The organism is Chromobacterium sp. INPA-IVC, assembly GCF_059047085.1.
In genome coordinates this window covers 162,183-217,885 of sequence record NZ_JBTNLS010000008.1, presented here as the reverse complement: position 1 = coordinate 217,885, position 55,703 = coordinate 162,183, and the positions used below count along the sequence as shown (strand labels likewise).

50 protein-coding genes (2 of these 50 cut by a window edge) are annotated in these 55,703 nt (G+C 66.7%); 23 read left to right on the top strand and 27 right to left on the bottom strand.

Translation table 11 applies throughout. The annotated features are described in order from the left end of the window. Positions 1-829: the 5' portion of a LuxE/PaaK family acyltransferase gene (locus ACX17K_RS16750; protein ID WP_493775670.1), read on the bottom strand. The gene continues 302 nt to the left of window position 1, outside the view; only the first 829 of its 1,131 coding nucleotides appear in the window; it begins with the start codon at positions 827-829; the stop codon falls past the left edge of the window. 29 nt (positions 830-858) lie between these two features. Further along, a complete protein-coding gene (locus tag ACX17K_RS16745) occupies positions 859-2,118 on the bottom strand; it encodes an MFS transporter (protein WP_493775669.1) in 1,260 nt (419 codons plus the stop codon). Between the two features lie 306 nt (positions 2,119-2,424). Here ACX17K_RS16745 and ACX17K_RS16740 point away from each other — a divergent pair, with 306 nt between their 5' ends. The 3 genes from ACX17K_RS16740 to ACX17K_RS16730 are packed head-to-tail and all read left to right on the top strand — an operon-like array spanning position 2,425 to position 4,015. Beyond that, positions 2,425-3,186 (top strand): CDP-diacylglycerol diphosphatase, encoded by a 762-nt coding sequence (locus ACX17K_RS16740; RefSeq protein ID WP_231155326.1) that lies wholly within the window; start codon positions 2,425-2,427, stop codon positions 3,184-3,186. Continuing rightward, entirely contained in the window at positions 3,183-3,626 is a 444-nt protein-coding gene (locus ACX17K_RS16735; protein ID WP_231155325.1) for an NUDIX hydrolase, read from the top strand. Before ACX17K_RS16740 ends, ACX17K_RS16735 begins: the two co-directional genes overlap by 4 nt. Beyond that, a complete protein-coding gene (locus tag ACX17K_RS16730) occupies positions 3,623-4,015 on the top strand; it encodes a VOC family protein (RefSeq protein ID WP_231155324.1) in 393 nt (130 codons plus the stop codon). Before ACX17K_RS16735 ends, ACX17K_RS16730 begins: the two co-directional genes overlap by 4 nt. Positions 4,016-4,368: 353 nt before the next feature. Here ACX17K_RS16730 and ACX17K_RS16725 read toward each other — a convergent pair whose 3' ends face one another. Beyond that, the gene (locus tag ACX17K_RS16725; RefSeq protein WP_493775668.1) at positions 4,369-5,145 is read right to left on the bottom strand and encodes a tRNA threonylcarbamoyladenosine dehydratase; all 777 of its coding nucleotides are present in this window, start codon (positions 5,143-5,145) and stop codon (positions 4,369-4,371) included. 280 nt (positions 5,146-5,425) lie between these two features. Here ACX17K_RS16725 and ACX17K_RS16720 point away from each other — a divergent pair, with 280 nt between their 5' ends. Then, positions 5,426-5,650 carry a hypothetical protein gene (locus ACX17K_RS16720; protein WP_021475044.1) on the top strand — a complete coding sequence of 75 codons (225 nt, stop codon included), beginning with the start codon at positions 5,426-5,428 and terminating at the stop codon, positions 5,648-5,650. A 127-nt stretch (positions 5,651-5,777) separates the two neighbouring features. Here ACX17K_RS16720 and ACX17K_RS16715 read toward each other — a convergent pair whose 3' ends face one another. Next, positions 5,778-6,113, bottom strand: a complete 336-nt coding sequence (locus ACX17K_RS16715; RefSeq protein WP_231161950.1) for a darcynin family protein — start codon at positions 6,111-6,113, stop codon at positions 5,778-5,780. A gap of 103 nt (positions 6,114-6,216) precedes the next feature. On the opposite strand from ACX17K_RS16715, the gene ACX17K_RS16710 reads away from it, so the two are divergent. From ACX17K_RS16710 to ACX17K_RS16685, 6 genes are all read left to right on the top strand, one after another. Continuing rightward, on the top strand, positions 6,217-6,822 hold the full coding sequence (locus tag ACX17K_RS16710) for a TetR/AcrR family transcriptional regulator (RefSeq protein ID WP_493775667.1): 606 nt from the start codon (positions 6,217-6,219) through the stop codon (positions 6,820-6,822). 12 nt (positions 6,823-6,834) lie between these two features. Beyond that, entirely contained in the window at positions 6,835-7,863 is a 1,029-nt protein-coding gene (gene ltaE / locus ACX17K_RS16705) for a low-specificity L-threonine aldolase (protein WP_343480969.1), read from the top strand. 100 nt (positions 7,864-7,963) lie between these two features. Beyond that, positions 7,964-8,680 (top strand): substrate-binding periplasmic protein, encoded by a 717-nt coding sequence (locus ACX17K_RS16700; protein ID WP_493775666.1) that lies wholly within the window; start codon positions 7,964-7,966, stop codon positions 8,678-8,680. A 69-nt stretch (positions 8,681-8,749) separates the two neighbouring features. Beyond that, positions 8,750-9,523: an alpha/beta hydrolase gene (locus ACX17K_RS16695; RefSeq protein WP_493775665.1), complete on the top strand. Its 774-nt coding sequence runs from the start codon at positions 8,750-8,752 to the stop codon at positions 9,521-9,523. A gap of 73 nt (positions 9,524-9,596) precedes the next feature. Continuing rightward, on the top strand, positions 9,597-11,630 hold the full coding sequence (locus ACX17K_RS16690; RefSeq protein WP_493775664.1) for a prolyl oligopeptidase family serine peptidase: 2,034 nt from the start codon (positions 9,597-9,599) through the stop codon (positions 11,628-11,630). Between the two features lie 184 nt (positions 11,631-11,814). Next, entirely contained in the window at positions 11,815-13,830 is a 2,016-nt protein-coding gene (locus tag ACX17K_RS16685; protein WP_493775663.1) for a M13 family metallopeptidase, read from the top strand. A 58-nt stretch (positions 13,831-13,888) separates the two neighbouring features. On the opposite strand, the gene ACX17K_RS16680 is transcribed toward ACX17K_RS16685, so the two are convergent. From ACX17K_RS16680 to ACX17K_RS16670, 3 genes are all read right to left on the bottom strand, one after another. Then, the gene (locus tag ACX17K_RS16680; RefSeq protein ID WP_021475056.1) at positions 13,889-14,419 is read right to left on the bottom strand and encodes a YfaZ family outer membrane protein; all 531 of its coding nucleotides are present in this window, start codon (positions 14,417-14,419) and stop codon (positions 13,889-13,891) included. A 72-nt stretch (positions 14,420-14,491) separates the two neighbouring features. Next, positions 14,492-15,121 carry a YceH family protein gene (locus ACX17K_RS16675; protein WP_493775662.1) on the bottom strand — a complete coding sequence of 210 codons (630 nt, stop codon included), beginning with the start codon at positions 15,119-15,121 and terminating at the stop codon, positions 14,492-14,494. Positions 15,122-15,187: 66 nt separating this feature from the next. Continuing rightward, positions 15,188-16,720, bottom strand: a complete 1,533-nt coding sequence (locus ACX17K_RS16670; protein ID WP_231155314.1) for a glycine betaine uptake BCCT transporter — start codon at positions 16,718-16,720, stop codon at positions 15,188-15,190. Between the two features lie 432 nt (positions 16,721-17,152). Between ACX17K_RS16670 and ACX17K_RS16665 the strand changes: the two genes are divergently transcribed. Next, the gene (locus tag ACX17K_RS16665; protein WP_493775661.1) at positions 17,153-17,899 is read left to right on the top strand and encodes a TlyA family RNA methyltransferase; all 747 of its coding nucleotides are present in this window, start codon (positions 17,153-17,155) and stop codon (positions 17,897-17,899) included. 69 nt (positions 17,900-17,968) lie between these two features. Here the strand turns inward: ACX17K_RS16665 and ACX17K_RS16660 are convergent, their stop codons facing one another. From ACX17K_RS16660 to ACX17K_RS16635, 6 genes are all read right to left on the bottom strand, one after another. Then, positions 17,969-18,445, bottom strand: a complete 477-nt coding sequence (locus ACX17K_RS16660) for a universal stress protein (protein WP_231155313.1) — start codon at positions 18,443-18,445, stop codon at positions 17,969-17,971. Between the two features lie 426 nt (positions 18,446-18,871). Beyond that, positions 18,872-20,218, bottom strand: coding sequence for a glutamine synthetase family protein (locus ACX17K_RS16655; protein ID WP_493775660.1), 1,347 nt, complete (start codon positions 20,216-20,218; stop codon positions 18,872-18,874). Positions 20,219-20,430: 212 nt separating this feature from the next. Further along, on the bottom strand, positions 20,431-22,041 hold the full coding sequence (locus ACX17K_RS16650) for a methyl-accepting chemotaxis protein (RefSeq protein WP_493775659.1): 1,611 nt from the start codon (positions 22,039-22,041) through the stop codon (positions 20,431-20,433). A 156-nt stretch (positions 22,042-22,197) separates the two neighbouring features. After that, entirely contained in the window at positions 22,198-23,592 is a 1,395-nt protein-coding gene (locus ACX17K_RS16645) for a DUF2252 domain-containing protein (RefSeq protein WP_493775658.1), read from the bottom strand. Positions 23,593-23,867: 275 nt separating this feature from the next. Beyond that, positions 23,868-24,224, bottom strand: a complete 357-nt coding sequence (locus ACX17K_RS16640; protein WP_493775657.1) for a hypothetical protein — start codon at positions 24,222-24,224, stop codon at positions 23,868-23,870. Between the two features lie 93 nt (positions 24,225-24,317). Further along, positions 24,318-24,794, bottom strand: coding sequence for a WbuC family cupin fold metalloprotein (locus ACX17K_RS16635; RefSeq protein WP_493775656.1), 477 nt, complete (start codon positions 24,792-24,794; stop codon positions 24,318-24,320). A 118-nt stretch (positions 24,795-24,912) separates the two neighbouring features. Here ACX17K_RS16635 and ACX17K_RS16630 point away from each other — a divergent pair, with 118 nt between their 5' ends. Continuing rightward, entirely contained in the window at positions 24,913-25,986 is a 1,074-nt protein-coding gene (locus tag ACX17K_RS16630) for an aspartyl protease family protein (protein ID WP_493775655.1), read from the top strand. Positions 25,987-26,356: 370 nt separating this feature from the next. On the opposite strand, the gene ACX17K_RS16625 is transcribed toward ACX17K_RS16630, so the two are convergent. From ACX17K_RS16625 to ACX17K_RS16585, 9 genes are all read right to left on the bottom strand, one after another. Beyond that, a complete protein-coding gene (locus ACX17K_RS16625; protein ID WP_493775654.1) occupies positions 26,357-27,616 on the bottom strand; it encodes a glutamate-5-semialdehyde dehydrogenase in 1,260 nt (419 codons plus the stop codon). A gap of 91 nt (positions 27,617-27,707) precedes the next feature. Next, positions 27,708-29,315, bottom strand: coding sequence for a mechanosensitive ion channel family protein (locus tag ACX17K_RS16620; RefSeq protein ID WP_493775653.1), 1,608 nt, complete (start codon positions 29,313-29,315; stop codon positions 27,708-27,710). 79 nt (positions 29,316-29,394) lie between these two features. Beyond that, positions 29,395-29,805 (bottom strand): lysozyme inhibitor LprI family protein, encoded by a 411-nt coding sequence (locus ACX17K_RS16615; protein ID WP_493775652.1) that lies wholly within the window; start codon positions 29,803-29,805, stop codon positions 29,395-29,397. A 75-nt stretch (positions 29,806-29,880) separates the two neighbouring features. Beyond that, entirely contained in the window at positions 29,881-31,533 is a 1,653-nt protein-coding gene (locus tag ACX17K_RS16610) for an acid phosphatase (RefSeq protein WP_493775651.1), read from the bottom strand. A gap of 76 nt (positions 31,534-31,609) precedes the next feature. Beyond that, positions 31,610-32,494, bottom strand: coding sequence for a phytanoyl-CoA dioxygenase family protein (locus ACX17K_RS16605; protein ID WP_493775650.1), 885 nt, complete (start codon positions 32,492-32,494; stop codon positions 31,610-31,612). A 76-nt stretch (positions 32,495-32,570) separates the two neighbouring features. Beyond that, positions 32,571-32,999 carry a DUF721 domain-containing protein gene (locus ACX17K_RS16600; RefSeq protein WP_493775649.1) on the bottom strand — a complete coding sequence of 143 codons (429 nt, stop codon included), beginning with the start codon at positions 32,997-32,999 and terminating at the stop codon, positions 32,571-32,573. Positions 33,000-33,107: 108 nt separating this feature from the next. Further along, on the bottom strand, positions 33,108-34,421 hold the full coding sequence (locus ACX17K_RS16595; RefSeq protein ID WP_231155301.1) for an ABC transporter ATP-binding protein: 1,314 nt from the start codon (positions 34,419-34,421) through the stop codon (positions 33,108-33,110). A gap of 13 nt (positions 34,422-34,434) precedes the next feature. Next, positions 34,435-36,174 (bottom strand): ABC transporter permease, encoded by a 1,740-nt coding sequence (locus ACX17K_RS16590; RefSeq protein WP_493775648.1) that lies wholly within the window; start codon positions 36,172-36,174, stop codon positions 34,435-34,437. 303 nt (positions 36,175-36,477) lie between these two features. After that, positions 36,478-38,520 carry an alkaline phosphatase D family protein gene (locus tag ACX17K_RS16585; RefSeq protein WP_493775647.1) on the bottom strand — a complete coding sequence of 681 codons (2,043 nt, stop codon included), beginning with the start codon at positions 38,518-38,520 and terminating at the stop codon, positions 36,478-36,480. A 265-nt stretch (positions 38,521-38,785) separates the two neighbouring features. Between ACX17K_RS16585 and secA the strand changes: the two genes are divergently transcribed. Together secA and ACX17K_RS16575 are read left to right on the top strand one after the other, a co-directional pair. Next, on the top strand, positions 38,786-41,497 hold the full coding sequence (gene secA / locus ACX17K_RS16580) for a preprotein translocase subunit SecA (protein ID WP_493775646.1): 2,712 nt from the start codon (positions 38,786-38,788) through the stop codon (positions 41,495-41,497). 267 nt (positions 41,498-41,764) lie between these two features. Next, positions 41,765-42,292 (top strand): DUF2087 domain-containing protein, encoded by a 528-nt coding sequence (locus ACX17K_RS16575; RefSeq protein ID WP_493775645.1) that lies wholly within the window; start codon positions 41,765-41,767, stop codon positions 42,290-42,292. Between the two features lie 77 nt (positions 42,293-42,369). On the opposite strand, the gene ACX17K_RS16570 is transcribed toward ACX17K_RS16575, so the two are convergent. Beyond that, on the bottom strand, positions 42,370-42,849 hold the full coding sequence (locus ACX17K_RS16570) for a TlpA family protein disulfide reductase (protein WP_021475565.1): 480 nt from the start codon (positions 42,847-42,849) through the stop codon (positions 42,370-42,372). Positions 42,850-42,969: 120 nt separating this feature from the next. On the opposite strand from ACX17K_RS16570, the gene ACX17K_RS16565 reads away from it, so the two are divergent. From ACX17K_RS16565 to ACX17K_RS16545, 5 genes are all read left to right on the top strand, one after another. After that, the gene (locus ACX17K_RS16565) at positions 42,970-43,914 is read left to right on the top strand and encodes a carbohydrate kinase family protein (protein WP_463089633.1); all 945 of its coding nucleotides are present in this window, start codon (positions 42,970-42,972) and stop codon (positions 43,912-43,914) included. A gap of 226 nt (positions 43,915-44,140) precedes the next feature. After that, the gene (gshA, locus tag ACX17K_RS16560) at positions 44,141-45,427 is read left to right on the top strand and encodes a glutamate--cysteine ligase (protein WP_493775644.1); all 1,287 of its coding nucleotides are present in this window, start codon (positions 44,141-44,143) and stop codon (positions 45,425-45,427) included. Positions 45,428-45,446: 19 nt separating this feature from the next. Next, positions 45,447-46,391: a glutathione synthase gene (gshB, locus tag ACX17K_RS16555; RefSeq protein WP_046157925.1), complete on the top strand. Its 945-nt coding sequence runs from the start codon at positions 45,447-45,449 to the stop codon at positions 46,389-46,391. A gap of 76 nt (positions 46,392-46,467) precedes the next feature. Then, entirely contained in the window at positions 46,468-46,848 is a 381-nt protein-coding gene (locus ACX17K_RS16550; RefSeq protein WP_343480988.1) for a diacylglycerol kinase, read from the top strand. Between the two features lie 84 nt (positions 46,849-46,932). Further along, complete coding sequence (locus tag ACX17K_RS16545; RefSeq protein ID WP_493775643.1) at positions 46,933-47,334, top strand: DUF1622 domain-containing protein; 402 nt, start codon at positions 46,933-46,935, stop codon at positions 47,332-47,334. 39 nt (positions 47,335-47,373) lie between these two features. On the opposite strand, the gene topA is transcribed toward ACX17K_RS16545, so the two are convergent. The 4 genes from topA to ACX17K_RS16525 form a co-directional block, all read right to left on the bottom strand. After that, a complete protein-coding gene (gene topA, locus ACX17K_RS16540) occupies positions 47,374-49,683 on the bottom strand; it encodes a type I DNA topoisomerase (protein ID WP_343480990.1) in 2,310 nt (769 codons plus the stop codon). Positions 49,684-49,839: 156 nt separating this feature from the next. After that, positions 49,840-50,298, bottom strand: a complete 459-nt coding sequence (locus tag ACX17K_RS16535) for a Smg family protein (RefSeq protein WP_231155294.1) — start codon at positions 50,296-50,298, stop codon at positions 49,840-49,842. Positions 50,299-50,327: 29 nt separating this feature from the next. Next, complete coding sequence (gene dprA / locus ACX17K_RS16530) at positions 50,328-51,407, bottom strand: DNA-processing protein DprA (RefSeq protein ID WP_493775642.1); 1,080 nt, start codon at positions 51,405-51,407, stop codon at positions 50,328-50,330. Further along, a complete protein-coding gene (locus ACX17K_RS16525) occupies positions 51,407-52,441 on the bottom strand; it encodes a LysM peptidoglycan-binding domain-containing protein (protein WP_493775641.1) in 1,035 nt (344 codons plus the stop codon). The genes dprA and ACX17K_RS16525 overlap by 1 nt, the downstream gene beginning before the upstream one ends. A 126-nt stretch (positions 52,442-52,567) precedes the next feature. On the opposite strand from ACX17K_RS16525, the gene def reads away from it, so the two are divergent. From def to rsmB, 4 genes are all read left to right on the top strand, one after another. Beyond that, positions 52,568-53,071 (top strand): peptide deformylase, encoded by a 504-nt coding sequence (def, locus tag ACX17K_RS16520; RefSeq protein ID WP_166439835.1) that lies wholly within the window; start codon positions 52,568-52,570, stop codon positions 53,069-53,071. Positions 53,072-53,144: 73 nt separating this feature from the next. Further along, the gene (gene fmt / locus ACX17K_RS16515) at positions 53,145-54,068 is read left to right on the top strand and encodes a methionyl-tRNA formyltransferase (protein ID WP_493775640.1); all 924 of its coding nucleotides are present in this window, start codon (positions 53,145-53,147) and stop codon (positions 54,066-54,068) included. 123 nt (positions 54,069-54,191) lie between these two features. Next, entirely contained in the window at positions 54,192-55,046 is an 855-nt protein-coding gene (htpX, locus tag ACX17K_RS16510) for a zinc metalloprotease HtpX (RefSeq protein ID WP_231161923.1), read from the top strand. A 66-nt stretch (positions 55,047-55,112) separates the two neighbouring features. Beyond that, positions 55,113-55,703 carry the start of a 16S rRNA (cytosine(967)-C(5))-methyltransferase RsmB gene (gene rsmB, locus ACX17K_RS16505; RefSeq protein ID WP_493775639.1) on the top strand. The gene runs 660 nt beyond the window's last position, so only the first 591 of its 1,251 coding nucleotides appear in the window; its start codon is at positions 55,113-55,115; its stop codon lies off the right edge, out of view.

The following is a 55,703-nucleotide window of genomic DNA, read 5'->3' as shown; positions in this document are numbered from 1 at the left end:
GCACCGGGTGCTCGACCGAGCCGTAGCCGTCGCGGCAGCGTTCATCGGGCAGACCCAGCTGCTCGCCCAGCCGGCGGTAGAGCTCGGCCTTCGATATCGCCTTGTCGGCGTGGGTTTTCCAGCCGCCGCCGAGGAAGACCAGCGATTCCGGGTGCAGGGAGAGCGGCGGCAGGCCCATGTCGCGCATCCGCTCCAGCGCGAACCACAGGAAGGCGGGGAAACCGAGGATGCGCACCGGCAGGCCTTCGGCGGCGAATTCCTGCAGCGCGCGCACCGCGCCGAAGGGATCGAACTCATTGCCCTTGCCGTTGTGGCGCAGCGCGTAGACGGCGCGGTTGACCGGCGCGTACTTGCACAGGAATTGGTCGGTGTAGGCGGTGCCCAAGGTGATGGCGCCGGCCGGCTCGTAACTGAGCAGCAGGTAGTTGCACGGCTGCTCCGGGGTGTTCCAGCCGTAGTGGTCGAAGATGCGGTCGACCATGCGCTGGGCTGCGCCGATGCTGCGTTCGTCGTAGCGCATCCGGCTTTTCTGGCCGGTGGTGCCGGACGAGGTCAGCTCCAGCGCGTCCTCGCCGGTCTTGCTCAGCAGCAGCTTGCGCTTGAAGTAATTGGCGAAGATGGGCGGCAGCTGCGACCAGTCGGACAGGCCGGCCAGCCGTTCCGGCGTGAAGCCGTTCTGCTCCAGCCAGCGGCGGTAGCCGGGACTGTGCTCGCAGTGATAGTCGACCAGTTCGCGCATCGCGGCGTCGAACAGGCGGTCGCATTCGGCGTCGGCGCGGTAGGGTTGTTCGAGCGCGCACAGCGCCTCGACATGGGAAAGCGTGGTCATGGCGGTTCCAGTGATGAAGAAAGCGGGCGTCAGGTGGCGACGGGTTCGGGCTGCGGGCGGCGCAGCAGCAGCCACAAGGGCGGCAAGGCCAGCAGCGAGGCCAGGCTGACGCCGGCGGCGAAGCGGGCCGGGCTGTCGCCGGCGTCCAGCAGCGCCAGGATGGCGCTGCCGCCGCCCAGCATCGCGGTGGACAGCATGCCCAGCATCGCGGCGACGCTGCCCTTGGCGTTGTCGCTGCTGTACAGCGTCAGCCGGTACAGCGTGGCGTTGCCCAGGCCCAGGCCGAAGGCGTAGACCGCCAGGCAGGCGACCAGCGCCGGCAGCGACGGCGACAGCGGCGCGGCGAGGCCGGTCAGCAGCAGGCCGCCGGCCATCGGCCATAGCGCCAGCCGCAGCAGGCGCGACAATTCCATCCGGCCGGCCAGCCGGTTCAGCAGCAGGTTGCCGGCGATCACCGCGCCGAACACCGGCAATTGCCACAGGCCGTATTCCAGGCCGCTGTAGCCGAGATGGCGGATCAGCAGCAGCGGCGACAGGCCGATCCAGGCGATCAGCGGCATGGTCAACAGGCCCAGCGCCAGGCTGCCGCAGACGAAGTCGCGGTGCTTCAGCAGTGCCAGGTAATTGGCCAGCGCCACGCCCAGGCGCAGCGGCACCGGTTGCTGCGCCGGACCGTCGCGCCGCGGCGCGCCCAGCGTTTCCGGCATCCAGCGCCACAGTCCCAGCGCCACCAGCGCGGTGGCCGCGGCAAGCGCGGCGAACAGCTGGCGCCAGGACAGGACTTCCAGCAGCAGGCTGCCCAGCAGCGGGCCGGCCAGCGGCGACAGCAGCGCGATATTGGCCAGCAGCGCCATCAGCCGCACCGCGTCGCGCTCGGCGAAGGTTTCCTGCAGCGCCGGGTAGCTGACCACCACGATGAAGCCCAGCGCGATGCCCTGGACGAAGCGCAGCAGGTTAAACCAGGCGATGTGCTGGCTGCCGGAGGCGGCCAGGCAGGCGAGCGCGAAGATCAGCGTGCCGGCCAGCAGCGTCGGGCGGCGGCCGAAGCGGTCGGACAGCGGGCCGATCAGCCACTGGAAAGCGATGCCGCCCAGCAGGAAGGCGTTCAGCGCGGTCGGCACATGGCGGCTGTCGGCGGAGAGATCGGCGGTGACGCGCAGCATGGCCGGCATCACCATGTCGCTGGCCAGATAGGTCAGCAGTTCGAAAGCGGTGAGCAGCAGGCAGAACAGCAGCGCCTGGCGGCGGGAAATGTTGTGAAGCAGCGGACGGAATGATTCTTCTGGCATGATTGTTGCAGTTTTCGCAGAATGTCTATGTATGGCTGGACGCCGGATTCGCTCCGGCGTGGAGGGCGCACAGAGTAGGTCAAGTAATCAGATGGAATCCCTGTCCTTTGGGATGGATTTTTTGTTTTGTGCTGTTTTTTGGTGTTTTTGAGAAATATCAGGTCGCCAATTTGTATCTGTTTGGAATCAATTTCGTTGATTTGGCAACAGCATTGGCATGAGTTTTTGCTCCAGTCCGGATTCGGATAGGATGCGGCGATGGACGGCGGCGGCTGCCGCGCTTGATCCCCCACCCATGGAGTCGCAATGAAAAGAAGAATCCTGGCCGGCGTTGGCCTGGCCGGCCTGCTGGCCGCGGGCGCGTCTTTCTACGCGCTGGCGGACAGCGACGCTCTGTGGCGCATCGTCGGCGAGCAGTGCGTGCCGGCCCAGCAGGCGCAGGGCCAGCCCGGCCCCTGCGCCGAAGTGGCGCTGCAGCGGGGCGTGGCGGTGCTGAAAGACCGCAACGGGCCGCTGCAATACCTGTTGATCCCCACCGACAAGGTGAGCGGCATCGAAAGCCCGCAGCTGCTGGGCGACGGTACGCCAGGCTATTGGCGCTCGGCCTGGCAGGCGCGGCGCTATCTGGACGCGCGGCGCGGCCAGCCGCTGCCCAAGCTGGCGCTGTCCCTGACCGTCAACTCCCAGTACGGCCGCAGCCAGAACCAGCTGCACATCCACATCTCCTGCACCGATTCCGTCGTGAGGCAGCAGATCGACGACCTGGCCGACGGCCTGGGCTACCGCTGGCGGCAGTTGCCGGTGGAACTGAAGGGCCATGCGTACTGGGCGCGGCGGGTGGACGCCGACCAGAACGGCGACCCCCGGGACGATCCCTTCCGCCTGCTGGCCAACGAGCTGCCGGGCGCGCGCGCCGAGATGGGCCGCTACGGCATGGCGATGCTGCCGGCGCGCTTCGGCGACGGCGAAGGCTTCGTGCTGCTGGCCACCCGCGCCGACCTGTTCGAAATCAACCGCGGCTCGGCCGAAGAGCTGCAGGACCACGCCTGCCGGATTCTGCAGCCATGAGCGCCAACAAGGCTTGCCCGTTGCTGCTGCGAAGCGACGACGCGCTGCTCTGGTTCCGCCATCCGCTGGCCGGCTGCCAGCTGGTCAAGGGAACGGTGGAGCCGGGCGAGACATCGGCGCAGGCGGCGCTGCGCGAACTGGCCGAGGAGGCCGGCATCGGCGATGCCCGCATCGCGGTGGACCTGGGCGAGTGGTCGTCGGGCCACCAGGCGCAGATCTGGTCGTTCCAGCTTTGCGTCGCGGAATCCGCCTTGCCGGAAGCCTGGAGCCATTTCTGCCTGGACGACGGCGGGCTGCTGCTGGAGTTTTTCTGGCATCCGCTTGAGCGCGAGGCGCCGGAAGGCAGCCACCCGCTGTATCATCGCGCCCTGGCCGAGGCGCGGCGCAGGCTGGCGGATGTCCCGCCGGCGGCGGCACCTGGTTGTGGAGAGAGAGCATGAAGCAGAGTTTGGCGCTGGTGTCGCTGGTGGTGGCCGACTACGACGAGGCCATTGATTTCTTTGTCGGCAAGCTGGGTTTCGAGCTGACCGAGGACAGTTACCAGGCCGAGCAGGACAAGCGCTGGGTGGTGGTGACGCCGCCGGGCTCGGCGGCCGGCCTGCTGCTGGCCCGGGCCAGCGACGATGTCCAGCGCGCCGCCATCGGCAACCAGGCGGGCGGCCGGGTGTGGCTGTTCCTGAATACCGATGATTTCTGGCGCGATTACGAGCGTTACCGGACGGCGGGCATCGAGTTCACCCGTCCGCCGATGGAGCAGGACTACGGCACGGTGGCGGTGTTCCGCGACCTGTGCGGCAATCAGTGGGATCTGATTCAGCGCAAGGGCTGAGCATCGATTGGCGATTCTTGGCGCCGCATTGGTGCTTGTTGTTGCGGGGACATGACGTTTTCGATGTGCCCCGGTCCCTTTAAGCCTGCCGCTGGGTGGCAGGCCCGAGGTTTTAAGCGGCTGTTTGTTTGAGCCCCGCGACGTTAGCGCGGGGCGAGTTCAGCCGCGCCTCGGGCCTGGCGGGACCCAGCGGGGAGCCGAAGGCCAGGCTTGCAGGGTGGCCTTTAGGGGTGGAGGGGATATTTGGCCAAGCAAATATCCCCTCCCTGTCCGCCGGGCAGCCCCGGCAATGGAAATCATCATCCGCGTAGCGGATGCAAAACCATGTGTTTTTGTAAGCAGCTGAGGCCTGCTTACTTCTTAGTCTTGGCTAGATCGGTCAGCACCCGCGACGCGGCGAACAGGCCGAAGCTGGCCGTCACCACCATGCCGGCGCCGAAACCGGCGCAGGACAGGCCTTGCGGTCCGCGCGCCTCTCCGGCCTCGCAGGCCTGGGCCTGCGGGTAGACCAGCTGCTCGGTGGAGTAGACGCAGGGCACGCCCATCTTCTTGCCGTCGCGGGCGAAGCCGTGGTGGCGGCGCAGGTTGTAGCGCAGCTTGGACAACAGCGGGTCCTGCGTCACCTCGGACAGGTCGGCCAATTTGATCTTGCTTGGATCCATCTGCCCGCCGGCGCCGCCGGAGACGATGAAGCGCTGGCGCTTCCTGGCGCACCAGGCGGCCATCGCCGTCTTCACTTTCAGGCTGTCGATGCAGTCGACGATGTAGTCGTAGCCGCGGCCCAGCATCTCGTCCATATTCTCTTCGGTGACGAAGTCTTCTATCTCCGCCACCTCGCAGGCCGGGTTGATGGCTTTGACCCGCTCGGCCAGCGCCGTCACCTTGGCCATGCCGTACAGCGGGTCCAGCGCCGGCAACTGGCGGTTGGTGTTGGATTCGGCGACGTTGTCCAGATCGATCAGCGTCAGGCGGCCGATCGCGCTGCGGGCCAGCGCTTCCACCACCCAGGAGCCGACGCCGCCTACGCCCACCACGCAGACGTGGGCGCGGCCGAAGCGCGCGAGCGCGTCGTCGCCGTACAGGCGGGCAATGCCGCCGAAGCGGCGGTCTAGATCGGCGGAGTGGTCCATCGGGATAACCTGTTGCGCAAAAACGGCCAAGGATAACCAAGGCGAGGGCGGGGTGCCAGTCCGGGCGCGGCCTGGCGGCCGCGGCGGCGTTCCGGGTGTGGCGTTTCTGGCTCCGCGTGAAGATTTTTTTACAATCCAACTGCTTGATAGATTGGAACCTTTTTCCGGTTGCCCTATCTTCTCCTATACGCGCCGGCTTCTCCGGCCGCGTTCCGAGACCGGCACGAATTGCCGTCGGCAGGTCCTCTGCCGGTCGACTCTCAGTTCTAGGGAGAATCCGATGAAGCAGCAAAGGTTCGACATCGATCTGGATAAGCATTACAACGCCACCGTGGTCATCGCCTGCGAGGAGTGTGGGCGAGAAACCCGCCAACATCTGAAGGCCTTGTTACCCGACCATGCGCTGCGCTGCAGTTGCGGCGCCGACATCACGATGGCCACGCCGGACATCCAGAAGGCGGAGCGTCAAGCCGACGCGATCCGACAATCGTACCGAATCCACTGAACCGCCTAGACTGACAATCCGTTGAATGCAAGACGCCGGCCTTCCGCGCCGGCCTTATCAGGCCAAGCCTGAATCTCCGATGCATGTCCGATGACGGCGGCCCCTGCGGCCGCCGTCGGCATTCGGCCTATTGCGCCAGCTGGGCGTCGTAGTCGCGGAAACCGTTCTCCACCGCCGGAATGATGTCGACGAACTCGAAATAGGGTTCGGTCATCAGCGGGCTGTCGCGCAGCGCGTCGACCAGGTAATAGAAGGCCTGCACCGATTCGGTCTCGAACATCGCCACGTCGCTGCAGCGGGCGGTGAAGGCTTCGGCGTCGAACCAGCGCATGCGCACCTCCGGATAGCGGGCGTAGATCGGCTTCAGGGTGTCGTCCTCGAAGCGGCGGCGTTCCGGCCGGCTCAGCCGCAGCCAGTTGGGGTGGACGCGCATCAGCGCGAAAAAAGTCAGGGTCTTGGACATGGCGATATTCCCGTGTGGATGGAAAGAGAGGGCGGGCCGGCTCCGCTCAGCCGCTAATGTAAGCGCGCTTGCGACGCCGGAAAACTCGTGTTTAGCTAGACCCATGTCCGCCATTCCGCAGCCGCGCAAACAGCCGCGCCAGGCCCGCTCCCGCCACGCCGTCGCCGCCATTTTGGAGGCGGCGGCTCGCATTCTGGCCGGCGACGGCTACGCCGCCTTCAACACCAATCGCGTCGCCGAGCTGTCCGGCGTCGGCATCGGCTCGTTGTACCAGTACTTCCCCAACAAGCAGGCCTTGCTGGCCGCGCTGCACCGCCGCCACGGCGAGGAGACGCTGGCGGCTTTGGACGACGCGCTGGCGCGCAGCGCCGGCCGGCCGCCGCGGGAGCAGCTGGCGGCGATGGTGGCCGCGGCGTTGGATCTGCACCGGCGCGAGCTGGGCCTGCATCGGGTGCTGGAACGCGAATGGCCGATCTACGACGAGCCGCCGGCCAGCAATCCCATCGACGCCGCGCTCCATGCGCGGATCGCGGCCTGGCTGGCCGAAGCCGGCGGCGATCCCGCCCGGGCCGGGCTGCTGCTGCGGATGGCAGACAGCCTGGTGCACGGCCTGCTGCTGGACGCAGATCCGCAGGCCGAGGGGCTGGAGCAAGCGATTACCGACGCGCTGGCGGGCTATCTGGCCTTGCCGGCATATCACCACACTTGAGGAGAAACGCAGATGCAGTGGATAGACTTTCGCAGCGATACCGTCACCCACCCGACGCCGGCGATGCGCCGCGCGATGGCCGAGGCCGAAGTCGGCGACGACGTTTACGGCGACGACCCCACCGTGCTGCGGCTGGAGGAACTGGCCGCCGACAAGCTGGGCAAGGAGGCGGCGCTGTTCGTCCCCAGCGGCACCTTCGGCAACCAGCTGGCGCTGTTCACCCACTGTCGCCGCGGCGACGAGGTGATCGTCGAGGACAACAGCCACATCGTCTGGCACGAGGCCGGCGCGGCGGCGGTGATCGCCGGCGCCCACCTGCGGACGATAGAGGGCGACAACGGCCTGATGGCGGTGGACGCGATCGAGCGCCGCATCCGCGTCAGCGACGACATCCATGAGCCGCGCACCGGCCTGATCTGCCTGGAAAACGCCCACGGCAACGGGCGCGTGCTGCCGCTGTCGGCGATGGCCGACACCGCCGCGCTGGCGCGCGAGCACGGCGTGCCCATCCACTTAGACGGCGCGCGGGTGTTCAACGCCGCCGCCCACCTGGGCTGCGACGCGCGCGAAATCACCCGCCACGTCGACAGCGTGATGGCCTGCCTGTCCAAGGGGCTGGCCGCGCCGATCGGCTCCATCCTGGCCGGCTCCGCCGATTTCATCGATCAGGCGCGCCGCAAGCGCAAGCTGCTGGGCGGCGGCCTGCGCCAGGCCGGCGTGATCGCCGCGCCCGGCATCTTGGCGCTGACCGAAATGGCGGCGCGGCTGGACGAGGACCACCGCAACGCCCGCTATCTGGCCGAGGGGCTGGCCAAGCTGCCGTGCGTGGACATCGATCCGACCGATGTCCACATCAATCTGGTGTGGTTCCGCTTCAACGCCGACATCGACGCCGCCGAGCTGATGTCGGCGCTGAAGCAGGCAGGCTTCCTGGCCAACCCGCCGCATCAGGGCGCGATGAGGCTGGTCACCCACTGGCAGGTGGGCCGCGCCGACATCGACCGCCTGCTGGACGTGATGCAGCGCGTGCTCAGCGACTGAGCGTTTTCCGGCCGCTTCCCGGGCGCGGGGCTCGCAAAAGGATCGAGAACCGGCCCGGGGGCCTATAACCAGTAGATGGGAACCGATGGGAGCAGGCCGGATGCGGCTACGCTTGCAGCTCGGCGCGCTGCTGGCGGCCATTCTCCTGTTTCCGATCCCGGGACGGGCCGATGGCCTGGCGCAGGTGCGCATCTACACCGACGACGATCCGCCCTACGTGATGGTGGGCCCGGGCGGACAAGTGATGGGCGGCACCACGGTGGAGAAAGTGACGCGGGTGATGCGCAAGCTGGGCCTGCCGTTCAGCGCGCTGCAGGCGGCGCCGTGGGCCCGCGCCTACCAGGAGGCGAAGAGCCGGCCCTACGCGATGGTGTTTCCCATCGCCAGGACCCGGGAGCGGGAAAAATACCTGGATTTCACTTTCAAGATCATCGATACCGACATCTATTTTTACCGGCTGGCCGCGCGCAACGACATCCAGCCGCGCACGCTGGACGAGGCGCGCAAATACAGCATCTGCGTGGTGCTGAACGACTATCGCCACGAATTTCTGGAGGAGCAGGGCTTTGCCAGGCTGGAGGTGTCGCCGGATTCCACGCTCAATGTCAGGAAGCTGGCGGCAGGCCGCTGCGACCTGCTGCCTTCAACCGAGAGCGGGATCGCCAGCAAGCTGAAGGCGCTTGGCCTGGATCGCGCGCAGGTGGCGCGCGGCATCCGGCTGGACAAGCTGGACAGCGGCCTGTACGCCGCGTTCAACAAGGACACGCCGCCCGAGGTGATCGCCCGGTTCCGGGCCGCCGCCGCCGAGCTGCCTTGAGCGCCTGCCGGCGGGAAGGCGCTGGCGTGCCGCGCCAGACATCGTGAACCGCTGTCAAGGGAGAACGCGATGCGCAATCGACTGCTGCCGCCGCTGCTGTGCTGCCTACTGGCCCTGCCGGCCTGGGCCGAGCGGCTGGTGGAGATTCCCACCCGTCCCGGCGTCACGCTGCGTTTCCTGCTGCTGGAGCCGCCGGGGCCTGCGCGCGCCAACCTGATCCTGCTCGCCGGCGGCGAGGGGCTGCTCAAACTATCGGCCAGCGGCGAGCTGGGCGCGGGCAAGGCCAATTTCCTGGTGCGCACCCGCCAAGGCTGGGCCGACATGGGTTTCCGCGTCGCAGTGGCGGACGCGCCGTCCGACATGCCGCGTGGTTTGCTCGGCGATTTCCGCGAGAGCCCGGAGCACGCGGCCGACATCGCCGCGGTGTCCGGCTACCTGCGCCAGGGCGCGGCGCTGCCGGTATGGCTGGCCGGCACCAGCCGCGGCACCACCTCCGCCGCCGCGGTGGCCTTGAACCGGCCTGGCGCGGCGGACGGCCTGCTGCTGACCTCCAGCATAGACAGCGGCCGCGGCAGTCTGGCCGGCCTGCCCCTGGAGCGGCTGGCCATTCCAGTGCTGATGATCCAGCACCGCCGCGATGAATGCCGCGCCAGCCGGCCCGGCAATCTGGGGCCGGTGGTGGACCGGCTGCGCGCCGACGCGCCGCGCGAGCTGATGCTGCTGGACGGCGGCAAGAGCGAGGGCGATCCGTGCCAGCCTTGGGCCTGGCATGGCTACAACGGCATCGAGGCGAGGGCGCTGGGCCTGGCCGGCGCGTGGATGCTGGCGCACGGCCGCCATTGAGCGGGCGCTATGGCGGTTGGGGCGCGCCGGTGCTACCCTCGCCGCCATTCTTGGATTTTCTATCGCCGACATCATGACGCCATCCCACGACCCCCACGCCTGGCTGGAAAGCCTGGATTCCGACCAAGCCGCCGACTGGGTGGCCGCGCAGAACGCCCGCACCGAGGGCGCGCTGGACGCCGACCCGCGCTTTGCAGGACTGAAGGCGGACATTCTCGCCCACCTGCGCGACACGCGGCAGATACCGTACTTCGCCGAGCATGCCGGCTGGCTGTACAACTTCCACCAGGACGAGGCGCATCCGCGCGGCATTTACCGCCGGACCACGCTGGACGCCTACCGCGCCGGCAGCCAGGACTGGCAGGCGGTGCTGGACATCGACGCGCTGGCCGACGCCGACGAGCGCGACTGGTATCTGGACGGCGTGTCGCACTGCACGGTCCGGCCCGAGCGGGCGCTGGTGCATCTGACCGACGGCGGCGGCGACGCCACCGTGGCGCGCGAGTACGACGTCGAGGCGCGGCGCTGGGTCGAGAACGGCTTCAGCTTTCCGGAAGGCAAGAACCACATCGCCTGGCGCGATCCGGACAGCGCCTTCGTCTGCCCGGGCTGGAAGGGCGCGCCGCTGACCCGTTCCGGCTACCCGCGCGAGGTGTGGCTGGTGGAGCGCGCCGCGGATGGCCAGCACGGCTGGACCCAGCTGTTCGCCGCGCCGGAAGACGCGATGATGACCGCCGCCTGGCGCTTCCTCGACAGCGACGGCAGCGCCGTCGACCTGATTGAGGCCTCCGATGGCTTCTATCGCAAGACCTATCACCTGCTGGACGGCGGCCTGGAGGCGCACGCGCTGCCCTTGCCGGCCAAGGCCGAGATCGAGGCTTATATCGGCGGCGATTTCATCGTCAAGCTGGCGGAGGACTGGTCCTGGCGCGGCGAGACTTACGCCAGCGGCAGCCTGCTGGCGGTCGGCCTGTCCGGCCTGATCGGCGACGGCCCCGCGCCGCAGCTGTTGCAGGCGCCCGAGCCGAGGCTGGCGGTGGCGGCGGTGGAAACCACGCGCGGCCGGCTGCTGGTCAACCTGCTCGACAACGTCAAGAGCCGCATGTTGTGCTTCGCCAAGCAAGACGGCGCGTGGACGCCGCAGTCGCTGGACCTGCCGACGGACGGCGTGATCGAGATCGCCGACCAGCCGTGGCAGAGCGACGTGCTCTACTACAGCTACAGCGATTTCCTGACCCCCAGCGGCCTGTACCGGCTGGATCTGGCCAGCGGCGAACAGGAATGCCTGCGCCGCCAGCCGGAAGCTTTCGAGCCGTCGCCCTATGTCGCCGAGCAATGGCAGGCGACGGCGCCCGACGGCGAGCAAATCCCGTACTTCGTGGTGCGCCGGCGCGATGCGCCGTTCGACGGCACGACGCCGACGCTGCTGTACGGCTATGGCGGCTTCGAGGTGCCGATGCTGCCTTACTACATCGAGAATTTCGGCCCGCATTGGCTGGCCAAGGGCGGCGCCTTCGTGCTGGCTTGCATCCGCGGCGGCGGCGAGTTCGGCCCGCACTGGCACCAGGCGGCGCAGGGGCCGAAGCGCCAAGTCAGCTTCGATGACTTCATCGCGGTGGCGGAAGACCTGATCGCCCGCAAGCTGACTTCGCCGGCTAAGCTGGCGATAGAGGGCGGCAGCAACGGCGGCTTGCTGGTGGGGGCGGCGATGGCGCAGCGGCCGGAATTGTTCCGGGCGGTGGTGTGCGAGGTGCCCTTGCTGGACATGCTGCGCTACACCCAGTTGCTGGCCGGCGCCAGCTGGATAGACGAATACGGCGATCCGGACGACGAGGCCGAGCGCGCCGCGCTGGCCGCCTATTCGCCGTATCACAATCTGCGCGCAGACGCGCGCTACCCGCTGGCTTTGTTCACCACCAGCGCCAGCGACGACCGCGTCCATCCCGGCCACGCCCGCAAGATGGCGGCGCGGCTGCTGGAGCTGGGCCACGACGCGCTGTTCTACGAGACCGACGGCGGCGGCCACGCCGGCAACGCCGGCCAGGAGGATACCGCCGCCGAGCTGGCGCGGGTGCTGGTGTACCTGTACCAGCGCTTGTGCGATTGAGGCGGGAGATGTGGCAGCAAAGGGCGCGAGAGCGCCCTTTTTCATTGCGGCTTGCCATTCCTGGCCGATTCCTTGGGCAATGATGTCGTTTGCATTTTGCCGATTGCCGCGGCGGGAAGCGCGGGCGTACCATCGCTCGAGGCCGGGCCATGTCCAGCCGCTTCAGAACGATAAGAGGAAAACCATGCAAGGGAAGAAATTGCTGCCGCTGGCCATGCTGTTGAGCCTGCAGGCGGCCTGGGCCGGAGGGCTGGATTACGGCGCGTACGGCATAGATTTTCAGGGAATGGACCGCGCGGCGCGGCCGCAGGACAATATCGCGCTGCATGCCAATGGCGGCTGGATGAAGCGCGCGCGGATTCCGGCCGACCGCTCGTCGACCGGCGTGGCCGAACTGCTGTACGACCGCAACCAGCAGCGGGTGCGGGAGCTGATCGAGCATGCCGATCCGGCCGCTTCCGCCGACTCGCGCAAGATCGCCGATCTTTACCGCAGCTTTCTCGACGAACAGACCATCGCCCGCCGCGGCCTGGCGCCGCTGAAATCCAAGCTGGCCGCCATCGCCGCGCTGGACAGCGCCGACGCCGCCATCGCCTACATGGGCCGGCTGCAAGACCAGCCGGAGGATACGCCGTTCCGCTTCTACGTGGCGCAGGACAACAAGAATTCCGCCGCCTATCTGGCCGGCGTCGGCCAGTCCGGCCTGGCGATGGACCGCGACTACTACCTGTTGCCGTCGGCTGATTTCGCCGCCGCGCGCAAGGCTTACCGCGCCTATCTGGCCCAGCTGCTGACGCTGGCCGGCGAAAAGAACGTCCAGGCCCGCGCTGCCGCGGTGCTGGCGTTGGAGACGCGGCTGGCCAAGGCGCAGTGGAGCAATGTCGACAACCGCGACGCGCAGAAGACCTACAACAAGACCGGCACGGCCGAGCTGGCCAAGCGCCTGCCGGGCTATGACTGGCCGGCGCTGCTGAAGGACGCGCAGCTGTCCGCCGCCGCCGATCTCAACCTGGACCAGCCCAGCTATCTGGAACAGCTGCCGGGCCTGCTGCGCGCGACGCCGCTGCCGGCGCTGCGCGATTACCTGACGCTGCGCGCGCTGGATGCGTACGCGCCCTATCTGGACAAGCCATGGGCGGCGGCGCGCTTCGCCTTCTACGGCAAGGCGCTGGACGGCCGCAGCGCCGACCGGCCGCGCTGGAAGAAGGCGGTGACGCTGGTGGACGAAGGCATGGGCGAGGCGGTGGGCAAGCTGTACGTGGCCAAGTACTTCACGCCGGAAGCCAAGCGCCAGGCCGACGAGCTGGTGCGCAACCTGTTGACCGCCTACGACCGCAGCGTGGACACGCTGGACTGGATGAGCGCGGAAACCAAGCGCGAGGCGCATCTGAAGCTGTCCAAGTACACGCCGAAGATAGGCTACCCGGACAAATGGCGCGATTATTCCAGCCTGGAAATCCGTCCCGACGATCTGATCGGCAATGTCGAGCGCGTCGCGGAATTCAGCTACCGCCGCCAGGCCAGGCACCTGGGCCAGCCGGTGGACCGGACCGAATGGGGGATGACGCCGCAAACCGTCAACGCCTATTACAACCCGGCCAACAACGAGATCGTGTTCCCGGCCGCCATCCTGCAGGCGCCGTATTTCGACCCGGCTTTCGACACGGCGGTCAACTACGGCAGCATCGGCGCCACCATCGGCCATGAGATCAGCCATGGTTTCGACGATCAGGGCCACTTGTTCGACGGCGACGGCAATATGCGCAACTGGTGGACGCCGGCCGACGAGCAGCATTTCAAGGAAGTGACAGCCAAGCTGGTCAAGCAGTACGGCGGCTACGAGCCGGTGAAGGGACACAAGGTCAACGGCGAGCTGACGCTGGGCGAGAACATCGCCGACAACGCCGGCCTGGAGATCGCCTACAAGGCGTACAAGATCGCCCTGGGCGGCAAGGAGGCGCCGGTGCGCGACGGCCTCACCGGCGACCAGCGCTTCTTCATCGCCTTCGCCCAGTCCTGGCGCAGCAAGAGCCGCGACGCGGCCACGCTGAAGCAGCTGGTGTCCGATCCGCATACGCCTGACGAATGGCGCGCCTTCGGCACCGTTCGCAATCTGGACCCGTTCTACCAGGCTTTCAACGTCAAGCCGGGCGACAAGATGTTTTTGCCGCCGGCGCAGCGCTTCCACCTGTGGTGGTGAGCGGGCGGGCATGAAAAACGGCAGCCGAGGCTGCCGTTTTTTTGACGCGTGGGCGGGATCAGAAGCTCAGTCCCGCGCCCAGGTAGGCGCCGTCGGCCAGCGTGCGGCTGCGGCTGTCGTTGTCGCGGCGGATGTCGAAGTAGCGGTAGCCGGCCTCCACGCTGAGCGGGCCGACCACGTTCCAGCGCACGCCGGCGGCGTAGTCGCTGACGCGGTCGACGCTGCCGCTGGCGAAGCTGCTCGGCGCGTAGTAGGCCTGGCCGAACAGCTTGACCTTGGGCGCGAGGTCGAAGCTGGCGCGGCCGCCGACCAGCGCGGCGGTGGCGGAGCCGCTGTCCGGCGACAGCGCCATCAGCTTGCCGCCGCCGGCCACGGTCAGCGGGCCCAGCGGCAGCGCGAACTCCAGGCCGGCGCCGCCGGCGCTGCCCTTGTGGTCGTCGCGCAGGTAGTCGAGATTGAGGCCGATGCCGAAACCGTCCGGCGTGCGGGTGAGTTGCTGGGTGCCGTTGCCGGCGCCGAACATGTAGTCGGCGGCGTGGGCGCCGCCGGCCAGCCCGGCCAGCGCCAGGGCGATTGCGAAATGCTTCATGCGGTCCATTCCTGTTGGTTCATTCAAGCGACAACAGGTAGTGACCAATTCCTAAAAAACAAGTTCAGCCCGTCAATTGCTCAGCCGCTGCTCCAGCGCCAGCACCATGGTTTTCAGCGCCGCCACTTCGGCTTCCAGCGCCGCCACCCGGCCGGTGAGGCCCACGTCTATCACTTCGCAGGCCTGGGCAGGGACGATCTGCGGCTCGCCGGACAGCAGATGGCACCAGCGCGCTTCGCGCTCGCCCGGCTGGCGTTCCAGCTTCATCGCCAGCGGCGGGTATTTGTCGGCCAGCGCGTTCAGCGCGGTTTCCACCTCGTCCACGCCGGAGAAGCTGTAGATGCGGCCGGCGCGGGCGCGGATCTCGGCGCCGGTCTGCGGGCCGCGCAGCGTCAGCAGGCACAACGCGGCCAGCCGCGCGCCGTCGATGTTCCACTCGTAGTTGAGGCGGTGCTCGTACTTGGCGACCCGGCTGCCGGCCGGCAGCCGCTCGGCCACTAGCTTCTTGGCGATCAGCGCGTCCAGCGCGGCGCTGGCGTCGGCCTCGGACAGCTGCATCACCGGCTCGCGGCTGGTCAGCTGGTTGCAGGCGCCGACCAGCGCGTTCAGCGTCAGCGGGTAGGCGTCGGGCGTCAGCGCCTGCTTTTCCAGCAGCGCGCCCAGCACGCGGACCTCCATCGGGTCGAGTTGATGCGTGTCCATACATCCTCCATGGCGAGACAATACTGTCATGATCGCATCAAATCCGTCGGCCGTCCCGCAGCCTGGTCAATCCTGCTGGCGTTTTTCCAGCGCTTCCAGCTGGCGCAGGCGGCGGATCTCGCGCAGGCGGCTGTCGTGCTCCTCCTCGTCCAGCGCGCGGTACAGCGACACCGCCATGCCTATCATGATCAGCATGAAGGGCAGCGCGCTGACGATCAGCACCGCCTGCAGCGCCTTCAGGCCGCCGCTTTGCAGCAGCACTAGCGCGATGGCGGCCAAGAGCACGCCCCAGATCAGCTTGACGCGGTGGCTGGGGTTCAGGTCGCCGCCGCTGGTGAACATGCCCAGCACGAAGGTGGCGGAATCGGCCGAGGTGACGAAGAAGATGATCACCAGCGTCATCGCCAGCAGCGACAGGACGCGGCCGCCGGGCAGCTGCTCGAACATCACGTACAGCGCGGTGGAGACGTCGGTCTTGACTGCGGACAGCAGGTCGGCGCCGCCGAACAGCTGCAGGTCCAGCGCGGTGCCGCCAAAGGCGGAGAACCAGACGAAGCTGGCCAGCGACGGCACCAGCAGCACGCCGACGATGAATTCGCGCACGGTGCGGCCGCGCGAGACGCGGGCGATGAACATGCCGACGAAGGGGGCCCAGGTGACCCACCAGGCCCAGTAGAACAACGTCCAGTTGGCCATCCAGGTACCCTGGGTGAACGGGCTCATGCGCAGGCTGGTGCTGGTCAGGTTGCCCAGATAATCGCCCAGCGTGGTGGTGAAGGTGTCGAAGATGAAGCCGGTGGGCCCCAGGACCACCACCGCCAGGAACAGCAGCGCCGCCAACAGGATGTTGAGGTTGGACAGCCACTTGATGCCGCGCGACAGGCCGGTCAGCGACGACAGCAGGAACAGCGCGGTGGCGATGACGACGATGGCCACGGTCAGGGTGGCGGACGGCGTCACGCCGAACAGCATCTCCAGGCCGCTTTCGATCTGCAGCGTGCCGAAGCCCAGCGTGGTGGCGACGCCGAACACGGTGGCCAGCACCGCCATCACGTCGATGGCGGTGCCGACGGGACCGTCGACGCGGTCGCCCAAGAGCGGACGGAAGGCGGCGCTGATCAGGCCCTTCTGGCCGCGGTTGAACTTGAAGTAGGCCAGCGCCAGCGCGGTCAGGCTGTACACCGCCCATGGGTGCAGGCCCCAGTGGAAGAAGGCGTGGCGCATCGCCAGCCGCGCCGCCTCGGCCGATTCCGGCGCGGTGGACGCGCTTGCCGGCGTGGCGAAGTGGGACAGCGGCTCGGCCACGCCCCAGAACACCAGGCCGATGCCCATGCCGGCGGAAAACAGCATGGAAAACCAGCTCAGGCGGGAAAACTCCGGCTCATCGTCCTCCTTGCCCAGCCGGATATGGCCGAAGCGGCCGAAGGCCAGATAGAGCGCGAACAGCAGGAAGCCGAACACCGATAGCAGATAGAACCAGCCGAAGCGGGAAATGGTGAAGCTCAGCCACTCGGAGGCGGTGGCGGTCATGTGCTCGGGAGCGGCGGCGCCCCAGAGCGCGAACAATACGGCGAACAACAACGACAGGCGTAGGACCATCGGTACTCCTTGCATGGCGGCGCGCGTCCCCGCGCGGGGCGCGCAGCCGTGATGGATGGTGATGCGAGGCGCGGCCTGAGCCGCGGGCGAAACCGGCGACGGCCGGCGCGAAAGCCTTGCCCGGGCCAGAGCCCGCTGCGGGACTCTGCCGCCAACGGCCGTTTGCTGCCGGGCGCTGGCGGAGCGGGCCAGCATGGATGGATAAGGGCGCGCGGGATGGGGCGGGCGCTTTCTGTCCGATGCCGGCGGGGCTGTTTGAATATATGAATAAAATCAATGAATTGCTTTTTAGATTATCATTATTAGCATTTTCTTGTAAACATCTGTTGCGAGATTTGATGCAAATGGACAGGGTTGGCGGCTTCGCTTGACAGCGGGTGGCGGCTTCGCCAACCTGTCGCGTTCATCGGAATTCGGGCAGCGGGAACGGACATGATTCGAGTGGATATTTTGCTGGTGGAACAAGGGCTTGCCGCGTCGCGCACCTCCGCGCAGAACCTGGTCGCGGCCGGCCGCGTCAGCTGCGGCGGCGCGGTGGTGGCCAAGTCCAGCCAGAAATTTCCGGCGGACGCGGCGTTCGACATCGTCGCCGACGAGGCCGACCGCTACGTGTCGCGCGGCGGGTTGAAAATGCGCGGCGCGCTGGACGCGGCCGGGCTGGACATCGCCGGCTGGACCGCGCTGGACGTCGGCCAGTCCACCGGCGGCTTCACCGACTGCCTGCTGCAGGCCGGCGCGCGCCGGGTGGTGGGCGTGGACGTCGGCCACGACCAGTTGCACCCGCGGATGCGGGAAGACGCGCGGGTGCGCTATTTCGAGGGCGTCAACGCGCGCGCGCTGGACCGCGCGGCGCTGTTGGCCGTCAATGACGGCGACGGCTTCGACCTGATGGTGTGCGACGTGTCCTTCATCTCGCTGAGCCTGGTGCTGCCGTCGGCGCTGCCGCTGTTGACGCCGGGCGGACGTCTGCTCAGCCTGGTCAAGCCGCAGTTCGAAGTGGGGCGGGAAGGGCTGTCCCACGGCGGCATCGTCCGTGACGAAAGCCTGTATCCGCAGGTTAAGGACAAGATCGACCGGGTGCTGGCCGAGCAGAACATGAAGACGCTGGCCTGGTTCGACAGCCCGATCAAGGGCGGCGACGGCAACCGGGAGTTCTTCGTCCACGCCGAGCGCCGTTGAAACAAAGCAGGCCCGCGCGAGGCGGGCCTGGCATCGCCGCCCCGCATGCGGCGGGGCGGGCGTTGAGGCTTACTCGACGCGGATGTCGTCGTCTTCCTGGCTGCGCACCACCAGCAGCGGGCACTGGCTGCGGCGCAGGATGTCCTCGGCGAAGCTGCCCAGGAACAGATGGGCCAGGCCGCTGCGGCCATGGGTGCCCAGCACGATTAGATCGGCCTGCTGCGCGCTGGCGTAGCCTATCAGCAGATCGGCCAGGTCATGGCCGCCTTCCCAGCTTTTCTCCAGATGGCTGACCACATCGGTCAGGCCTGCGTTGCGGGCGATGGTTTGGGCGCGGGCCAGCGCTTCCTGGCCTTGCTCCAGCGCCAGATCGTAGCCGGGGTCGCCGGCGTAGACGCCCAAGCTGTCGACCGCCAGGTCGCGCAGGCTGGCGACGTGGATCAGGGTCAGTCTGGCTTCGGCGAACTTGGCGACGCGGATGGCTTCGTGCAGGGCTTTGTCGGAATTGTTGCTGCCGTCTATCGCGGCGATGATGTGACGATACATGGGCTGCTCCTTCGAAACACCGGCTTGGTGGGATGCCTTCAGCATACTCCGATGGCGGCGGCGGTGTCTCGCCGGGCGAGCGCGGGTATTGATCCAGGGCAATGAAACGAATGTTTCATGAGCGCGGTGCGGACGGATGGTTTTACCGCGAATGTCGGCAGCCGACCTGCTCCCCTTTCGGCCCGTGCCGGCAAAACAGTTTTGCGTCAGGGGATGTTAAGCCGCCGTTTTTTTGATCGGCGGCGCCTGGCGCAAGACTGTTTTGTCGGGGTTTCTCGGGCCGTGGGGTCGCCTGGGGTGGTCAGGGGGCTGGCGACGCAGCCCCCTGACCCGTTTGGCGGGCGGAACCGCCGTGAAAAACATTGTCCGCGAAGCGGACTCCATGCCCCGCCGTGACTAGCCATGCATCCGCGCAGGGTGATCCGGCTAGACCAGAAACCCCAGATACTGCCGCTCCCAGGCGGTGACCTGGCGGTGATAGTCGTTCAGCTCCACCTCCTTCACCGCCAGATAGGCCCGGCTGAAGTCCGCGCCGAACAACGACTCGGCGCAACCAGCGGCCATCGCCGCGCAGGCGGCGTCCAGCGTGGTGGGCAGGCTGGCGGCCTGCTGCTTGAACACATTGCCGTGCACCGCCTCGTCAGGGACCAGCTTCTGTTCGATGCCGGCCAGGCCCGCGCCCAGGCTGGCGGCCAGCGCCAGATAGGGGTTGGCGTCGCAGCCGGGCAGGCGGTTTTCCACCCGCCGCGCCTCCGGGCCCGACACCGGCACCCTGAGCCCGACCGAGCGGTTGTCCAGTCCCCAGCTGAGGTTGACCGGCGCCGCCATGCCCTTGACGAAGCGGCGGTAGGAGTTGGGATTCGGGCAGAACAGCGGCATCAGCTCGGGCAGGAAGCGCTGCAGGCCGGCGATGAAGCCGAAGAATTCCAGGCTTTCCGAACCGTCGGCGCGGCTGAAGGTGTTGCGGCCCTGGCGGTCGACCACGCTCTGGTGGATGTGCATGGAGCTGCCGGGCTGGCCGGGCAGCGGCTTGGCCATGCATACGGCGCTGAGGCCGTGGCGATGGGCGATTTCCTTCAGCGCGGTCTTGAACAGGAAGGTGTCGTCGGCCAGCTTCAGCGCGTCGCCGTGCTTGAGGTTGATCTCGAACTGGCTGGGGCCCATCTCGTGCACGCAGGTGTCGGTGGCGATGCCGAGCGTCTCGCAGGCCTGGTACAGCTCGTCGAAGAAGGCTTCCAGCTCGCCCAGCGCGGAGAAGCCGAAGGCGTCGAAGCCGGCTTCGCGGCGGCCGCTGGCGAGCGCCGGCGGCTGGAACGGCTGCGCCGGGTCGCCGTGGGCGGCGAACAGGTAGAACTCCAGCTCCGGCGCGACCACCGGCGTCCAGCCATGGGCGTCGTAGCGCGCCAGCACCTGCTTCAGCACCGAGCGCGGGGCCAGCGGCGACAGGCCGCCGTCGTGGTCGACGCAGTCGCAGATCACCATCGCGCGCGGAGTCTTGGCCCAGGGCACCGGACGCAGCGTGTTGTAGTCCGGCGCCAGCGTGACGTCCGGATCGTGTTCGCCGTAGAAGCTGTAGTCGGGAAATTCGCCGATACAGCTTTGCAGCGGCACCGCGCGCGCGATGCGCAGCGGCTGCCCCTTGATGAAGGCGGCGGCGGGCAGGGTCTTGCCGCGGGGAAACCCATGGACGTCGGCAAAGGCGAGCTCGACGTCCCGCGCCTTGCTGTGTTGCAGCCATTCGATGAGGCCTGCCGGCATGCGGGCATCAGACATACGATTCTCCACTGAAGCGTGCTGGGGTTCCTGTCTGTCCTCAGTTTTTTTTCTTGCTTTCATGGAGCGAGTGCCCGTGGCCATTATGCCAGCCGCAACGGCGGCGGCAAGTGCGGCGATGAGTGGCGCCTGTTTACAACCTTGCTTGCGGGCGTTTCGCGGCCGTTTTCCGCAAACGGCCGCTATCGGGAAAGAGACGCCGCGCAGGTCGCTCAGAGCCGGAAGCGGCTGACTGTCTGGTGCAGATTGGTGGCTTGCTGGTCGATGTCGCGCACCGCCTCCACCGCGTGGCTGACCGAATTCTGGGTCTCCTCGACCACGCCGGCCACCTGTTCGACGTTGCCGGCGATATTGGTGCCGGCCTGGCTCTGCTCGCCCATCGCCACCACCACGTTGTGCACGTGCTCGAGCGCGGTGCTGGCCTGCTGGCTGATCGACTCCAGCGTTTCGGCCGCTTGCTGCACCTGCTCGACGCCGGCCTGCACCGCGGGGCGGATCTCGTCCATGCGGCCGGAGACGTTGCCGGTTTCGTTGATCACCGCCTGCACGATGCTGCTGATCTCGTCGGTGGCGCTGGCGGTGCGCTCTGCCAGCTTGCGCACTTCGTCGGCCACCACCGCGAAGCCGCGGCCCATCTCGCCGGCGCGCGCGGCTTCGATGGCGGCGTTCAGCGCCAGCAGATTGGTCTGGTTGGCGATGTCGCGGATGGTTTCGGCGATGCTGCTGATGCTGCGGCTGCGTTCGGCCAGCTGGCCCACCATGTCGCTGGCGCCGTGGATCTGGTCGGCGATCTGGCGGATGCCGTCGGCGGCGTTGCCAGCCAGGGTCTTGCCCTCGCTGGCCAGCTGGGCGGTGTCGCGCGCGCCGGTTTCGGTGTCGCGGGTGCTGGCGCTGACGTGGTCGATGCTGACCGACAGCTGTTCGATGGCGGCGGCGGCCGAGGTGGTGGACGAGCTGGCGATGCCGGACACCTCATGCACCTTGTCCATGTCGCGGGACAGCTGGTGGCAGGAGTGGTTGATGCTGGAGGTGGCGCGGCCGATCTCCTCTATCATCAGGCGCAGCTTGCCGCGCATGTCGTTCATCGCGCCCAGCAGGCTGTTGGGCCCACCCTTGACCTCGATCTCCACGCTGAGGTCGCCGTCGGCGATCGCCTTGACCACGTCGGCGGCGTAACGCGGCTCGCCGCCCAGCGACTGCAGTATCGAGCGCGACATCCAGCCCACCAGCGCGCCCAGCACCACTACGCAGATCACGGCGACGGCCATCAGCGTCCGCGCCTCGCTCCAGAACAGCTGGTCGATATCGTCGATGAAGATGCCGGTGCCTATCGTCCAGTCCCACGGCTCGAAACGGAATACGCCGTTCAGCTTGGGAAATTCCTCGTCGCCGCTGCCCTTGCGCTTGGTCTGGATCACCAGCACGCCGTAGTGGGCGTCCTTCATCGCATCGTCGTAGGCCTCCACCGTGGTGCGGCCGTCCGGCAGCTTGCTGCCCATGTCCAGCTTGCCGACGCGATCCTTGCTGGGGTGGAACAGCACGCGGTGCTCGCGGTTGCGGCCGAAGAAGTAAATGTCGTCCACCTTCAGCGCGGACAGCGCGGCGATGGCCTGCTTCTGAGCCTCGGCGCGCGGCATGCCCTTGGCCTCCAGCTGCTGGAAGTGGGTGAGGCTGTTCTCCGCCATTTTCAGCAGGTGGACGATTTGTTCGCTTTTTTCTTGGTGAAGGGTGGCGCGGGTGGAAAGCAAGGCAACGGTGGAAAGGCCGAGCAGCGCCACCAAGCTGGCGACGATGATGATGGTCAGGCGAGTATTCAGCTGCATTTTCGACACTCAGGTATAAGGGAACAAGCCGCCGCAGATGCGGCGGCGGCGCGGGCCCGTCGAGGACGGTCCGGCGCCGGCTGATTATGCGTTTCTGTTGTTACAGTCTAGTTCAGGACACAACCGTCAACATCGCAATTTTCCCTAATCCCGCATTTATACCGCGGCGGCGGGCAAGCGCCCGCCGCGGACCGCCGCGTCGAACAGCCGATAGTCGGTTTCCACCTGGTCGGCGTAGGCCTGCGCGTAGTCGGCCAGCGCCTGGTCGAACTTGTCCGACTCCCCCAGATAGCCGGCGATCTCGGCCGCGCAGCCGCCCGACTTGGCGTGCGCGCGCGCCAGCGTCCAGCCGCAGGCTTGGCCGTAGCTGGCCAGTTCCTCGGCATTGGTGAACGCTTCCAGCGCCGGGGCGGCCTTCATGTCGCGCAGCTGGCGCATGTAGAAGTGATGGCCGTCGGCGCCCTCGGTCCAGCCCAGGAACAGATCGCTGGTGGCCTGCATCAATCGTTGGCCGAACACCACCCGCTTGCCCTGATTGCCGTGCACGCATTCCTGGGTGAAGGCCTCCAGCACCGACGGCCGCGCCTCCTTCAACTGAAGGAACAGCGGCTGGTCGTAGTCGTCCTGCAGCAACAGCGCCAGACAGCGGGTGCCGACGCTGCCGACGCCCACCACCTTGAAGGCGGCGTCCACCAGCCGGAAGCGCTGCAGCAGTTCGCGGCGGTCTTCCTTCAGGGTGTCGATGTAGCCGGTCAGCATGCGCTGGATCTTGGCCAGGCTGTCGCCACCCAGCCAGTCGTCGCAGGCGGCGAGCGGGCCGTTACGGTCGTCGAGGTGGAAGATCACCGGCGGATTGTCGCGCAGCCGCAAGCCGCCGTCCTCCAGGTCGGTCATCTTGGGCAGCAGCCGCTCCTGGGTCTGGTTGCGCGCCTTGCCGGCCACTTTGTTCAATTGCTGGCGCATGCCCTCGTCGGTGGCCTGGGACAGCAATTGTTCGAAATCGACGCGGCAATACCACAGGTCCAGCTGGCTCATCTGCGAGAAGGCGCCGATGCGGCGGCGATAGGTGGCGGACAGGCGCTGAACGATCTCGCGGGTGGCCTGGGCGTCGAAGCCGCGGCTGCGGCCGGCCAGCACCAGGCTGACCGCTAGCCGCTTGACGTCCCATTCCCAGGGGCCGGGATGGGTCTCGTCGAAATCGTTGATGTCGAACACCAGTTGCCGTTCCGGCGAGGCGAAGAAGCCGAAGTTCATCAGGTGGGCGTCGCCGCAGATCTGCAGGCGCAGGCCGCTGTCGGGGCCGGCGGCCAGGTCGGCGGCCTGGATCATCGCCATGCCGCGGAAGAAGGCGAACGGCGACGCGTGCATGCGCGCGTAGCGCAGCGGCACCAGCGCCGGCACCCGGCCCTGAGAGGTGGATTCCACCAGCGCCACCACGTCGCGGTCGTGCGCCAGGTGGAGTTCGGCCTGGCTGGAGCGCGGGCATTGGCTGCGACGGGCCTTGCCGTCGGCGTAGTGCTGATCGTACTTGGGATGGGAGGCGGTGGTCATCGGCGAGTCCGTTCGTGGCGTATGCCGTCAGTGTAACCGCGCGGGGCGGGCGGCGCGCTGCCGACGCGGTTCGGTAAGCCAGCCAGGTTTCGCCGCTGGCGCTTATTCACAGCTTGTTCTGAAATTGTCCACATTATGCACAGGCTGTTGTGGATGAAATCACTTACCCACATAGTCGGCAAGGAATAAGGGTTTTGTGGCAAGTTGCCCACAGGCTTATCCCGGGATATCCAGATCATCCACAGCCAGTCACGGAATGCTGGACTTATCCACAGTTATTTGTGGGCGCAGCCGTGGATCTGCTTCTTCCAGGCCGGGCTGAGCGGCATGCCGTTCAATCTGACCTCCAGCAGGCTGCCTTCGCCTTGCGGCAGGATGTCCACCCGGGTGCCGGAGGCGTCGCTGACCGGATTGCGCAGCGCCAGGCTGCGGCTGCCGTCGCGCTCATCGCGGCGCTCGACGAAATCATCGGGGATGTGCAGCTTTTGCAAGCCTTGCTGCAGGCAGTCGGCCACTTGCTGCGGCGGGCGCTGGCTATTCAGGCTGAGCGAGGGGGCGGCGCGCAGCGGCGTGGCGCAAGCCAGCAGGGACAGGGAGACGACGAGGGGGAGAACGGCGCGGAATAGGAACATCGGCTTCGGCATGGGTTGGTGAAACAATGCCTTTTGGTGCGCCTATCGCCGCCGCGGGTTCCGTCTCCCGCGGCGGCAAGATGTTAAGCGATGTTACGCGAAGCGGTCGCCGGGCTGGCAGCGGCGCAGGAAGGCGAGCATGTCGGCGACGCGGGCGTCGCCTTCGGTCGGGGCCCAGGCGGCCTGATCGGACTCGGGCAAGGGCTGGTATGGGCCGCGCTTCACTTCGAACACCACGCTGCCCGGCTCCAGCGACACCACCGAATGCCAGGCGCCGGCCGGCATCTCGAATACGCGCGCGCCGCCGTCGCCCAGCCGATGGCGGGCGACCACGGTTTCGCCGGCGGGGTCGAATTCGATCCAGTCCAGCGCGCCGGACAGCATGATCAGCAATTCCGGGCTGCCAGGGTGGCGGTGCGGGCGGACATAGGTGTCCGGCTCCATGGCGATGGCCAGGCGCTGGACGACGTCGTCCAGCTCGGCGTGGATATTGTGGTGGGCGCGCAGGCGCGGCGCACAGGCGGCCTTGGCGGACAGGTCGGCGAGGTCTTGCTTGGTCAGGGTTTTCATGTTTTTGGCAAGGCGAGCTTGTGAGGCAAAGGGGGATTATCGCGTGAAATGAGCGGGATGTCTGATATCGCGATAGGGCGGCGGCGCCAAGAAGACGCGCGCATGAAAATCACAGTTAATGATTTTGGCATTGAAAATTTCAATTGCAGGACAATTTGAATGTTTGCCGCTCCGGCTCCGCGAAGCGAGCGAATTTCAAGCAGGCCTGAGCAGAGGGAGCTGGCGTGCCAATAAAAATGAAGAGGAACATCAAATGAAAGCAAACAAAAATGTACTGCTGGCGTTGCTGGCGGGCGCCTTCGGCTTTGCCTCCCTGGCGCATTCCGCGCCAAGCGGAGCCGATTCGGCGCAGATTCCATTCAGCGTGCCCTTGGCGAAGCAAGCCAATGGCTTCATGGCGGTCCAGGCGCGTCTCAATGGCGTGGATGGCCGCTTCTTGCTCGACAGCGGGGCGTCGATGACCTGCGTGGACCGCAAGCAGGCGGCCCGGTTTGGCTTGGAAAATGAAGGGACAACGAGGGCTTCGCATGGGTCCGCCGGGACGACGGAGACAAAGCGGGTAGCCGACAAGCCGCTGGAATGGGGCGGTAGATTGGCGGCAGACAAGCTGGCTGTGTATCTGACGGACTTCGACGCGATCAATCAAGGCTTGGCCGAGGAGGGGATTGCCGCGGTGGATGGCGTCATCGGCATGGACGTGCTGGCTGGGCAGCATGCGGTGCTGGATTATGGACAGCAGCAGTTGCGCTTGCGAAATGATGCCAAGCCGGAGGCGGCCTTCGATCGCTTGCCCCTGACGTCGCTGGGAGGCGAGCAACTGATGGTGGAGGGGGCGGTCAATGGCGTGAAAGGGCGCTTCATCATCGACACGGCCGCGGACGGGACATTCGTCACCGATGACGCGCACGCCGCCAAGTTCCATCTGGCCCGGCAGGCTGGAACGGATCAGGTGCATGGCGTCGGCGGCAGCGTCGAAAGCCATTTTTACTTATTGGACAGCTTGCAGTTGGGCCCGCGTTTCACGCTGCGGCAGCAGAAGGTGATGACCATGGACTTGGCCGGCGTGAACGCCTCGCTGAAAGCCAAGGGCCTGGAGGAGGTGGATGGCTTGCTTGGCGCCAATGTGCTGAACCAGGGGGAGGCCGTTTTTAACATCGGGCAACAGGTTTTGCAGCTCAAGCCATTGATTTGATTTTGAGCCCTAGCCGGCCGGGCTGCCTTTCGGGCCGTTCCCTGCCGGCGGGGGGCTTTGCCAAACGTTCCTGGCCGTGAGCGACACTGCGGCATGCTGTTTTTCGCACTCTGTATTTGACAGAAATGGCCGCTGCCGCAATATCAAGACGAACAGACGCTTAACGCTGTCGACGGCAGAAACGGTAGCGCATTTGAGCGGGGACGCGCCGGGGCAGGCAGTGAAGCCATGGGATCTGGATGCGCAGCGCGCAGAGGTTTGGTCGACAGCGCGGCCTGTCCACGCCCTTGCGCGCGTTTTCGTCCTCCCCCCTCCCGACGGCTGGTCCGGCCGGCAGTCCAGGGGAGGCGTCACAAGGGCCGGGGGCGGCTTACTGTCTGACCTGCCCGTCGCCCAGCACGATCCACTTCTGGCTGGTGAGTCCATTGAGGCCGACCGGGCCGCGGGCGTGGATCTTGTCGGTGGAGATGCCGATTTCGGCGCCCAGGCCGTATTCGAAGCCGTCGGCGAAGCGGGTGGAGGCGTTGACCATCACGCTGGCCGAGTCCACCTCGCGCAGGAAGCGGCGCGAGCGGCCGTAGTCCTCGGTGACGATGGCGTCGGTGTGGTGGCTGCCCCAATGGTTGATGTGCTCGATCGCCTCGTCCATGTCCTTCACCACTTTCACTGCTAGCACCGGCGCCAGGTATTCGGTGGCCCAGTCCTCGTCGGTGGCGGCCTTGACCTGTTCGCCCAGGATCGCGCGGGTGCGTTCGCAGCCGCGCAGCTCCACGCCTTTTTCCCAATAGGCGCCGGCCAGCCGCGGCAGCATGAATTCGGCGAAGGCGTTGTGCACCAGCAGCGTTTCCATGGTGTTGCAGGTGCCGTAGCGGTGGGTCTTGGCGTTGATGGCGATGTTGAATGCCTTGTCCGGATTGGCGGTGTCGTCGATGTAGACATGGCAGTTGCCGTCCAGGTGCTTGATCACCGGCACCCGCGCTTCGGCGCTGATGCGGGCGATCAGGCCCTTGCCGCCGCGCGGCACGATCACGTCGACGTATTCCGGCATCGCGATCAGCTCGCCCACCGCGGCGCGGTCGGTGGTGGCCAGCACTTGCACCGCCTCGGCCGGCAGGCCGGCGGCGGCGAGGCCCTCGTGCACGCAGGCGGCGATGGCCTGGTTGCTGTGGAAGGCTTCGGAGCCGCCGCGCAGGATGGTGGCGTTGCCGGATTTCAGGCACAGGCCGGCGGCGTCGGCGGTGACGTTGGGGCGGGCCTCGTAGATGATGCCCACCACGCCCAGCGGCACCCGCATCTTGCCCAGCTGGATGCCGGACGGGCGGTAGCTCATCTCGTCGATTTCGCCCACAGGGTCCGGCAGCGCGGCGATCTGGCGCAGGCCGTCGGCCATCGCCAGCACGCCTTTGGCGGTGAGGGTCAGGCGGTCCAGCATGGCGTCATCGAGGCCGGCCTGGCGCGCTGCGTCCAGGTCCTGGCGGTTGGCGGCCAGCAGCGTCTCCTGTTCGCGGACGATGGCGTCGGCGATGGCGTGCAACGCGGCGTTCTTCTGGTTGGCGTCGGCGCGGGCCAGCAGGCGCGACGCTTTGCGCGCGGCCTGGCCCAGCTGCTGCATGTATTCCTTTACGTTCATGGCGAAGAGTCCCGGTGCTGTTGTTTTCTGATTGTTTGCAGCTTAAACCAAAGCGCTGACAGCGAACAGAGACAGTCGGAATGTAGATTGGCTATTGTCCGGCAGGCGGTTCGCGCCAGCGTTCGGCCGGGACCATGGCCGGGCTGGCCGGTTGTTCGACGAAGTGCGGCGACATGATCTGCACGCCGAATTCGTTGAAGGCGTCCAGGATTTGGCCGTGCAGCGCGTCGCGCACCGCGGGCGCCTGGCCGGCGCGTTCCAGCCTGGCTTGCAGCTCGTATTCGATGTAGAAGTCCTGCAGAGCCAGTTTGCGCACCTGGGGCGGCGAAGCCGGGTCGATGCCGGGCGTGCGGCGCGCGGCCAGTTCCAGCAGCGCCTCCACCTGCCGCCACGGCGTGTCGTAGCCTATGGTGACGCGGGTGGCGATCATCGCGCCGGCCTCGCCGTCGTGGCGGCTGTAGTTGTTGACCAGCCCGCTGACCGCCACCGCGTTGGGAATGGTGATCTCGAAGCCCTGGCCGGTGAGCAGTTTGGTGGACAGCGCCGACAGCTCGCTGACCGTGCCTTCCGCCTCGCCTATCTTCACGTAGTCGCCGGGGCGCAGCGCGCGGGAGTAGATCAGCACCAGGCCGCTCATCGCGTGGGTCATCAGGCCGGCCGAGCCCAGGGTGACCATCAGGCCAAAAAACACGCTGACGCCCTTGAAGGCGTCGCTGTTGGCGCCGGGCAGGTAGGGATAGGCGACGATCAGCGCGAACAGCCACAACACCGCCGACGCCAGCCGGCGGGTCGCGCCGACGGTTTCCGCGTGCAGGCCCGGCAGCTCCAGCTGGCCCCGCTCCACGGTGCCGAACAGCAGGCCGAGGCCGCGGCCGATCAACCGGGTCAGCAGGAAGATCACGGCGACGATGGCGAGGCCGGGCAGCGCCGACAGGAAATCGTCGGCGATGGTGGCCAGCAGCTGGTAGAAGGCGCTGGCCAGCTTGCGTCCCAGCGGGCGGGTGTAGGGGAACTGCGCCAGCGTGTAACCGAGCCACGCATAGCCGGCGAACAGCGCGCACAGCAGGGCGGTGATGTCCACCAGTTGCCGTTCCGCGGCCAGCAGGAAGCGGCGCAGGTGCAGGCGGCCGCCCAGCAGCGGCAGCCGGTCCGGAGGCGTTTGGGCCAGCCGCCGGCGCGAAGCCGCGCGGGCGCGGATGATCAGGTACAGCGCGGCGGCGAACAGCGCCGAGGCCAGCAGAGCCAGCAGCGAGGACTGGACGATGCGTTGCGGCGAGCGCTGCTCCAGCACCGCCTGCCGCAGTTCGTTCAGCCTGTCGCGGACCAGGGCGCCGGCCTGTTCCAGCGTCAGCTGGTCGCCGGGATCGAGGTCGCCCTCCAGGATGGTGAACAGCGGCTTGCCGCGCACGCTCAGCGCCAGGCCGCGCAGGCGGCCGTCGGCGTAGGGGGCGGCCACCACCGGCTGGCGCAGGTCTTCCGGCTGCAGCGCGTTCAGCCGCTCCAGCGTGCGCTGCAGCCGCTGCTCGGGCGTCAGGCTGCCCTGGGCGGCGAGAAACAGGAAGATGGGACGGTTGTCGAGCACCAGGGTGCGGGTTTGGTCGGCGGCGGATGGCGCGGAGCGGGGCTCGGCGGCATGAACGAGCAGCGGGAGGGACAGCAGCAGCGGCAGCAGCAGCAGGCAGCGCAGGAGGGTGGACATGGCGGCTCCGGACGGCGGCGATGATATCGGCATCATCGCACAGCGCGGGCCGCGCGGCATCAGTCCACTCGCCCGGGCGTCAACGCGGGCTTGGCTGCAGTTTGGTCAGCTCGGCGGCGCGGGCGGCGGTGGACGCCAGCTCGCAGTCGGCGGCCACCAGCGATTCGGCGGTGCCGCCGTCAGGATCGACGTAGGCGCTGCAGTTGGCGGCTCGGTATTTCAGCCATAGCCGCTGGGCGACCTGCAGCCTTTGCTGGCGTTTGGCCGGCAATGCGGCAATCAGCTTGCGGTATGTGTCGTTCAGCTGCTTGTCCTGGCGCGCGTGTTCTGCCGAGAGGCAATCCAGCATGCCGGCGGTGACGCCGCCGGCCTGATCCATGCATTGGTCGTAATGGTGGCTGTACATCGCCTCCTCGGCGCAGGCGAAGGCGCGGAATGACAGAAGGCCGAGCAGCAGCAGGGCGGACAAGCGTAGGGCGAATCGAGTCATGCTTTTATGGTTTTCCAAGGTGCGCACGCGGAATGGCAAGGGAAGCCGGCCCGCGGAAGCGGACCGGCCATGGGCTTAGAACTGCAATGCGCCGGTCAGGTCGCCCGGCGGCTGCGCGCCGCGCTCGCGGAAGGCCTGGTTGCGAACCTTGACGCCCTCGAGCTCAGGCAGGCCGTGCAGGCGGCTGATGAAGCGGATGATGGAGGTGGTGTCGTAGAAGGTGTGGTCGACATGGCCTTTTTTGGCGAACGGCGACACCACGATGGCCGGAATGCGGCTGCCCGGACCCCAGCGGTCGCCCTTGGGCGGCGCCACGTGGTCCCACCAGCCGCCGTTCTCGTCGTGGGTGATGACCACCACCATGTTCTTCCACTGCGGGCTGCTCATCAGATGCTGCAGCACGTTGGCGACGTGGCGGTCGCCGCTCTCCACGTCGGAATAGCCGGCGTGCATGTTCAGATTGCCCTGCGGCTTGTAGAAGGCCACCGCCGGCAGCTTGCCGGCCACCGCGTCGGCGATGAAGCGGTTGCTGATCGGGCTGTCGCCCAGGCCGCCGTCGCGCAGGTGCGCTTCGCGGGCCTTGGTGCCGGGCGCGAAGTTCTTGAAGTAGTTGAACGGCTGGTGGTGGTATTGGAAGTTGGGCGCGTCCGGGCCGCCCTTGCCGTCCAGCGCCGCCTGCCAGCTGCCGCCGTACCAGGCCCAGTTGACGCCCTTGCGCGACAGCAGATCGCCGATGGTGTCGTAGGTTTGCGGCGGCAGAGTGCTGGCGTCGGCCGGGTCCGCGTAGCGCTTGTCGCCGCCCTCGGCCGGCTTGACGTAGCTGGGCTGGAACGGCGGGGCCATGGTGTTGACCGCGTAGCCGTCCGGCGTGATCGCGCCGTTGTTGACGAATTGCGGCGGGCCGTCCATCGCCGAACTGGGCGCTTTCACCTTCAGCTTGTAGCCCTTGGGGCCATCGTCCAGCACGGCGATCTTCTTCGCCGCCGCGGTGTCCTTGGCGTTGAAGTATTCCGGCGTGCGGGCGGAGATCAGGAACTGGTGGTTCAGGTAGGAGCCGCCGAAGGCCGCCATGAAGAAGTTGTCGCACAGCGTGTAGTGCTGGGCGATCTTCCATTGGTTGAGGTTCTTCGTGGTTTCGCTGTAATAGCCCATCACCAGCGCGCCGGAGTCGGCCCAGGCGGCGAACTGATCGTTCCGGCCGCCGTTGATCTGCATCTGGTTCTGGTAGAACAAATGCCACAGGTCGCGGGTGACCACGGCTTCCGGCAGCGGCTCGCCGTCGGCGTCCTTCAGCGGGAACGGGCCGTTGGGCAGGTTCTGGATCTTGTCTTCCTCGATCAGGTAGTACTTGCCGGCCACGGTCTGGCCGCGCTGCACCATGCCGCCCCAGATCTTGGGCAGGTTCTTCAGCCTGGAGCCGTCGCGGTCCAGCTGGATACAGGCTTCGGCCGGGGCCTTGGACAGCGGATGCTTCACGCCGGGGAAGTTGCCGTACAGATTGTTGAAACTGCGGTTTTCCAGGTAGATCACCACCACGTTCTTCACGTGGTGGCGCAGCCTGTCGTCCAGCGGGCCGTGGGTGGCCGGAGCGGCGTCGGCCGCCTGGCTGGCTATGGCGGGCAGCACGCCGGCGGCGCCGATGGCGGCCAGGCCTTCGAACAGGCGGCGGCGCGACGGGTCCTGCGGCGCGGTTTCGGGAGTGGTTTCGGGCGTATCGTGTTCGGACATGGCGATTATCCTGTGGTGCTGGACGTACAGCGGGAAACCGCCACTTTACTCCGCTTTGATGTCGATCTGAAGGCGATCAATCGTTTTGCATGGCGGCGCGCGCCTCGGCCAGCAGCGTTTTGGCTTCTTCCGGCAGAAATTCGGTGAAGCGAGGCGGCTCGGCCGGCGGCTCGCGCAGCAGCGCGACCGGGTCCTGGCCGTCGACACTGCCCAGGTTGGGCGCGTGCACGAAATAGCCGAGCAGCCGCTGCAGCCGCTCCGGCAGTTCGCGCGCCAGCTCGCGCGGCACCGCCAGGTAGTGGTTTTCCGCCTGGCGCAGCCAGCCCAGGCAGTAGCTGAGCACCACGCCGGTGCGGGGCTGGCCGGTGCGGTTGGCGCCGCCGGCGTGGATGACGGAGCCGAGGTAGATCAGCACCGAGCCGGCAGGCATCGCGGCTGGGACCACTTCGCTCTCGTCCGGCAGCCGCTCCTCGGTCCAGCGGTGGCTGCCCGGCGCGACATTGGTGGCGCCGTTGTCCTCGGTGAAGTCGTCCAGCGCGTACATGCAGTTGATCATGGTTTCCGATCCGGGGACCTTGACCGGAAACATCAGCGCGTCGCTGTGCAGGAACTGGCGCGGCTCGCCCGGGCCGATGCGTATCGCCTGGGTCAGGTTGAGCTGGTATTCGCGGCAGCCCCTGAGCAGCATGATGTCCATCAGTTGCAGGATCAGCGGGTGGATGGCCAGCTCGCGGCAGACGGGCACGCGGGCGATCAGGCCGGACAGCCGGCGGGTGGCGTAGCCGTAGAAGTCGCCCTGGCAGTCGGGCGCGGCGTCCAGCAGCGGGAAGAGCTCGGCGCGGAAGCGGGCCAGCCGCTCGGGGCAGAGCAGTCCTTCGATGATGACGCCGCCGTCGCGCTCCAGCGCGGCCGCGATGCCGGATGCGGGGTGATCGGGAGAAAAGCGTTGCAGAGCGGTCATGGCGGCTCCTGCGGAGATCAATCGAAAGGAGACTATTGGCGTCGAGGCGCGGCGGGAAAACTGGCTGTCGGTACAGTCAGCCGCGGCGCTGGCGCGAGATCAGCCGCTGCAGCGCGCGCTTGACGTCGGGGTGGCTGATGCAGTCGGACGCCTGTTCCATGCCGTCCAGCGCGGTTTCGCTGATCGCCAGCGTCTTCGGTTTTTTGACGCGGACCAGCTGCAGCGCCACCTTGACCCGCACCTTGGACGCCGGATAGCCCTGCTGGGCCAGCTGCGGCAGCAGCCCGGGCGCGGTCATCCGCAGCCGGGCGGCGACGATGCCGTTGTCGGCGTGGATCACCAGCTCGTCGTCGCGGATGCGCACCGCGCGGCAAGCCTCGCCCATCGCCGGCGGAATCAGCTTCTTGAAGGCGCGATCCAGCGCCATCAGCTCGTGCGCGGCGGCGGAGAGGCGGGCCAGGGTCTGATCCTGGCGGGTGATGTCGTTGAGCGGGCGTCCGGACATGGGCGTGGGGGGAAACGGTCGATGCCGTATTGTAGCATCGAGCGGGCTTGCGGCCGGCGAAACAAAACGGGCGCCGTCCGGGCGCCCGTTGTCGTGGCTCGCCGAAGCTTACTGGGCGCCCTCGACGTCTTCCAGGCTGAAGGTCTCGGTGTGGTCGTTGTAGGAGAAGATCTCGGCGTAGCGGCCCCAGCTGATCACGGTGTCCAGCGTCTCCTCGGCTGACTGGTCGGACAGCGAGTCTTCCAGCTCCTGGGCGAAGCGCAGCCGCGGCGCGCGCTGGCCGGGGCGCTCCTGCAGCACCTTGCGGATGTGGGCGGCCATCGGCACGTGGCGCAGCAGGTGCTCGGCGAACATCACCTTGCGCTCCTGGGTGCCGTAGTCGGCGAACAGCTTGCCGGCGGCGGTCAGCAGCATGTCGCCGTCCTTCAGCTCGACGAAGCCGAGGTGCTCCAGCACCTCGGCCACCGGGAACAGGTCATCCACCTCGAGCAGCAGCTTCTCGGCGATTTCCGGCATGTCGGCCTTGCCGAAGTAGGGCTCTTGCGCCACCTCCTCGATCAGGCCGGCCATCAGGTTGGTGGACACCTCGGTCAGGTGGCTGCCGATCTCTAGCGGCAGCTTGTGCAGGGTGTGGGCGCTGCGGCGCGCGGTCATCAGCGCGTAGATGTCGTCCACCATCTTGCGGAAGGCCGGGTCCAGTCGGTTGCGGCGGTGCGGGAACGGCACCTTGATCTCGGCCACCACGCGGCCGGGGTTGGACGACAGCACCAGGATGCGGTCGCACATGAACACCGCCTCTTCGATGTTGTGGGTGACGATCAGCACCGACTTGATCGGCAGCTGGCCTTCGCTCCACAGGTCCAGCATGTCGGTGCGCAGCGTCTCGGCGGTCAGCACGTCCAGCGCCGAGAACGGCTCGTCCATCAGCAGCAGCGTCGGGTTGACCACCAGGCCGCGGGCGAAGCCGACGCGTTGGCGCATGCCGCCGGACAGCTCGCGCGGGTAGGCGTTTTCGAAGCCGTCCAGGCCGATCAGGTCGATCGCGGCCAGCGCGCGGCGGCGGCGCTCCTTGGCGTCCACGCCCAGCGCCTCCAGGCCGGCCTCCACGTTCTGCAGCACGGTCAGCCACGGGAACAGCGCGAAGGTCTGGAACACCATGGCCACGCCTTCGGCCGGACCCTTCAGCGGCTTGCCCTGGTAGTTGACCTCGCCGCCGCTTTGCGGGATCAGGCCGGCGATGATGCGCAGCAGCGTGGACTTGCCGGAGCCGGAGCGGCCCAGGAGGCCGACGATCTCGCCTTCGCGCAGCGTCAGGTTCACATCGTCCAGCACCTGGATCTCGTCGCTGCCCTTGGAGAAGCCGCGGCAGACGTTCTTCAGTTTGAAGATTTCCTGTCCCAGGGCGTTGTTTTCGGTAGTCATGCTTGATGCCCCCTTAGTTGAGACGGAGTTTGTTTTCGGCGATGGCGTACATCGGGCGCCACAGCAGGCGGTTGAACAGGACGACGAACAGCGACATCACCACGATGCCGAGCAGGATCTTGGGATAGTCGCCGGCGGCGGTGGTCTGGGCGATGTAAGCGCCCAGACCGTGGGCGGCCAGCTTGTCGTCGCCCCAGGACACGAACTCGGACACGATGCTGGCGTTCCAGGCGCCGCCGGACGCGGTGATCGCGCCGGTGACGTAGTAGGGGAAGATGCCCGGCAGCATCACCTTGCGCCACCATTGCCAGCCGCGGATGCGGAAATTGTCGGCGGCTTCCCTGAAGTCGTTGGGGAAGGCGGTGGCGCCGGCGATGACGTTGAACAGGATGTACCACTGGGTGCCCAGCACGATCAGCGGCGACAACCAGATGTCCGGGTTCAGCTTGTAGTGGACGATGAAGATCACGAATACCGGGAACAGCAGGTTGGCCGGGAAGGCGGCCAGGAACTGCGCCAGCGGCTGGACTTTTTCGGCCAGCCGGGGGCGCAGGCCGATCAGCACGCCCAGCGGCACCCAGATCACCGACGCGACGGCGATCAGCAGGCTGACGCGCACCAGCGTGATCAGGCCCAGGCCGAACACCCGCAGCACCTCCCAGGCGCCCACTTCGGTGGCGATGAAGTGCACCAGCTTGCTGGCGACGGCGACGGCGAGCAGCGCCACCAGCGCCCACCACAGCACGTCGATGCCGCGCGACACCGGCGTGTGGTCTTCCGAGTGGATGCCCTTGGGCAGGCTGACGTTCAGCCGCAGGCGGGCGATCTTCTTCAGCAGCTTGCCGAAGGGCTTGAGCAGCTGCTGGATGAAGCGGGTGCGCTGGATCAGGTTCAGCACCCAGGATTCCGGCGCGTTCTGGCTGGCGGTGTCCTCCAGGCGGAACTTGTCGGCCCAGGCCACCAGCGGGCGGAACAGGAACTGGTCGTAGATCAGGATCACCACCGACATGGTCAGGATCACCCAGCCGACGGCGGCCAGGTCCTTGTTCTGGATCGCCAGCGCCAGGTAGGAGCCGACGCCGGGCAGCATCACGGTCTTGTCGCCGACGGTGATCGCCTCCGACGCCACCACGAAGAACCAGCCGCCGGACATGCTCATCATCATGTTCCAGATCATGCCGGGCATCGCGTACGGCACCTCCAGCTTCCAGAACTTTTGCCAGGCGGTCAGCCTGAGGTTGACCGACACTTCCTGCAGGTCGCGCGGCACGGTGCGCAGCGACTGGTAGAAGCTGAAGGTCATGTTCCACGCCTGGCTGGTGAAGATGGCGAAGATGGCGGCGAACTCGGCGCCCAGCACCCGGCCGGGGAACAAGGCCAGGAAGAAGGTGACGGTGAACGAGATGTAGCCCAGCACCGGCACCGATTGCAGGATGTCCAGTATCGGCACCAGCAGGAGGCCGGCGCGGCGGCTCTTGGCGGCCAGCGTGCCGTAGACCAGCGTGAAGGCCAGCGAGGCGGCCATCGCCGCCAGCATGCGCAGCGTGGTGCGCAGCGCGTATTCGGGCAGATTGCCGGGCTCCAGCGAGATCGGCGCGGTCTGCAGCGCGGTGATCGGCGCCCAGGTTTCGCGGATGCCGGTGGTGGCCATCAGCAAGAAGCCCAGGATCAACGGAAACGCGATCAGGTCCCAGCGGTTGGGGATCAGCCGCCGGGCGGTGGCGGGCATGAAGTGGCGGACGGCGGTGGTCATCAGGCCTCTCCGTTTTCTATGTTTATCGCGGCGGGCGGCAACCGGCCCGCTTCTATTATGACAACTCTGGAGCGGGTGTCGGCCGGCGTCCTAGACGTTCGGCATGGCCAAAGCCGTGCTGGAGAGCATTGCAAGCGATGCCGGAAGCGGCGTCGCGCCCCCGGTTTCAGCGCATGGATGCTACCAGAGAAGCCATAAAACGAATGTTAAAAACCGGGGCGCTGTGTAGGGATTTTGTGACGAAATGTACTGGTTGGAAGCGTTGGCCGCGCAACCGCGGCCAACCTGGAGGAAAGAAACCGCTTACAGCACGTTGACGGCCGGCGTTCCGGCCAGCACCTCGACAGTCTTGACGCTGGCGGTGGCCGGCGACGGCGCGGCGCCGTTCGCCAGCTTGGCCATCTTGTGGAAGGCGCAGCTGAGCTTGCCCGGCGTCAGCGTCACCACCGCGTAGCCCTGGGCGTCGGTGTCGGCGTATTTCAGCCACGGGTTGAAGGTTTGCAGCGTGCCGGTGAAGGTGTTGACCGTCTGGCCGTTCACCGTCTGGTAGATCAGCGGCGCGGCCTTGGCGAAGGCCGGCACGGTGTCCACCACGTTCTTGAAGTAGCTGAAGAAAGAGTTGCTGGAGATGCCGGCGGTGACCAGGTCCACCATCACCGGCGTCGGGCTGGCGGCGTCGAAGTCATCCATCACCGGGCCGGCGAAGAAGGCGTGGATGTCGCCGGTGATGCCCACCACGTTGCCGATGCTGTTGCCCTTCAGAAAGGCCATCAGCGCCTTGCGTTCGGCGTTGTAGCCGTCCCACTGATCGGCGTTGAGGATGTACTTGTTGAGCAGCATGCTCGGCGGCAGATTGCCGTCCAGCACGGGTTTGACCGAAGCGGCGAACACGCCGGCGCCGATGGCGCCGCCGCTGAAGGCGGCCAGCAACGGCTGGGTGTTGGCGTAGCTCAGCACCGGCGTCGCGCCGCTGGTGTCGGCGGCCAGCAGGTCCTGGTACAGCGCGCCGGTCAGTTGCTGTTGCTGGGCAGCGCTGAGGGTGAGGCCGAAATTCTGCGCCAGCGCTGCCGACAGGCCTTGCTCCAGCAGGCTGGCCACCGCCATGGTGCCGTCCACGCCCATTCGCAGCAGCGACACCTCGTTGCCCCACAGCTTCCAGGTGGTGGCCGCGCTCTGCATCTGCTGCTGCCACCAGCCGCGCTGAGTGTCGCCGAGGATGGACACCGGCTGCAGGTCGCCGCCGGCCGCCGCGATCTTGGCGGCTTCGGCCTGGGCCAGCGCGGCCTTGGGCACGAAATAGCGGCTGCCCAGATTGGCCAGGCCGGTGTTGGGCACCGCGGTTTCCGGGATGATGTGGTCGGCGCGGTACAGGCGCTGGTCGGTCATCACCAGCGTGGCCAGGTTGCCGAAGGCGAAACTGCGGTAGATCTGGATGTTCTGGAACGAGGGGTTGGCCAGATCGATGCTGACATCCGCCGGCGTGTATTCGAACCAGGCCTGGTTGGCGCTGCGGCGGCGCGGCGTGTTGGGCACGCTGTCGTCGCCGGGATAGTACACCTGGCGATCCTGCCAACAGTCGTCGGAGAATTCGTGGTCGTCCCAGATCGAGATCACCGGGAAGTTGGCATGCACCGCCTGGATGCGCGGATCGGCGCGGTAGCTCTTGTACAGGTAGCGGTAGTCGGCCAGCGTGGTGGCGTAGATCGCGCCGTCGGCGCGCTTGGTGCCGTTGGGCAGCGTCAGCGGCGGATGGCGGGTTTCGTTGTTGCCGGTCTGGAAGCCGGCGCCGACGGTTTCGTAGATGTAGTCGCCGACATGCATCACGAAATCCAGATCCAGCTGGGCGATTTCGTCGAAGGCGCCCCAGTGGTTGACGCTCCAGTCCTGGCAGGTGATGTAGGCGAATTTCAGCTGCGACAATGGCGTGCCGGCCGCCGGCGCGGTCTTGGTGCGGCCGGCCGCGCTGACGGTGTTGCCGGTCAGGAAGCGGTAGTAGTAGGTGGTGGCGCTGGCCAGGCCGGTGACCTTGTGGCGGATGGTGTAGTCCCAGCCCGGGTCGGCGCTCAGCGCCTGGCTGACCAGCAGGTTGGAGAAGTCCGCCTTGTCGGATAGCTGCACGGTGACCGACAGCGAGGCGGCATTATCGCCGCCATCGACGCGGGTCCACAGGATGATGCTGTCCGGGCGCGGATCGCCCGACGCCACGCCCAGGCCGAAGCCCTGGCCGGCTGCGAGCTGGCGCTGGCTGCCCGAATCGGAGCTGTCCGAGCCGCCGCCGCCGCAGCCCGCCGCGGCCACCGATACCGTCAGGAAACTGCCCCACTTGAGGAATTGCCGCCTATCCATCGTTTCTCCCGAGACTGTCGCTGGTTGTAGGAATGAACAAAGTTGCGGATTATCGCGGGACAATATTTAAGTTGCATGAATCGGGCGGTCAATTGAATCGAGCGTTTGCTCTAAGTCGGCGTCGCGTAAAACCAACAGCGATTTCTCGACTCACATCTTGATGTGGAGCATGGATGCCCCCATAACCTTGTCTGCGAATGTGCTACACTTTTCAGCATTTTTTGCGGACACTCTTTCCGGCCCGCTGGTTTCTGGATTCGACTACATGATTTCTTCGCTACTCAAGAAGGTTTTCGGCAGCCGCAACGATCGTCTGCTCAAGCAATATCGCCAAGAGGTGGCGCGCATCAACGCGCTGGAGCCGGCGATGCAGGAGCTGTCCGACGAGGCGCTGGCCGCCAAGACCCAAGAATTCCGCGATCGCCTGTCCAAGGGCGGCACGCTGGACGACCTGCTGCCCGAGGCTTTCGCCGTTTGCCGCGAGGCCTCGCGCCGCGTGATGGGCATGCGCCACTTCGACGTGCAGCTGATCGGCGGCATGGCGCTGCATCAGGGCAAGATCCCCGAAATGAAGACGGGCGAGGGCAAGACCCTGGTCGCCACGCTGGCCGTCTACCTGAACGCGCTGTCCGGCGACGGCGTCCACGTGGTGACCGTCAACGACTATCTGGTCAGCCGCGACGCCGGCATCATGGCGCCGCTGTACAACTTCCTCGGCCTGTCGGTCGGCATGAATTTGTCGCAGATGGCCCATGACGACAAGCAGGCCGCCTACGGCTGCGACATCACCTACGGCACCAACAACGAGTTCGGCTTCGACTACCTGCGCGACAACATGGTGTTCAGCGTCGAAGAGAAGGTGCAGCGCAAGCTGGCCTTCGCCGTGGTCGACGAAGTGGACTCCATCCTGATCGACGAGGCGCGCACGCCGCTGATCATCTCCGGCCCGGCCGACGACAACATCGACATGTACCAGCGCATGAACGCGGTGCCGCCGTTGCTCGTCCGCCAGGAAGCCGAAGAAGGCGAAGGCGACTACTGGGTGGACGAGAAGGCCCACTCGGTGCTGATGTCCGAAGCCGGCCATGAGCACAGCGAGGAAATCCTCACCCGTCTCGGCCTGCTGAAGGAAGGCGACAGCCTGTACTCGGCCACCAACATCACGTTGATGCACCACCTGATGGCCGCGCTGCGCGCCTATTCGCTGTTCCATATCGACCAGCACTACGTGGTGCAGGACGGCGAGGTGGTGATCGTCGACGAATTCACCGGCCGCCTGATGGCGGGCCGCCGCTGGTCCGACGGCCTGCACCAGGCGGTGGAGGCCAAGGAAGGCGTGGAGATCAACCGCGAGAACCAGACGCTGGCGTCGATCACCTTCCAGAACTACTTCCGCCTGTACGGCAAGCTGTCCGGCATGACCGGCACCGCCGACACCGAAGCCTACGAATTCCAGAGCATCTACAACCTGGAAACCGTGGTGATCCCGACCAACAAGCCGATGATCCGCAAGGATTCTCAGGACAAGGTCTACCGCTCCGCCAAGGAGAAGTACGAGGCCATCCTGGCCGACATCAAGGATTGCCACGAGCGCGGCCAGCCGGTGCTGGTGGGCACCACCAGCATCGAGAACTCCGAGCTGGTGGCCAATCTGTTGTCCCAGGCCAAGCTGCCGCACAATGTGCTGAACGCCAAGGAGCACGCCCGCGAAGCGGACATCGTGGTGCAGGCCGGCCGTCCGGGCGTGATCACCGTCGCCACCAATATGGCCGGCCGCGGCACCGACATCGTGCTGGGCGGCAACCCCGCGCCGGAAATCAAGGCGGTGGAGGCCGATGACAGCCTGTCCGACGCCGACAAGCAAGCCAAAATCGAAGCCATCCGCGCCGAGTGGAAGCAACGCCACGCCGCGGTGCTGGAAGCCGGCGGCCTGCACATCGTCGGCACCGAGCGCCACGAATCCCGCCGCATCGACAACCAGCTGCGCGGCCGTTCCGGCCGCCAGGGCGACCCGGGCTCGTCCCGCTTCTACCTGTGCCTGGAAGATCCGCTGCTGCGCATCTTCGCCTCCGACCGCGTCGCCGCGATCATGGACCGCCTGAAGATGCCGGAAGGCGAAGCCATCGAGCACCCGTGGGTGAGCCGTTCGATCGAGAACGCGCAGCGCAAGGTGGAAGGCCGCAACTTCGACATCCGCAAGCAATTGCTGGAGTACGACGACGTCGCCAACGACCAGCGCAAGGTGATCTACCAGCAGCGCAACGAGATCCTGGTGGAAGAGGACGTGTCCGACGTGGTGGTGAACATGCGCGAAGGCGTGATCTCCGACCTGGTCGACCTGCACCTGCCGCCGGAATCGCTGGAAGAGCAGTGGGACCTCGCCGGGCTGGAGAAGACGCTGGCGTCGGACTTCTTGCTGGAAGCGCCGGTGGCCGAGTGGCTGAAGGCCGAGCCGAACCTGGATATCGAGCAGATCCGCCTGCGCATCGTCGAAATGGCCGCCGCCGCCTACCAGGCCAAGGTGGACCAGGCCGGCGACGGCGTGATGCGCCAGTTCGAGCGCAGCCTGGTGCTGCAGATGCTGGACAACCACTGGCGCGAGCACCTGGCGGCGATGGACCATCTGCGCCAGGGCATCCACCTGCGCGGCTACGCGCAGAAGAACCCGAAGCAGGAGTACAAGCGCGAGGCCTTCGAGCTGTTTGCCGACATGCTGGAGCGCATCAAGCGCAGCGTGGTGCAAGTGCTGATGACGGTGCAGATCCGCGGCCAGGAAGACGTGGACGCGGTGGAGCCGCATTCGCTGCCGGACTTCGAGATGCAGCACGCCGAACCGGGTTCGGCGCTGGGCGACGACGAGGACAATCCGCTGTCGCCGGAAGCGCTGGCTTCGCAAGGCCTGCGCATCAACCGCAACGACGCCTGCCCTTGCGGCAGCGGCAAGAAGTACAAGCAGTGCCACGGCCGCCTGGCCTGATCGCCTGATCTAGCAGCCAAATGAAAAGCCGACGCGACCGCGTCGGCTTTTTTGCGCCGGCCCGCCTCCGCGCTTTGCAAGGCCATGCCATGGTGTTAGCATGACGGCGGGTCAACAGTTCACCCAGGCGTCGCCGGCGATTTCGCCACGCTAAACCTGTCTTGGCTTGCAGCACTCATCATCTCGCTTGGCTCGAACCCCGTGCCAGGCCGCAACGGCGACCGCGGCAGTCCTTCCCGACCTTGGCACGCAGACAGGATTCGAACCATGTCTCGCACCGTTTATCCGTTCTACAGCAGCGATATCTCGTCCCTTGCCCGCTCCCTGAAGCGGCAGTGGATGGCGGAGGCCGAAGCGCCCGGCCATCTGCAGATCCTCAACATGCTGGCCCGCTCCGCCGGCTTCCAGAATTTCCAGCACCTGCGCGCCGAGCACGACCGCCCGCTTCCGGTGGAGCCGGAAACCGTGTCGAATGAAGTCCGCCGCCTGTTGCGCCATTTCGACGGGGCAGGCCGGCTGCTGCGCTGGCCGAAGAAATTCAGCGAACAGCGCGCCTGCCTGTGGGCGTTGTGGGCCGGCCTGCCGCGCGGCGAGGAGTGGGATGAGCCGGCGGTCAACGCCGCCATCCGCGCGCTGGAGGCTTTCGGCGACCACGTGCTGATTCGGCGCGAGCTGGTGGAGGGCGACTGGATAGGCCGCACCGGCGACTGCCGCCGCTACTGGCTGATCGAGCGGGAAGCGCCGGATGAGATGGCGGAGCTGGTGGAGAAGGTTCGCTTGCGGCGCGCGGGATAAGCCGTGCGAGGGGAGCGGGTTGGCGAAGGGCCGGCCCCTCCCTTTTCTGCATGAGGGAAGGGCCGCGGGAGAAGCGATTACAGGTAGGGTTTGACCGCCGCTTCCAGTTTCTTCTCGTCCAGCTTGCCGGTCAGCGTCGCCGCCACCTTGCCCTGGCGGTCCAGCACCAGCGTGTACGGCAGGCCGCCGGTCTTGTTGCCCAGGCTGCGCATCAGGTCCAGTGTGTCGTCGTTGCCCAGCAGGATCGGGTAGCCGATCTTCAGCTGCTTGACGAAGGGCTCCACCTGCTCCTTGCTGTCCAGCGCCACGCCCACCACTTCCACGCCTTTCGGCGACAGTTTCTTGCGCAGGCCGTTCAGCATCGGCATCTCTTCGCGGCAGGGGCCGCACCAGGTGGCCCAGAAGTTCAGCACCGTCACCTTGCCCTTGTAGGCGGACACGGCCACCGGCTTGGCGTTGAGGTCGGCGAAGCGGCTTTGCTCCAGCGAGGGTGCCGCCTGGGCGGCCAGCGGCAGCGCGGCCAGCAGCAGGGAGGCGAACAGGCGTTTGGTGTTCATCGGCTTTTCCTGTGATGTCAATGGAATTGTCTTGGATTTCCGCAACTTGCGGCGATCCGGGGATGATCGAAAAATAAACTTTATGTTAAAATGTTCGATTGATTACTTTGCGGAGTGGGCATGTCTATCCTCGTCTGCGGGGCGCTCGCATACGATACCCTGTTCTCGTTCCATGGCCGATTCGACAGCCAGATCCTGCCGGATCAGCTGCACAAGATTTCGACCACCTTCCTCGCTCCGACGATGCGCCGCGAATTCGGCGGCATGGCCGGCAATATCGCCTACAGCCTGTGTCTGCTGGGCGAGAAGCCTATCGTGATGGGCGTGGTGGGCGAGGACTTCGAGCCATATCGCCAGCACCTGAAGCGGGTGGGCGTGGACGACCGTTTTATCCGCCTGATCCGCAAGCAGTATACCCCGCAATGCTTCGGCATTGCCGACAAGGACGGCAACCAGCTGATGGCCTTCCATCCGGGCGCGATGGATTTCGCCACCGAGAACCACGTGTCCGACATCAAGGACCCGATCGAGCTGGCCATCCTGTCGCCCGGGGGCTACACCGCCTTCATCCAGCACTCGCGGGAGCTGGCGGCGGCGGGCATCCCGTTCATCTTTGATCCGGGCCAGGAGCTGCCGCTGCTGTCGCGCGACGAGATCCACGAGATCGTCGAGCTGGCCAGCTATGTGGCGATCAACGACTACGAGAGCGAGCTGATGCGCGAGCGCGCCGGCCTGACCGTCGACGACCTGCGCAAGAAGGTCAAGGCGCTGATCGTCACCCGCGGCTCCAAGGGCGCCGAGATCTACGTCGACGACACGGTGCACCTGATTCCGCGCGTGCAGATGCCCATCAAGCCGGTGGATCCGATGGGCTGCGGCGACGCGTTCCGCGCCGGCCTGCTGTGGGGCATCAGCCGCGGCGTGGACTGGAAGATCACCGGCCGCCTGGCCAATGTGATCGGCGCGATCAAGGTCACCACGCCGGGCTGCCAGAACCACTTCTTCGACTGGGACTCTTTGAAGGACATCTACTTCGAAGCCTATGGAGAGGAATGGCCGCTGTAATCCGGCCTGGCCGTCAGGCCTTGGAGGGCGCCGCGTTTCGCGGCGCCTTTTTGTTTGTCCGGCGGGCTATGATGAGAGTCCTGGCGAAGGGCTAGGGAATCTCACCGCTCCGCGACTGGGGCCGGATTTTCGCCTGTCCGGCCGCCGGCATTGCGCGCCGGCACTTGAATATGACTGTCGCCACCCCCACCATTAGCGAATTCAACGTCCGTTCCAAGGGGATACCATGCCACCTGTTCCGCACCTGGCCACCGCTCTCACCGGCCCGCTTTACGAGCTGGAAAGCCGCATCCTGGCCGCCCAGCCGCAGATCGAGCACTGGTTCCGCAGCCAGTGGCATGCCCACGCCACGCCGTTCTACGGCTCGGTGGACCTGCGCAACAGCGGCTTCAAGCTGGCGCCGGTGGACATGAACCTGTTTCCCGGCGGCCACAACAATCTGAATCCGGAATTCCTGCCGCTGGCGGTGCAGGCGGCGCAGAGCGCGGTGGACAAGGTGTGTCCGGAGGCGCGCAGCATCCTGCTGATCCCGGAAAACCATACCCGCAATACTTTTTACCTGCAGAACGTCGCCACGCTGGTGCACATCTTCGAGCAGGCCGGCCTGAAAGTGCGCCTGGGCTCGCTGAGCCCCGAAATCACCGAGCCGACCGAGCTGGTCGCCGCCAACGGCGACAAGCTGACGCTGGAGCCGCTGGAGCGCCGCGGCAACCGTCTGGTGCTGGCCGACGGCTTCAATCCTTGCGTGGTGCTGCTCAACAACGACCTGTCCGGCGGCATCCCCGACCAGCTGAAGAATCTGGAGCAGACGCTGCTGCCGCCGCTGCACGCCGGCTGGGCGGTGCGCCGCAAGACCCATCATTTCGAAGCGTACAACAAGGTGTGCGACGACTTCGCCCGGCTGATCTCCATCGACCCGTGGACCATCAACCCTTACTTCTCCAGCTGCGGCGGCCTGGATTTCCACGCCCGTACCGGCGAGGAGCAGCTGGCCGAGACCGTGTCGCAGATGCTGGAAAAAATTGGCCGGAAATACCGCGAATACGGCATCGACAACGACCCCTTCGTCATCGTCAAGGCTGACGCCGGCACCTACGGCATGGGCGTGATGAGCGTGAAGAGCCCGGACGAGGTGATCGGCCTCAACCGCAAGGCGCGCAACAAGATGTCGGTGGTCAAGGAAGGCCTGGAGGTGTCCGAGGTGATCGTCCAGGAGGGCGTCTACACCTTCGAGACCGTCAACGAGGCGGTGGCCGAGCCGGTGGTCTACATGATGGACCGCTACGTGATCGGTGGCTTCTACCGCGTGCACACCGGCCGCGGCATCGACGAGAACCTCAACGCGCCGGGCATGCACTTCGTGCCGCTGTCGTTCGAGACGGCCTGCCTGCCGGACCGCAAGGGCCTGCCCGACTGCGCGCCCAACCGCTTCTACGCCTACGGCGTGATCTCGCGGCTGGCGCTGCTGGCGGCCTCGCTGGAGCTGGAAGCCACCGATCCGGACGCCGAATAACCCCCGCTGGAGCATAGACATGCGCATCCTGTTCATTGCCGACCCGCTGGAACATTTCAAGATTTACAAGGACACCACCTTCGCGATGATGGAGGAGGCGCACCGCCGCGGCCACGCGCTCAGCTTCGCCGAGGCGCGCCAGCTGTCGGTGGAGGGCGGCCGCCTGCAGGTGGACGCCTGCGACCTGGCCATCACCGAGGATCGCCAGAACTGGTACAAGCTGGGCCAGAAGCTGCGCCAGCCGCTGACCGCCTTCAGCGCGGTGGTGATGCGCAAGGACCCGCCGTTCGACATGGAATACCTGTACGCGTCCCAGCTGTTCTCGCTGGCCGAGGAGCAGGGCGTCAAGGTGTTCACCAGCGGGCAGGCGTTGCGGGACTTCAACGAGAAGCTGGCCATCCTGCACTTCCCGGAGCTGATCTCGCCGACGCTGATCACCGGCGAGGCTCATCGCCTGCGCGCCTTCGTCAACCAGCACCAGGACGTGATCCTGAAGCCGCTGGACAGCATGGGCGGCGACAGCATCTTCCGTGTCAAGCCGGATGATCCCAACCTGTCGGTGATCATCGAAACCATCACCTGGCGCGGCAAGCGCACGGTGATGGCCCAGCGCTACATCCCGGAGATCCGCGACGGCGACAAGCGCATCCTGGTGATAGACGGCGTGCCGGTCGACCACTGCCTGGCGCGCATTCCCGCGGCTGGCGAGACCCGCGGCAATCTGGCGGCCGGCGGCCGCGGCGAGGCCAGGCCCTTGAGCGCGCGCGACCGCGAAATCGCCGAGGCGGTGGGGCCGGAGCTGAAGAAGCGCGGCATCCTGCTGGCCGGCCTGGACGTGATCGGCAACTACCTGACCGAGGTCAACGTCACCAGCCCGACCTGCTTCCGCGAAATCATGGACCAGACCGGCATCAATGTCGCCGGCCTGTACCTCGACGCGCTGGAGCGGCGCTGCCAGCACTGAGCGCTTTGCCGCGCGGCGCATCCGCGCTACCATGCCGGTCTTTTGAAAGCCGGCGCCGCCGGATTGTGGAGCGATGATGGGAAAACCGCAGGAAAGTCCGTTCAAGGGCAAGACCGGCATCACCCGGCTGGTCAATGCCTTCGGCTATTCGCTGGACGGCCTGAAGGCGGCGTTCCGCCATGAGGACGCGTTCCGCCAGTTGACCATTCTGGCGGTGGTCCTGATCCCGGCCGCCTTCATCGTCCACACCACGCCGCTGGCCCGCGCGCTGCTGGTGGCCAGCAGCCTGGCCACGCTGATCATCGAGCTGCTCAATTCCGCGATCGAGGCTGCGGTCGACCATACTTCGCTGGAGCGCCATCCGCTGGCCAAGCGGGCCAAGGATATGGGCAGCGCCGCCCAGCTGCTGGGCCTGATCAATCTGGCCACGGTCTGGGGCATCGTGCTGTTCGGCTGAGGGAACCGAATGCGGCCGCTCGGTTCTGACAACAAGGCCCCGCCGCGGCGGGGCCTTTGTCTTGTCCGGAAACAGGAGAGCGATATGTGGATTTCCCCGCAACAGGCCGGCGTCGAAGAGCTGGTGCAGAACCTGGCGCTGTGGCTGAAGCTGGCGGTGGAGGCCTGCGGCGCGCTGGCGATCGCCGCCGGCGTGCTGCTGGTGGCGGGGCGCTGGCTGCGGCAGACCCTGGCCGGTCAGCCCAGCGACTACAACCGGCTGCGGCTGACCTTCGCCCGCTTCCTGGCCCTGGCGCTGGAGCTGCAGCTGGCGGCGGACATCCTGTCCACCGCGGTGGCGCCCAGCTGGGACCAGATCGGCAAGCTCGGCGCCATCGCCGTGCTGCGCACCGCGCTCAATTACTTCCTGGCGCGCGAGATCCGCGAGGCGGAGGCAGGCAGCCTGCCGGCCGCCGCCGCGCCTGGGGCGTCCAGGCGGCGGGCGTAAAAAAACCGCTCCGGGAAGGAGCGGTTTTCATGGCGGGGCTTACGCCTCGTCGGAGGCTGGCGCTTCCTTGCCTTCCGGCGGCGCGATCTGCTCGGCGTAGCCGCATTCCTTCTGCGGGCACACCTTCTCGGTGCCGCGGCGCTTGGTGGTCTTGATCGTCAGGATCGGCCAGTTGCACTTCGGGCACGGCTCGGCGATCGGCGGATTCCAGGTCGCGTACTTGCACTTCGGATAGGTGTTGCAGCTGTAGAACAGCTTGCCGTAGCGGCTCTTGCGCTCGATCAGCTGGCCGGTCTTGCATTCCGGGCAGGTGACGCCGGTTTCGCGCGGCTTTTCCAGCGGTTCGATGTGCTTGCACTTCGGATAGTTGGCGCAGCCGATGAACTTGCCGTAGCGGCCTTTCTTGATGTGCAGCTCGCCGCCGCAATCCGGGCAGGAGCGGCCTTCTATCACTGTCGGCGCTTCGGCTTCCTCGGCCGCTTGCTCCGCTGTCTCGCCCATATTGCGCGTGTAGTCGCATTCCGGGTAGCCGGTGCAGGCGATGAAGCGGCCGCGCTTGCCGAACTTGATCGACAGCGGCTTGCCGCATTTCGGGCAGTCCTCGTCCAGGCTCTCGGTGGTGACCTCGGCGCGCGAGATGCTTTCCTTCTCGTCGATCTGCTTCTTGAAGCCCTTCCAGAAGGTGTCCATCACCGGCACCCACTGGCGGCCGCCGTTGGCGATCTCGTCCAGCTGGTCTTCCAGCTTGGCGGTGAAGTTGTAGTCGACGTACTGGGCGAAGTGCTCGGTCAGGAACTTGTTGACGATGTCGCCGGTGTCGGTCGGCAGGAAGCGCTTCTTGTCCAGGATCACGTATTCGCGGTCCTTCAGCGTCGAGATGATGCTGGCGTAGGTGGACGGCCGGCCGATGCCGAATTCTTCCAGCGCCTTCACCAGGCTGGCTTCGGAGAAGCGCGGCGGCGGCTGGGTGAAGTGCTGCTCGCCGTACAGCTTGTCGACCGGCAGCTCTTCGCCTTCGGCCAGTTGCGGCAGCTTGGCGTTGTCTTCGTCCTCGGCGTCGTCTACGTCTTCCTCGTACACGGCGAGGAAGCCGGCGAAGGTCTGCACCTGGCCGCTGGCGCGGAACACGCCTTCGCCCACCAGAATGTCGACGCTGGTGGTGTCGAACTTGGCCGGCGCCATCTGGCAGGCCAGCGTCCGCTTCCAGATCATGTCGTAGAGCTTGAACTGGTCGGTGGTCAGGAAGGGCTTGACCATTTCCGGCGTGCGCAGGATGGAGGTCGGGCGGATCGCCTCGTGCGCTTCCTGGGCGTTCTTGGCCTTGCTCTTGTAGGCGACCGGGTTTTTCGGCAGGAAGTCGGCGTCCCATTTCAGGCCGATGTAGCCGCGGATCTCTTCCACGGCCTCGTTGGCCAGCGCCACCGAGTCGGTACGCATATAGGTGATCAGGCCGACGGTGCCCTGGCCGATGTCCATGCCCTCGTACAGCTGCTGGGCGGTGCGCATCGCGCGGTCGGTGGTCATGCCCAGCTTGCGCACGGCCTCCTGCTGCAGCGTCGAGGTGGTGAACGGCGCGGCGGGGCTGCGCGATTTCTTTTTCTTCTCGATGGAGCCAACCGTGGCCGGCAGGTTCTGCAGCCGGGCCAGCACGGCGGCCTGCTCGGCTTCGTTCGGGATGTCGAACTGGTCGAGCTTCTTGCCGGCGAGCTGGGTCAGCTTGGCGGAGAACTTGGTGCGGCTCTTGTGGCTGTCGAGGTGGACCGACCAGTATTCCTGCTGCTCGAAGGCCTTGATCTCGTTCTCGCGCTCGCAGATCAGCCGCAGCGCCGGACTCTGCACGCGGCCGGCGGACAGGCCGCGGCGAATCTTCTTCCACAACAGCGGCGACAGGTTGAAGCCCACCAGGTAGTCCAACGCGCGGCGCGCCTGCTGCGCGTCCACCAGGTCCTGCGCGATGTCGCGCGGGTTCTGGATCGCGTCCAGCACCGCGTTCTTGGTGATCTCGTGGAACACCACGCGCTGGGCGGTCTTGTCCTTCAGCAGCTTCTTGCTGTTGAGGATCTGCACCAGATGCCAGGAAATGGCCTCGCCTTCGCGGTCCGGGTCAGTCGCCAGATAGACGTGGTCGGCCTCGCGCACCGCGCTGACGATGGCGTCGACGTGCTTGCTGTTGCGCGCGATCAGCTGGTACTTCATCGCGAAGTCTTTTTCCGGATCGACGGCGCCGTTCTTCGGCACCAGATCGCGCACGTGGCCGTAGGAGGCCAGGACCTCGAAGTCCGGGCCCAGGTATTTTTTCAGCGTTTTCGCCTTCGATGGCGATTCAACGATCAGGAGGCTGGAGGGCATATTATCTTTTCAGCAAAATTCGAGGCCGGACGCGCCCGGCCGACACATCTTGTTATATCCGTCAAACAAAACAAGAGCGCAAGGGCGCTCTTGAATACTAAATAGGGTTACGATCGGTCGGCGGCATGTTAAGCCCGCCGCACCGAGGCTGACAAGCTATTGCATGGTTGGTTCGCCATGCACCGCTTCCAGCAGCGCCTCGCCCAGCAAGATGGGCAGCTCCGCCTGTTGCGCCCACAACACCATCAGCACCAGCAATTTGGCGGTATCGACGTCCAGATCCTCGGGGTCCAGCTCCAGCAGGCGGTCGATCACCATTTCACGCTGGGCGGGACTGAGCGCGCCGTTGTCTTCCAAAAACTGGATCAGGCCGCGCACGTCGGACGGCAGGTGTTCCAGCTCGCTGTCGGCGTAGACGCGCAGCCCGCTGCCCTCGTCGGCGCCCAGATAGGGCTCGACGCTGGTTTCGCTGACGCTGTCCAGCCAGTCCAGCGCTTCGCCGATGTCGTCGTCGTCGAAGCCGACGGCGTTCAGCTGGCGGGTCAGGGCGCCGCGATCGCCGAAGGCGGCGGGGTCGCTGTATTGCTCGAATAAATAGGTGAGTACGTCAAACATCGGTATTTTTCGTGAAGAACGCTGCGCGCTCAGAGTTGTGCGAGCCGCTGGAAGCGGCCGCCCGGCAGGCTGGCCACGCGGCCGGCCAGTTCCAGTTCGAGCAGCATCGCGTAAACCTCCCCGGGAGTCAACCCGAGCGTCCCGGCCAGCGAGTCCGCCAGCACCGGTTCCCAGCCCATGCTGAGCAGCAACGGCGGCGCTTCCGGCTCCGCTTCCCGTGCGGCGGCGGCGGGCGCGGCGGGCAGCCGGCCGATCTCGTCCAGCACGTCGTCCACGGTTTCCACCAGCCGCGCGCCGTCCTTGATCAGCCGGTGGCAGCCGCGGGCCTGGGTGTTGTGGATGCTGCCCGGTATCGCCATCACGTCGCGGTTGCTCTCCATCGCCAGCCGCGCGCTGATCAGCGAGCCGGACGCGGTGCCGGCCTCCACCACTAGGCAGCCGAGGGCGAGGCCGGCGATGATGCGGTTGCGGCGCGGGAAGTGGCCGGCCAGCGGCCCCATGCCAAGCGGGAACTCGGACAGGATCAGGCCTTCCGCCGCGACGCGGTGCGCCAGCTGGCGGTTGGACGCCGGATAGACGCGGTCGATGCCGGTGCCGATCACCGCGATGGTGGACGCGGGGTGCGCCAGCGCGCCGTGGTGGGCGGCGGCGTCGATGCCGCTGGCCAGGCCACTGACGATGGTGTAGCCGTGGGCGGCCAGCGCGGACGAGAAGTCCTCGGCGTTGCGTTTGCCCTGCGGCGTGGCGGCGCGGCTGCCGACCACGGCCAGCATCGGCCGCGCCAGCAGTTCGCGCCGGCCGCGGGCGAACAGCAGCGGCGGCGGCGACGCGGCTTCCGCCAGTTGCGGCGGGTAATCGTCGTCCTGCAGCGTGATCAGATGGCAGCCGTCGCCCTCGGCCCAGGCGAGCGCGGCCCGGGCCGGCTCCGCGGCCGCGCCGGCCTGCAGCGCCTCGGCCGCCTCGCGACCTACCAGCCTCTCGGTTTGGGCGGCGCGGGCGGCCGCCGCGTGTTCGGCCGAGCCGAACGCGTCGATCAGCTTGAGAAAGCCGACCGGCCCGATGCCGGGCGTCAGCGCCAGCGTCAGCCAGGCTTGTAGTTCAGTGGTCATCAGTCTTCCGGCGTGGCGACGCTGTCGCCGACGTAAAGGGCGCCCAGGCTATCGAGCACCAGCGCGTAGGACACCTTGTCGAACACGCGGTAGACGAACAGCGAGCCGGCCTGTTCGGTCGGCAGCTGGGTTTCGCGCTTCTTGCCGGCGGCGTCGGCGATGGTGATGGAATTGCCCTTCTTGTAGATGCCGAACACCAGGCCCGGCTCGATGTGGTTGCGCTCGCCCAGGTTGATCGCCACCGTAGAGTACTGGGCGGCGCCGTCTATGCCCTGATAGACGGCGATGATCTTGCCGCGCAGGTTTTCTTCCGGACGGCGCGGAACGTAGTTGACGAAGGCGGCCTTGGGCGCGCGCACCAGGTGGTCGCCGACCAGCACTTCGCCTGCCACGCTGCGGACGGTCAGCGTCTGGATGTCGGGACGCAGCTTGTCTACCGCCAGATCGCCACCATATACGGCTTCGACCCCTAGCACTTCCTTGCTGTCGGGGTCCACTAGCTGCTTGCCCAGCCGGTAGGCCTGCCAGGTGCCGTTCTCGGTCACGCCGCTGGCGTAGACGCGGTCGCTTTGGGTGATGGTGAGCCGCTCGTCCGGCCCGGCCACCAGCCTCGGCCCAGTGGCGAACTGGGCGGGATCGACGACCAGCGGCCGCGCGAGGAAGGGCTCGATCGCCTCGGCGGGAATGCTGGCGATGGCGCGGTCCTGCTCCTCGGGCCTGGCCTGGGGCGACAGCCTGACCTCGCGCTGGACGTCGGAAGCCAGGCTGAGCCTGGGCCGGCCGTCGACATAGTCGAGCACCAGCACATTGCCCGGGTAGATCCAGTGCGGGTTGCGGACCTGGTCGCGGTTCATCCGCCACAGTTCCGGCCAGCGCCAAGGGCTTTGCAGGTAATGGCCGGCGATGCTCCACAGCGTGTCGCCGCGCGCGACGGTGTAGCGCGAGGGGGCGTCGGGCTTGACGGTCAGATCGTCTGAAAAGGCGGGAAAGGCCAGCCCCATCAGCAGGGCAAGCGATATAATGCGTTTACGCATGCGAGGAATCCCAATTTTGATGCCGGCGCGCCAAGGCGCGGCGCCGGAGAGGAACGAAGCTGCGCCGAACCGCTCTATTATCGACGCGGGCGCGGCAATACGACAACTTGGAGTGAGTGGATAGCAATGGCGCTGTTGAACATTTTGCATTACCCGGACGAAAGACTGCACACGGTGGCCAAGCCGGTGGAGGTTTTCGACGCCGCGTTGCAGCAGCAGATAGACGATATGTTCGAGACCATGTACGAGGCCAAGGGCATCGGCTTGGCGGCCACGCAGGTCGATTACCATCGCCGCCTGGTGGTGATGGACATCTCGGAGGAGCGCGACGAGCGCCGGGTGTTCATCAACCCGGAAATCGTCGCCAAGGACGGCGAGACCGTCTACGAGGAAGGCTGCTTGTCGGTGCCCGGCATTTACGACAAGGTGACCCGCGCCGAACACGTCAAGGTGAAGGCGCTGGACCGCGACGGCAAACCGTTCGAGCTGGAAGCCGACGGCCTGCTGGCGATCTGCATCCAGCATGAGATCGACCACCTGAACGGCGTGGTATTCGTCGAGCGGCTGTCGCAGATGAAGCAGACCCGCATCAAGACCAAGCTGAAAAAGCGCGAAAAGCAGAACATGTGATTTCCGGCCGGATGGCCAGGAGCAGGCGGCGCCGCGCGACGGCGCCGCTGTCGTTGTCGGGGAACTGATCAAGATGAAACTGATTTTTGCCGGTACGCCGGAATTCGCCGCCGCCGCGCTGCGCGCGCTGATAGACGCCGGCCATGAGATCGCGCTGGTGTTGACCCAGCCCGATCGGCCGGCAGGCCGCGGCATGAAGCTGAAGCCGAGCCCGGTCAAGGAAGTGGCGCTGGCGCATGGCCTGCGCGTCGAGCAGCCGGAAAAACTGCGCGGCAACCTGGAAGCGCAGCAGATGCTGCGCGACGTCGGCGCCGAGGTGATGGTGGTGGCCGCCTACGGCCTGATCCTGCCGCAGGACGTGCTGGAGATTCCGGCGCGCGGCTGCCTGAACATCCACGCGTCCTTGCTGCCGCGCTGGCGCGGCGCGGCGCCGATCCAGCGCGCGATCCTGGCCGGCGACGCGGAAACCGGCATCACCATCATGCAGATGGATGTCGGCCTCGATACCGGCGACATGCTGAGCATCCACCCGCTGGCCATCGCCGCCGACGAAACCGCCGCCACGCTGCACGACAAGCTGGCCGCCTGCGGCGCGCAGGCCATCGTCGAGACGCTGGGCCGCCTGGACATGATTGCGCCGCAAAAGCAGCCGGAAGACGGCGTCACCTACGCGCAGAAGCTGTCCAAGGCCGAGGCCGAAGTCGACTGGACGCTGCCGGCGGGGGATGTCGCCCGCGCGATCCGCGCCTACAATCCGGCGCCGGGCGCCTTCACCGCGCTGAACGGCGAGCCGCTGAAGCTGTGGCTGGCGAGCGCCGAGGCCGGTTCCGCCGAGCCGGGCGCGGTGGTGTCCGCCGACGCCGACGGCGTGCTGGTGGGGGCCGGGCAGGGCCTGGTGCGGCTGACCGTGCTGCAGGCCGCTGGCGGCAAGCGGCTGGCGGCGCGCGATTTCGTCGCCGGCAAGAGCCTGCCGGCGGGAACCCGCCTGGGCGTTTGACGCACTAAGAGTCTGTCCGCGGTCTTTTTCTCGTGGCGGCGGTTCTCCGCCGGCCGCGAGTCTGGAAAAAAGATCGCGCGCAGTCTCTAAAAATAGGCAAACCCGCAGTTGCGAGAGGAGAGCATGAACGATAACTGGCTGAAGACCACGCTGCTGATGGCCGCGATCATGGCCCTGTTCGTCCTGATCGGCGGCATGTTGGGCGGCAAGGGCGGCATGCTGCTGGCGCTGTTGTTCGGCGGCGGCATGAATCTGTTCGCCTGGTGGAATTCCGACCGCATGGTGCTGTCGATGTACAACGCGCAGGAAGTGGACGCCAACAGCGCGCCCGAATTCTACGGCATGGTGGCCGAGCTGGCGCAGCGCGCCGGCCTGCCGATGCCGCGCGTCTACGTGATCCACGAGGACCAGCCCAACGCCTTCGCCACCGGCCGCAATCCGGAAAACGCCGCGGTGGCCGCCACCAGCGGCATCATGCGCATGCTCGACTACCGCGAACTGCGCGGCGTGATGGCCCATGAGCTGGCCCATGTCAAGCACCGCGACACGCTGATCTCCACCCTCTCCGCGACGATGGCGGGCGCGATCTCCGCGCTGGCCAACTTCGCGATGTTCTTCGGCGGCCGCGACGAGAACGGCCAGCCGGTCGGCCTGCTGCCGCGGCTGGCGGTGGCTTTCCTCGCGCCGGTAGCGGCCAGCCTGATCCAGATGGCGATCTCGCGCGCGCGCGAGTTCGAGGCCGACCGAGGCGGGGCGGAAATTTCCGGCGATCCGCTGGCTTTGGCTTCCGCTTTGCAGAAAATCGAATATTATGCCCAGGGCATTGCGATGCCGGCCGCCGAGGCGCACCCGGAGACCGCGCAGATGATGATCATCAATCCGCTGTCCGGCGGCGGCGTCGGCGATTTGTTCCGCACCCACCCGCATACCGCCGACCGTATTGAACGGCTGCACGCGCTGGCGCGCGGCGCCTGTTGACGCAAGCACTTGAACCGACCCGCGGCCAGTCCTCAGGACTGGCCTTGTTTCATCGAAAGACACACCATGCATCAAATCCAGCAACTGGCCGCCGAGATCCTGGCCCGCATCGAGGCCGGCACCACCCTCACCGACGCGCTGGCCGACGCCCATCGCCAGGCCGGCAAGCTGACGCCCGCCGAACGCGGCGCGCTGCAGGACCTGAGCTACGGCAGCCTGCGCCATCTGGGCGTGCTGCGCCACTGCCTGCGCCAGCTGGTGCCGCATCCGCTGCCGGAGCCGCAGGTGGAGCGCCTGCTGCTGATCGCGCTGTACCAGCTGCAATACACCCGCGCCGCGCAGTACGCGGTGGTGCACGAGGCGGTGACGCTGGCCGGCATGATGGCGCGCGGCAAGTTCAAGGCCCTGGTCAACGGCGTGCTGCGCAACTTCCAGCGCCGCCGCGACGAGCTGCTGGCCAACGCCGCGGCCGATGAGGTGGCGCAGGCCAACCATCCTGACTGGTGGGTGGCGCGGCTGAAGGCGGCCTATCCCGCGGAATGGCGCGGCATCCTGGACGCCAGCAATGTCCATCCGCCGCTGACGCTGCGCGTCAACCGCCGCCGCGTCTCGGTGGACGATTATCTGGGGCGGTTGGAGGAGGTTGGCCTGGCGGCC

What these genes read in the sequence shown, in the direction of transcription:
- ACX17K_RS16695 (WP_493775665.1), top strand. Translation starts at nt 8,750, where the DNA reads ATGCGCAATCGACTGCTGCCGCCGCTGCTGTGCTGCCTACTGGCCCTG.
- ACX17K_RS16565 (WP_463089633.1), top strand. Translation starts at nt 42,970, where the DNA reads ATGTCTATCCTCGTCTGCGGGGCGCTCGCATACGATACCCTGTTCTCG.
- ACX17K_RS16625 (WP_493775654.1), bottom strand. Translation starts at nt 27,616, where the DNA reads ATGAACGTAAAGGAATACATGCAGCAGCTGGGCCAGGCCGCGCGCAAA.
- ACX17K_RS16575 (WP_493775645.1), top strand. Translation starts at nt 41,765, where the DNA reads ATGTCTCGCACCGTTTATCCGTTCTACAGCAGCGATATCTCGTCCCTT.
- gshB (WP_046157925.1), top strand. Translation starts at nt 45,447, where the DNA reads ATGCGCATCCTGTTCATTGCCGACCCGCTGGAACATTTCAAGATTTAC.
- ACX17K_RS16570 (WP_021475565.1), bottom strand. Translation starts at nt 42,849, where the DNA reads ATGAACACCAAACGCCTGTTCGCCTCCCTGCTGCTGGCCGCGCTGCCG.
- ACX17K_RS16590 (WP_493775648.1), bottom strand. Translation starts at nt 36,174, where the DNA reads ATGACCACCGCCGTCCGCCACTTCATGCCCGCCACCGCCCGGCGGCTG.
- ACX17K_RS16685 (WP_493775663.1), top strand. Translation starts at nt 11,815, where the DNA reads ATGCAAGGGAAGAAATTGCTGCCGCTGGCCATGCTGTTGAGCCTGCAG.
- gshA (WP_493775644.1), top strand. Translation starts at nt 44,141, where the DNA reads ATGCCACCTGTTCCGCACCTGGCCACCGCTCTCACCGGCCCGCTTTAC.
- htpX (WP_231161923.1), top strand. Translation starts at nt 54,192, where the DNA reads ATGAACGATAACTGGCTGAAGACCACGCTGCTGATGGCCGCGATCATG.
- ltaE (WP_343480969.1), top strand. Translation starts at nt 6,835, where the DNA reads ATGCAGTGGATAGACTTTCGCAGCGATACCGTCACCCACCCGACGCCG.
- ACX17K_RS16545 (WP_493775643.1), top strand. Translation starts at nt 46,933, where the DNA reads ATGTGGATTTCCCCGCAACAGGCCGGCGTCGAAGAGCTGGTGCAGAAC.
- dprA (WP_493775642.1), bottom strand. Translation starts at nt 51,407, where the DNA reads ATGACCACTGAACTACAAGCCTGGCTGACGCTGGCGCTGACGCCCGGC.
- ACX17K_RS16735 (WP_231155325.1), top strand. Translation starts at nt 3,183, where the DNA reads ATGAGCGCCAACAAGGCTTGCCCGTTGCTGCTGCGAAGCGACGACGCG.
- ACX17K_RS16630 (WP_493775655.1), top strand. Translation starts at nt 24,913, where the DNA reads ATGATTTTGGCATTGAAAATTTCAATTGCAGGACAATTTGAATGTTTG.
- ACX17K_RS16535 (WP_231155294.1), bottom strand. Translation starts at nt 50,298, where the DNA reads ATGTTTGACGTACTCACCTATTTATTCGAGCAATACAGCGACCCCGCC.
- ACX17K_RS16635 (WP_493775656.1), bottom strand. Translation starts at nt 24,794, where the DNA reads ATGAAAACCCTGACCAAGCAAGACCTCGCCGACCTGTCCGCCAAGGCC.
- ACX17K_RS16720 (WP_021475044.1), top strand. Translation starts at nt 5,426, where the DNA reads ATGAAGCAGCAAAGGTTCGACATCGATCTGGATAAGCATTACAACGCC.
- ACX17K_RS16740 (WP_231155326.1), top strand. Translation starts at nt 2,425, where the DNA reads ATGAAAAGAAGAATCCTGGCCGGCGTTGGCCTGGCCGGCCTGCTGGCC.
- ACX17K_RS16655 (WP_493775660.1), bottom strand. Translation starts at nt 20,218, where the DNA reads ATGTCTGATGCCCGCATGCCGGCAGGCCTCATCGAATGGCTGCAACAC.
- ACX17K_RS16620 (WP_493775653.1), bottom strand. Translation starts at nt 29,315, where the DNA reads ATGTCCACCCTCCTGCGCTGCCTGCTGCTGCTGCCGCTGCTGCTGTCC.
- ACX17K_RS16715 (WP_231161950.1), bottom strand. Translation starts at nt 6,113, where the DNA reads ATGTCCAAGACCCTGACTTTTTTCGCGCTGATGCGCGTCCACCCCAAC.
- ACX17K_RS16595 (WP_231155301.1), bottom strand. Translation starts at nt 34,421, where the DNA reads ATGACTACCGAAAACAACGCCCTGGGACAGGAAATCTTCAAACTGAAG.
- ACX17K_RS16615 (WP_493775652.1), bottom strand. Translation starts at nt 29,805, where the DNA reads ATGACTCGATTCGCCCTACGCTTGTCCGCCCTGCTGCTGCTCGGCCTT.
- ACX17K_RS16700 (WP_493775666.1), top strand. Translation starts at nt 7,964, where the DNA reads ATGCGGCTACGCTTGCAGCTCGGCGCGCTGCTGGCGGCCATTCTCCTG.
- ACX17K_RS16650 (WP_493775659.1), bottom strand. Translation starts at nt 22,041, where the DNA reads ATGCAGCTGAATACTCGCCTGACCATCATCATCGTCGCCAGCTTGGTG.
- ACX17K_RS16640 (WP_493775657.1), bottom strand. Translation starts at nt 24,224, where the DNA reads ATGTTCCTATTCCGCGCCGTTCTCCCCCTCGTCGTCTCCCTGTCCCTG.
- ACX17K_RS16525 (WP_493775641.1), bottom strand. Translation starts at nt 52,441, where the DNA reads ATGCGTAAACGCATTATATCGCTTGCCCTGCTGATGGGGCTGGCCTTT.
- topA (WP_343480990.1), bottom strand. Translation starts at nt 49,683, where the DNA reads ATGCCCTCCAGCCTCCTGATCGTTGAATCGCCATCGAAGGCGAAAACG.
- ACX17K_RS16665 (WP_493775661.1), top strand. Translation starts at nt 17,153, where the DNA reads ATGATTCGAGTGGATATTTTGCTGGTGGAACAAGGGCTTGCCGCGTCG.
- ACX17K_RS16605 (WP_493775650.1), bottom strand. Translation starts at nt 32,494, where the DNA reads ATGACCGCTCTGCAACGCTTTTCTCCCGATCACCCCGCATCCGGCATC.
- ACX17K_RS16730 (WP_231155324.1), top strand. Translation starts at nt 3,623, where the DNA reads ATGAAGCAGAGTTTGGCGCTGGTGTCGCTGGTGGTGGCCGACTACGAC.
- def (WP_166439835.1), top strand. Translation starts at nt 52,568, where the DNA reads ATGGCGCTGTTGAACATTTTGCATTACCCGGACGAAAGACTGCACACG.
- ACX17K_RS16725 (WP_493775668.1), bottom strand. Translation starts at nt 5,145, where the DNA reads ATGGACCACTCCGCCGATCTAGACCGCCGCTTCGGCGGCATTGCCCGC.
- ACX17K_RS16645 (WP_493775658.1), bottom strand. Translation starts at nt 23,592, where the DNA reads ATGACCACCGCCTCCCATCCCAAGTACGATCAGCACTACGCCGACGGC.
- ACX17K_RS16710 (WP_493775667.1), top strand. Translation starts at nt 6,217, where the DNA reads ATGTCCGCCATTCCGCAGCCGCGCAAACAGCCGCGCCAGGCCCGCTCC.
- ACX17K_RS16550 (WP_343480988.1), top strand. Translation starts at nt 46,468, where the DNA reads ATGGGAAAACCGCAGGAAAGTCCGTTCAAGGGCAAGACCGGCATCACC.
- ACX17K_RS16585 (WP_493775647.1), bottom strand. Translation starts at nt 38,520, where the DNA reads ATGGATAGGCGGCAATTCCTCAAGTGGGGCAGTTTCCTGACGGTATCG.
- ACX17K_RS16745 (WP_493775669.1), bottom strand. Translation starts at nt 2,118, where the DNA reads ATGCCAGAAGAATCATTCCGTCCGCTGCTTCACAACATTTCCCGCCGC.
- ACX17K_RS16660 (WP_231155313.1), bottom strand. Translation starts at nt 18,445, where the DNA reads ATGTATCGTCACATCATCGCCGCGATAGACGGCAGCAACAATTCCGAC.
- ACX17K_RS16675 (WP_493775662.1), bottom strand. Translation starts at nt 15,121, where the DNA reads ATGGACACGCATCAACTCGACCCGATGGAGGTCCGCGTGCTGGGCGCG.
- ACX17K_RS16680 (WP_021475056.1), bottom strand. Translation starts at nt 14,419, where the DNA reads ATGAAGCATTTCGCAATCGCCCTGGCGCTGGCCGGGCTGGCCGGCGGC.
- ACX17K_RS16600 (WP_493775649.1), bottom strand. Translation starts at nt 32,999, where the DNA reads ATGTCCGGACGCCCGCTCAACGACATCACCCGCCAGGATCAGACCCTG.
- ACX17K_RS16690 (WP_493775664.1), top strand. Translation starts at nt 9,597, where the DNA reads ATGACGCCATCCCACGACCCCCACGCCTGGCTGGAAAGCCTGGATTCC.
- fmt (WP_493775640.1), top strand. Translation starts at nt 53,145, where the DNA reads ATGAAACTGATTTTTGCCGGTACGCCGGAATTCGCCGCCGCCGCGCTG.
- ACX17K_RS16610 (WP_493775651.1), bottom strand. Translation starts at nt 31,533, where the DNA reads ATGTCCGAACACGATACGCCCGAAACCACTCCCGAAACCGCGCCGCAG.
- ACX17K_RS16670 (WP_231155314.1), bottom strand. Translation starts at nt 16,720, where the DNA reads ATGGTCCTACGCCTGTCGTTGTTGTTCGCCGTATTGTTCGCGCTCTGG.
- secA (WP_493775646.1), top strand. Translation starts at nt 38,786, where the DNA reads ATGATTTCTTCGCTACTCAAGAAGGTTTTCGGCAGCCGCAACGATCGT.